Genomic DNA, 57671 nt, shown 5'->3' on the forward strand with positions numbered 1-57671 from the left:
CGGCCCAGACGGTGTGCATCTTGACGTAGGCGTCGGGGTTGAGGATGTCCGAGATCTGCTGGCCCAGGGACTCGTCCAGGTGCGCGGAGTTGATGTGCTGGAGAAGCACCGTGAGGGTGTCGTCGCCGACGGAGCCGGCGCCGTTCACGGCCGGGGTGAGGATGGACTCCACCCAGACGGTGTGCATCTTGATGTAGCTGTCGAGGTTGAGCGCGTCCTGGACCTGCTGGCCCGGGGACTCCTCCAGGTGAGCCTTGTTGATGTGCTGGAGGATCGGCAGCAGGACCTGCTGGATGCTGACGCACTGCTCGCTGCCGCCGTCCCCGCTGCCTCCGCTCGTACCGCCCGAGCCGCTGCTGCCGCCGTGCGAGCCGCCGCTGGAGCCGCCGGAGTTCGATCCGCCCGTGCTGCCCCCGGTGGAGCCGCCCGTGGACCCACCGGGGGAGCCGCCGGTCGAACCGCCCGTGGAGCCGCCGGTCGAACCACCGGAACCGCCGGTCGAACCGCCCGTACCGCCGCCGCTGTCAGCGACGACGGTGATGGAGGCGGTCATGTCGGGGTGGACGGCGCAGTAGTACTTGTACGTGCCGGGCTTGGTGAAGGTGTACGACCAGCTGTCGCCCTTGTTCAGGGTGCCGGAGTCGAACGTGGCGGGGCCGCTGGTGGTGGTGACCGTGTGCGGAGCGGAGTCCTCGTTGATCCACTTCACGGTCTGGCCGGCCTTGATGGTCAGGGCCTGCTGGGCGAACTTGTAGTTCGTGATCTTGATGGTGTAGTCGGCCGCCTTGGTCTGTGCCGCAGCCGGCTGCGCCTGGGCGATGGAGTAGGCCTCGGCTGCCGGAGCGGCGGTGGCCGGAGCGGCGGCGCCGCTGGATGCCTGGAGAAGGCTCAGACAGGCGACGGCTGAGAGGCCGGCGCCCACGCCGGTGGCCAGCAGTACCCGGTTGCCGGCCCGGGATTGCCGGTGGCGTGGCGGAGGTGCGGTGGTGTCGTCGGTACGCATGATCGTGCGTCTCTCCTTGTCAGGTGAGGGGGGTGGGGCAGAGAGGGCTGGTCAGCGGCCGGGGGCGGACGTGACCAGCAGACTCGTCGCGGCGAGGACGACGAGGACGAGCCCCGTCTCGGCCGCGACCGAGTAGACGAAGGGCCGTACGGTGGCGCGGTCACCGCGCAGCAGTACGGCGATGTCGAGCCGGGTGCGCACCCAGCTCCGACTGCCCTGAGCGATGAGCAACACCGCGGCCAGGACGGCGAGTTTGAGCAGCAGCAGATGGCCGTAGCCGGTGTGGAACAGGGCCCCGAACGAGCCGACGACCTGCCAGGCCAGAACCGCGCCGGCCACCGCGATCGCCGCCACGGACACGCCGGCCAGCGTGGAGTAGCCGGAGACGACGGCCGACAGCTCCTCCGGGCGGCGCCTGGCCAACACCCCGAGGAGCAGCAGGGTCAGCCCGCCCAGCCACACGGACACGCCGAGCAGGTGCACCAGGTCGGCCACCGCGCCCCACCCGGGATGCGTGCCTTCGGCGTTGTGGCCCGCCATGCCGGCCGTACGCAGCAGCCCGAGCGTGACGGCGAGGGCGCCGACCCGCCAGCCCGGTGAGCGGGCGGCCCGCTCACCGCCCTGGAGCAACGCGGCGAGCACGATGGCGGCGAGCACCCACATCAGCACCCGGCAGGCGGCCACGATGCCGACCTCCGTGCCCAGCAGGTCCCGATACGTGGTCAGGCGGTACGCGTCGCCGAGAGTGCCCATCGCACCATACGCACCCTGCAGTCCCGGTGTGACCAGGCTTGCCGCGAGCCCACCCGCCCAGGCCAGCGTGAGGATGCGGCGGGTACGGCGGTCTTGGGCACCCTGTGGCCAGAGAAGTGCGAGGAAGACGAGACCACCGACGTAGAGGGCGAGGGCGAGGTATCCGGCCCAGCGGGCGGCCGCCCAAGCCTTGCGCACGCTGTCAGAAGGCGTGGGTGCGGCCGCGGCGTCATCAGAGGGGGAGGCAACCTTCGTCTTCGCGGTGAGGGGGAAGAAGAGCGTCCCGGAGGCCGGATGACCGTCCTCCATGTCTCGCACCTGCCAAACCAAGGCGAGCCGGTCCTGCCCGTCCATCCTGGGAACGGAGACCTCGACACCATTGTCCCGACGATCACCGTGGTCCGGACGGGACAGAGCGAGCCGATTGCCACCTGCGGTGACGCGGACGCCGGGCAGGTCGACCGGTTCGCTGAAGGTCAGCCGTACCGTGGCCGGTGTGTGCGTGAGCCGGGTGCCGTCCTTGGGCGAGGAGGACACCAGCTCGGTGTGAGCAGAAGCGGCTGGAGCAAACAGCAGCAAGGCCACAGCAGCGGCCAGCGCGGTGGTCCACAGGCGCACAGCATGGTGTCTCACCGGAGCACCTCCGGCAGTACCGAGGGTGACGGTGCAACGTCTACGCACAGCGGCGAGAGGTCGGTGCTCGACGGTGACGAGGAGGGAGAGGGCGCCGGGAAAGCGGTGCCTCCAGAGGCGTCCGGCCCGAGCAGGCCATCCAGTAGGTCGGTCAGCGAGGTGAGTGTGCCCTTCAGCAGCGGCTGGACCAGGTGCACCTCGCCCTTCTGGCAGCCGTCCGACGGCGTTGGAGAAGGGCTGGGGGAAGGCTTCGGTGAGGGGGAACGCGACGCCGAATCGGAGGGGCCGGGCGTCGGCATCCAGCCTCCGCTTCCGCCGCCTGCGTCTTGCCCGCCGTGCCCGTCGCCAGACGACGTGTCGCTTGCGATCGGACTTCCGGGACCGCCGCCTCCGGCCCAGGAATAACCTGATGAATCGGCGCCCCTGTCGCCGCCGGGGTTGCCGGGATCCCCGGACGCCGTCCCCTGTGACGGGTCGGCGGAGGCCGACGGGGCCGGTGCTGCCGGCGGTGCTGCTGTGTCTAAGGTCGTGGGTGCGGGAGCGCCGATGCCGGACGCGTACCCGAGTACGACGATCACCGCGGCGACCAGGGCACCGGCCACTATCTCGTCGCGATGGTCTCCCGGCCAGGACGCCCTGGCGAACAAGGACATGGCCCCTCCTGACGCTGTGCGTGAAAGGCAGTGCCCAGGAGTGGACCGGGATGAGGATTCCCGGCCGCTACGCGTCAGTTAATCGCCCGTTTCATTGCCTCATATTCGCCCCCTATCCGACTGTGAGAACGGACCTCCCCACCCCAATCCGCGCAATGCATTCCGTGAAGAACATGGCGTGTTCGTGAATTCGAACGCGCTCTTCATTTATTCGTTCACTGAATCACCACGCATGCATATGCAGGGCATCGGCATCACTCACAGGTGGCTTGAGCTCGCTTGCCGGCCGCGGCTTCGATCTCGCTCCCGTATGCGACTTCACGCGGCGGGGTGACGCGCCCAGCCCGGTCGTCGACAGCGCCTCGTGGATCGTGCACCGGCCGGGGTTCCTGGACCATGGATCCGCCTGCCTGTCCGTGACGCTGGTCAGGGCTCGTACGACATCTCCCCATGGTCCCGTGGGACGACGTCGACCTCGGCCTGCCCGCACTCATCCTGCGCACGAAGGAGTACGCCGCGCTGTGCGAGCAGTACGCGGCCGCTGTGCGCCGGTGGCTCTGTCGCCTGCGGTTGGGGCAAGGGCGCGGGTACGATCGGGGTTGTCTTCGCGGAGGTATGTGCGCATTATGTGCCGTGTGGGCGTTACAGGCGATATCTGGAAGTCCCAGAAAATTCCCAGAGGACTCCCCTTGCCCGTGGCCACTCTTTCGGTTCTATATAGGGGTGTCGGTGCGGCGTGGGCTGGGTAGCGCGCACGCATCGCTCGCGCATGGGACGCCACTGAGCGGCAGGTTTCCGCCCTACGAGCAACACGACAGGTCGGTAGCGCGGTGGCACTCCCGTCGGCCTGGCTCGATGTGGTCAAACCGCCGCAGGGATGCCGAGGTCGGCCAATAGGTCGCGGACCCGCTGTTCGATGGCGTCCCGGATCAGCCGGACTGCGTCGACACCCTGCCCGGCTGGGTCGTCCAGCTGCCAGTCCAGGTACCGCTTGCCGGGGTAGACGGGGCAGGCGTCCCCGCAGCCCATCGTGATCACCACGTCCGAGGATTGCACCGCCTTGGTGGTGAGGGCCTTGGGCGTCTCGGCGGAGATGTCGATGCCGACCTCCGCCATTGCCTGGACGACGGCAGGGTTGACCGCGTCGGCAGGGGCGGAGCCGGCCGAGCGAACCTCGACCTGGTCACCGCCCAGGTGGGTGAGGAAGGCGGCGCCCATCTGGGAGCGGCCGGCGTTGTGGACGCAGACGAACAGGACCGAGGGGCGCGGGGCGGGGGTGTTCATGGCAGGCGTCTTTCGGGAGAGCGGAGTGGATCAGGAGGAGGCGAGTTCTGGTTCGCCGTGTGGGACCACGACCTCATCCCCGGCGGTGGCGGGACGGCCGTACACAGCGATGACGGCGCCCACCCCGAGCGCGACTCCGGCCAGTTGGGCAGCGATGAACGGGGCGACGGAGGCGGGGGCGATGCCGGCGAAGGTGTCGGTGAAGGCCCGGCCGATGGTCACTGCCGGGTTCGCGAAGGAGGTGGAGGAGGTGAACCAGTAGGCGGACCCGATGTACGAGGCCACGGCCACCGGTGCGAGAGAGGCGTTGCCGATGCGTTCGAGTCCGAAGATGAGCAAGATCAGCCCGGCCGTGGCGACCACCTCGCCGAGCCGCAGGTGAGAGGCGGACCGGTCGTGCGTGGACCACTGGACCAGCGGCTTGGCGAACATCGCGTCGGCCAGGATCGCCCCGCCAATGGCCCCGGCGATCTGTGCGGGCACGTACGCGGCCACGTCTCGCAGGGTGAGGCCGTCGGCTTTGCGGCGGCCGGTGAACCAGGCGGCGAGGGTGACGGCCGGGTTGAAGTGCGCGCCGGAGACCGGCCCGAGCAGGGCGATCAGCACGCCCAGGCCGAAGACGGTGGCGAGGGAGTTGGCGAGCAACTGCACGCCCACGTCGTGCGACAACTCGGTGGCCTGGATCCCGGAGCCGACGACGACCGCGACCAGCAGCCCGGTCCCGATGGCTTCTGCGGCGACACGTCGGCCCAGAGGCGCGGTCACGCGGTGGCTCCGACGGTCTGCGGCGCGGTCAGGAAGGCGGCGAGCCGGTCCAGGACACCGGGCAGCACCCAGTAGTACACCCAGGTCCCGCGTCGTTCGCAGTCGATGAGCCCGGCCTGCCGGAGCAGCTTGAGGTGGTGGGAGATCGTCGGCTGGGACAGCTCGAAGGCCGGCGTCAGCTCGCACACGCAGACCTCGCCGCCCTCGCCACGCGAGGCGATCATCGACATCAGCCGGAGCCGGACGGGGTCGCCCAGGGCCTTGAACACCTTCGCCAGCTCGGCCGCCTGGTCCTCGTTCAGCGGTGCTGCGGACAGCCCTGCGCAGCAGGCGGTGCCCTGCCCGATCACCTCAAGCTCTTGTTTCGACATGTCTCTATGTTGACGTTTTTCGATTCAAGGCGCAAGGTTGCATCAATGAACGTCAATACAGGCCGTTCCGGGGTACCGCCATGCCCCGTCACCTGGGAGTGAGTCATGACCGAGCAGTCCACTGACCTGCGTGAAACCGTCCGACAGCGCTACGCCGCCGCAGCCGTGAAGGTCACCGAGGGCGGCGCCGCCTGTTGCGGGCCGGAGCCGGTCGAGGTCGACGAGAACTTCGGTTCGACGCTGTACGCCGCCGACGAGCGCGACGCACTGCCTGCCGAGGCCGTGGCCGCCTCCCTCGGTTGCGGCAACCCGACCGCCGTCGCAGAGCTGCGGGAGGGTGAGCGCGTCCTCGACCTCGGCTCCGGCGGCGGCATCGACGTCCTGCTCTCGGCCCGACGCGTCGGCCCCACCGGCAAGGCGTACGGGGTGGACATGACCGACGAGATGCTGGCCCTGGCCCTTGCCAACGCCGAGAAGGCCGGCGCGACGAACGTCGAGTTCCTGAAGGGCACCATCGAGTCCATCCCGCTGCCCGCAAACACCATGGACGTGGTGATCTCGAACTGCGTGATCAACCTGTCCGTCGACAAGTCCGCCGTGTTCGCGGAGACCTTCCGTGTTCTGAAGCCAGGTGGGCGTATCGGCGTCTCGGACGTCGTTGCCGACGACTCACTCAGCCCCGACCAGCGTGCCGAGCGCGGTGACTACGTCGGTTGCATCGCCGGCGCTCTCTCCTTCGCCGAATACCGCGCAGGGCTGGAAGCCGCCGGGTTCACGGACATCGAGATCACCCCGACCCATACGGTCGCGGACGGAATGCACTCGGCGATCGTCCGGGCCACCAAGCCGATGACGGTCGGTACCTCTTCCGAGGGTGCCGAGTCGGCCGATGCCTGCTGTGGAGTCAACGCCTGCTGCACTTCGGTCGAGACCTCAGCCGACCCTGCTGTGACCGTCGGCGAAGCCAAGACGGCGTCGGGATGCCGATGCCAGAACTGAGGTCGCACGCGCGTAAGTGAGTGGCACCGGCTGCAGGCTCAGTGGCCGTCGCGCCGGGCCTGGTCCATGGCCGCGGCCGCCGCATCACCGGCGATCCTCTCCTGGTCCTGACCAACCGCCACTCGGTCCTGGGCAGGGCTGCCCAACGGACCGCGCTATCGCGTAGCCGCCACCGTCGTAGTCGTAAGTTTGGCGGCCATGTCAACGATCCTGCTCGTTCAGACTGTCCCGGGCTGGCTCGGCTTGGCATGCTTCTCCCCGCCCGGACAGGCGACGTGGAAGTCCTCCCACTCGTGCAGCGAATGGGGGCGGCGGGGCGCTGACCTGGGGTTTCTCGGTGAAATGTGCGTTGACCTGCGGAAACTCTCCTCGGTAGTCTCACGGGTCAACGCCGTTTCCCAGGCTCATGTGCCCTGGATGTGTCCTCGGCGACCATGACCGTCGAGGGTCGACAACCGGATCAGTCGGCGACGATGTTCGCCGTGAGGATGCGGACGGCTTCACGAGTGTTGTCCGCGGCGAAGCGGACCTCTCGCACCTCCTGGAACGGCTTCCCGGGCTTGGGCGCCACAGAGTACGGCTCGCGCAGCTTGACGCTCAGGGTGGTGGAGTCACCGATTGGCATCGCCAGGATGCCGTCGTTGATCTGGACGGCCCTGCGATAGCCGCTGTGCTGGGTCGTGCGGACCGATTCCACGAGGTCAAGCGGGATCGCGATCTGCACAAAGTGGGCGAATCGCAGCACCATTTTGCCGTCGCCGACGCTGTGCGGGCGGATGGACAGTGCCGCGATGAAGCCGAGCACCCAGAGGGTTCCGTAGATGGAGAGCGCCAGCAGGATGATGCGCACCACGGACCAGGGTACGAGGAACTCGACGGCGAGGATCTCCAGAGGCACGAGAAGCACCATTGCCCACATGATTGGCTTGATTTCCGAGCCGTAGGTCAGGATCTGGTGGCTTTCCGGTGTGTCCGACTTGCGGCGGATCCAGCGCCAAAGAGCGCGGAAAAGGCCGAATTCCATCCCCATCGCCTTGGCCGCAGGGGCAGGCAGCACGGTGGATAGCGCCTGGTTGAGGGCCTCCTGCCCGTCGGCCCCCCGGCTCCGGGAGGTCTTGTAGGCCCGCGTGGCAAGGGTGAATTCGGTGATCACGATCCCGGCCAGGAGGAGTTCGAGTAACAGTCCGACTGCCACCGCCTCGCCGAGGCTGAACACGCCGGTCCATACCAGGCAGACCTGGGCGAGGACAACGGTAGGTGCCGCCCATCGGGCGGTGGTCGCCAGGAACCTCCGCAAAGTCAACAAACCTTCCTCTCGGGGGTGTTAGGTTCACTGGTTATTATCCCCGCTGGCTCTTCGCGGCTAAGCGACGCGAAGACCCGTACTGACTGCTTTCTTTCGCAGACGCGGGCCGAAAAAGAGAGCTTTCCGGACGAGCCGCACTCACTGTTTCTGCCAGTCCCCTTCCACGACAATCCAGTTCTCGCCAGTGAGCTTCTGTTCGAGGAAGGCGCAGGGAAGGAGGCCGTAGCCCTGGACCCCCAGCCGGTTCCCCAGCTGTTCCGGACGCGGAAGGCTCCCGAGCCGGTACCCCGGTCGTAGGGAGCGGTGTCCGCCTCGTCGTCGTAGCCGGTCAACAGCACCACATGAGGTCCCATTGCTTAAGGCGAACGCAAGCGCGCGGAAGGCGTTGCGGACGTCGGTCAGGGGCTGGCGGTCGCGGGTGTAGTAGAGCTTGTTGGCCAGCAGTACTGCCCACCGTCCTTGCTGGGGCGAGATCCACATGCCGGTGCCGGTGAAGCCGTAGTGGACCCAGATGCCGTCGGCGAGGTGCGTGCCAGGGGCGGGGTGCCAGAACAGGCCGCGTACAGGATCAGGGTGCCGGTCTGGACGCTCAGCGACTGCCTGGTCCAGGCCGGGCCGAATCCGGCTCGCCCCAGGCCGGTCGAGGCGTCCAGCGTGTAGCGCAGGAAGACGGCGAGGTCGTCGAGGGTGATGAAGGCGCCGGCGATGCCACACACTCCACCCAGGAGCCGGGCGGAGAAGTCGTGGGCGGTGCCCTTGAGGTGAGTGTCGGTGTTCTGGTCGAGTTCGGTCGGTGCGCACCGTGCGGCGATCTCGGCGGGCAGTGGTCCGAACCGGGTGGAGTCCATGCCCAGTGGCTGCCAGGTCCGCTCTGTGGCGAGCTGGTCGAGGTGCTGACCGGAAAGGTGCTCAGCGAGGTATCCGAGGATGAGGGCGGCGCGGTCGGTGTACTCGACGGCCTCGCCTGGCGGGCGGTGCAGGGCCTCGTGAAGGACCCCGTCGCGGACGTCCTGGGGATCGGTGCCGTAGAGGTTCTTGAGCTGGGCGCGGAGCGGTACGCCAGCGGTGTGGGCCACCAGTTGACGGGCAGTCACTGCATCGAGCGGGTGCCCATCGACCTCGGGCCAGAAGGTACCGAGCGGAGCGTCGAGGTCGAGCTTGCCTTCCTCCCAGCGGGCGCCGATGGAGGACCACACGGCGAGGATCTTGGTGAGGCTGGCGGCGTCGAAGACAGTGTCGGGCCGCATCGGCACGTCCGGCTCTTTGGGGTCGAGGACCCCGGTGGCACCGTGGGCGCGGGTGCTGGTGGAGGGCCTGGTGCAGGGCTGCGACGTAGCGACTGAAGGCGGGACCCTCCAGGCACTTCCCGGCCACCGCCAGCAGGTCGAGCCCGGTGGGGAGGCGGTGTCCGGGAATGGTGGGGGTCAGCATGAAGGCCCGTGAGGGGATGAGGGGCTTGTCGCCAATGTAGAGGTCGAGGAAGAGTTCGACGCTGCCGCCAGGGCTGCCGGCCGGGAGGTCGAGGAAGGTGGCGGCCAACGGCCCTGCGGCCGGGTGTCCGAGGGGACTCACAGTGCTCCTTGGCACCGCCCTGTCCCGAGCGCCGGTCGCATGCCTCTCCCTCTACGATGTGACCATCGTGGTTGCCGGGCGATGAGGGCCCGTGCCACGGCATCACCGAGCCTCGCCCTCGCCAGCGTCCGCTGATTCACCTCAAATAGCGGCCATTATCGGGAAGTTCGCGTCCATGCGAGCCAGAAGGTAAACACCGCGCCATTTTTTCCCGTGAGCCCTATGTGTGGCTGTTGTGGTCACGCCAAGATCCCCTCTGTGCCGGGGCACCCCCATATGCCCGGCGCAGGGAGGAGAGGGCATGTTGCCCCCGAGGCACCAACGACGGTTCATGACCTGCACCGTCGTAGCCGCCGCGTTCGGACTGGTGAGCACCCAGGCGTTCGCGGCGTCCACCGACACCAGACCCCGGCCCTGGCAGGCGCGCCACCAGGCGGCGATGGGCCGGCAGCACATCAAGGCGGTGAACGCGGGCCATGGCCTGACCCCGTTCGCCGCGGAGGGCGACGACGGCGGCGCAGACGAGGCGGAGAACTCGGCCGAGTCGACCGCCCAGTTCACCGAGGCCCGCACCGCGCCCGGCGTGGTCGCACCCGGCGCCTACGGGGCTGCCTGGCAGCAGCTTCAGTCCATGCGGCACACGGCCGGTGGCTGGGACCACGTCACCAAGAAGGCGTACAACTCCGACGACCCCCGCTACCGCGATGTGAACTCCAACTCCAGTGGCGGCGCGGGCGATGTGACCGGCCGGATCACCGGCATCGCCGCCGACGACCAGGGCTATGTGTACGCGGGCGGCGCCAACGGCGGTGTCTTCCGGTCGACGACCGGCGGCGGGCACTGGAAGCCGATCTCCGACAAGCTGCCGTCCCTGTCGACGGGCACTCTGGCCTTGGACGGCCAGAAGCGGCTCTGGTACGCCACGGGCGAGTCCAACACCGGGGCCACGTCCTTCGTCGGCACGGGCGTGTACCTCCTGAAGGACCCGCGCCACGGGCAGTTCCAGCCCGGTGACCGGGTGGGCGGCGCCGAGCTGGAGTCCACGGTCATCCACGCGCTCCGCTTCGCCGGCACCAAGGTGTGGGCGGCGACCAGCACTGGCGTCTGGTCGCACTCCACGACCACTCTGTCCGGGCCGTGGCAGCACGAGTTCGCCCCCAACCCGGACTATCTGCCGGGCGGTTCGAAGGCGGACGACCCGAGCGCGCCGTACAAGAACATCGCCAACGACATCGCCGTCGACCCCAAGGACCCCTCCAAGGTGCTCCTCGCGGTCGGCTGGCGCGGCGGTGACACCTACAACGGCCTGTACGCGAAGGCGGACGACGGCAGCTGGAAGCCGGTCAGCGGACTGGGCGACCTGCCCACCACCAGCACCGACGTCGGCAACATGACGTTCGCTGCGGCGGCCGACGGCTCCCGCCTGTACGCCATCGACCAGTCGCCGGCGCAGATGGCCGCCAACCCGGACAGCGGGCTCAAGGGCGTGTACGTGTCGAAGAACGGCTCGCCGTTCGGCCCCTGGACGCTGATCGCGGACTACACCAAGCTGAAGGCATCCGGCTCCGCCCTGCAGAGCGCGGGCTACATGCCCGGAATCCAGGCCTGGTACAACCAGTTCCTCCAGGTCGACCCGGCAAACGCCGACCACGTCTACCTCGGCCTGGAAGAGGTCTTCGAGACCAAGAACGGCGGCCAGAGCTGGACCGTGCCGGGCCCGTACTGGAACTTCCCCTTCCCCTGCTGGAGCATCGACCCGGCCAAGCAGACCGGTGACTGCTCGCCCACGACCCACTCTGACCAGCACGCGGTCGCGATCGGCAGCTACAAGGGCAAGACCTGGGCGTACGTCGGCAACGACGGCGGCATCTACCGGCGCCCGCTCAACGGCGCGGTCGACTCCGGCGGCCACGCCAAGGACTGGCAGTCCCTGAGCGATGGCACCCTCGACACCCTCCAGTACTACTCGGTGGGCGTCGGCAAGGACCTTGCCAATGGCGGCGTCTCGGTGACCGGAGGCCTGCAGGACAACGGCCAGTCGATCCTGCGAGGCCACGACAAGGTCATGGGCTCGAACTTCGGCGGTGACGGCGGAGACACCATCGCCGACCCCGCCAACGGCTGCAACATCGCCGCCGAGTACGTGTACCTCGACATGTGGGTCACTCAGAACTGTGGCGTGAACGACGGTTCCTGGTCGACGGACCCGTCCAAGGCCACCGAGTACGAGATCGCCCCGCCGGACAAGGACCAGGGCGGCGCGGGCGCCCGCTTCATCGCGCCGATCGCGGCCGACGCCAAGAACAGCAGCACCTGGATCGCGGGTGGCCGGCACGTGTGGGTGAACACCAAGGGCTACGCCATCCGCTCGGGCAAGGAGTGGACCAACGCCTTCGACCTCGGTGAGGGCCACGTGGCCACGGCCGTGGCGTCCTCCGGCGGCACGGTGTACGTCGGCTGGTGCGGCCCCTGCAACAACCAGGGCTTCACCCGCGGCATCGCCGTCGGCAACGCGGACGGCACCGGCTGGCACCAGCTGAACCTCCCGGTCGACGGCACCATCCCGAACCGCTACGTCTCCGGCTTCGAGATCGACCCTGCCGACGCCCAGCACGTCTACGTGGCGATCAACGGCTTCTCCCGCCGCTTCACCGAGGGCCCGGGCGCCGGCGTCGGCCACGTCTTCGAGTCCAGGGACGGCGGCGCGAGCTGGACGGACATCTCCGCCAACCTTCCCGACGTCCCCGCCGACACGGTCAAGCTCCTGCCGAACGGCGGCCTCGCCCTCGGCACCGACCTGGCCACCTTCTACCGCCCCGCCGGCGCCACGAACTGGCTCGTCCTGGGCCACGACCTGCCCACCACGGCCGTCATGCAGCTGCGCCTCGGCCCCGACGGCACGCTGTACGCCGCCACCCACGGACGCGGCATCTGGTCCTTCGACGTACGGCGCCTCAAATGCCGTAAGGACTGATCACGACCCGAACGCCCGTCATACGACGACGGCCGGTGCGCACCCCGTTCCCGGGGACGCACCGCCCGTCCGGTGTTCGGGGTCACTGCACCGAATAGGCCGCCACACTCAGCCGCAGTGTGAACAGCGGCGCGCTCGCGGGACCCCAGGTCACGGTCACCGCGCCCATGCGGGCGGCCCGCACTGTGACCCGGGTGACGCCCTGGCCGTCGGTGGCGGAGGAGGTCACCAGCGCCAGCATCGGGTTGCTGCTGCGCGGCTGCGGCCAGGAGCCCTGGGCCCGCGGCTTCAGGACGACGGTCACCGTCGTACCGGACCGCACGCACAGGCTCTGGGTGGAGGCGTCTCCGGATGCATGGGTGACGGTGGCGGCGCCGGCGATGCAGCGCGGTGACGGGGTGGCCGTAGCAGGGGCCGTCGCGGTGCCCCTCGGGGGCGGCGATGCAGTCACCGGAGGCGCTGTTGTCGACGATGCGGGGGACGAGGCCGGAGGCTCTGTCGTACCGGTACCGTTCCTCGACGGTGTCGTGGTGTGCGGGTCGGCGGAAGGGCGCGGCGGCGTCGAGTCGGATCGTGAGCCGCCACCACTGCTACCGCATGCGGTCAGAAGACAGGCGACGACAACCAGGGCGGCCCCGAACCACGGCCGTGCGTGCCCCAGTCTTCGTCTACGCTGCTCCAGCGCCACAACTGCCTCCTCGCCTCGCCGCCTGCCTCTGTGACGTTCAGCCTCGGCGCCCGGTTCCTGTACCCGGATATAGATGATGCGCCCCAGCGTTGCCACCGGAGCGCACCATGAGCCGTCCTGGATCAGTGCCGGGTCGGCAGGGGCTTGGTGGTGTGCGGGGTGTGGGTGACGGTGGCGGCGCCCCGGGTGGTGGAGGCGGCGCTGCCGCCGGTGACGGTGAGCGGGCCGGCGGTGTAGAGGGCCTCGTCGAAGGCTTGCCCGCCCGCAGGTGCCTTGCCGACGGCGAAGACGGAGACCGCCTTGCCGTTGGTGACGGAGGTGGAGAGGTAGTCGCCGACCATGCTGCCCTGTGTACTGCTGGCGATCTGGGACAGGGACATGGGACCGGCGACCGTGGCCGGGCTGCTCCAGGTGCTGCCGCCGTTGGCGGAGGAGATGTAGCCGACCTCCAGCTGGCAGGTGGAAGCGGTGCAGTTGGCGTTCGGGTAGAAGTAGTAGTAGAGGCCGATCTTCGCCGTCGTGCCGGCGGTGGCGTGGTCGACACCGATGCCGGGGATGAAGTGGTCGACGCCGCTGGTGGTGGCGTCGATGGGGACCCGGGTCACGGCCGACCAACTGGTGCCGTTGGTGGAGGTGGCGTAGACGATGTCGTTGGCCGGGCAGCCGGTACGGAAGCGGCAGTCCTGCCAGGCGACGTAGATCTTGCCCGAGGCATCGATCTCGGCGGACGGCAGACCCTCACCGTCTCGCAGGTTGCCGGCCACAGCGTGGCTGGAGACGTTGGCGATCAGGGTGCTGGTCGACCAGCTGGAGCCGCCGTTGGTCGAGTTGAAGGCGTTGACGGAGCTGCCGTTGGCCGAGTAGGGCACGACGACGGTGCCGTTCGGTTGGACGAGGGGCTGGCCGCCCAGGCCGCTCGGGCCTCCGGATGGTGCCGCTGGCGCCGACCAGGTCGCGCCACCGTCGGTGGAGTGGCTCATCACCACGGCATTGCCCGAGGAGGTGATGTCGACCTCGACGTAGCAGGTGCCGTAGTACGGGCTGGAGGTGGAGTTGTCGCAGACGATCCACTCCTTGTCGTAGCCCTGGCCGTCGTTGCCGACCGCCATCACCGGGTTCTGCCAGCTGAGGCCGTCGGCCGAGCGGCTGACGCTGACGCCGGCGCCGTTGACGTTGGAGTCGATGACCAGTCCGGCCACCAGCCAGGTGCCGTGCTTGGCGTCGTAGGCGACGGCAGGGTCGGAGACGCGGGCCCAACTGCCGCCGCCCTGATAGGTGGTGATGCCGGGGAGCATGCCGTGCTGCCAGGTGGTGCCGCCGTCGGTGGAGGTGTTCCAGCCGATGTCGGAGGCGCCGCCGTCGGTGAACCGGCCGACCTGTGAGGAGGCGACGATCGTGTTGCCGTACGCGAAGGTGTCGGGCTCCAGCTCGGTGGCGTGCTGGCTGGAGGTGTTGGTGAACGGGTCGGTGCTGATCTGGGTCAGACCACTGGGCGGCGGGGCCGTGGTGGTGAAGGCGACGTCGTCGTACAGGGTGTAGGTCGGGTCTCCCGCGTAGTTGTCGTCGTGGCTGATCAAGGTCAGCCTGTAGCTGTGTCCCGCGGTCACGGCTGAGGTGACCTGCTGCCAGCCCTGGCCGCTGGTGCATGTCTTCGCCAGTACGGTCGTCGTGGTGCCGGCGGTCGTGTCGGCCAGGGTGGCGGTGGCCCAGTCGTAGGTGACGGTGTCCGGGCAGGACACGTCGTACCAGAAGGACAGCTGGGTGGCGCCTGCCGGGGTGGTGAAGGTCTGGGTGATCGAGGAGTCGCCGTTGGTGGGTGAGGTGCCGCCGACCCGGGCGGCGTACGTTCCGCTGTGGGCACCGGAGTTGACCACGGACGTCGTACCCGTGCTGGTCCAGCCGGTCAAGCTGCCGGATTCGAAGCCGCCGTTGGACACGTCGGCCAGCGCGGTATGCGAGGCGAGGAGAAGTCCGCCCAGGGCGAGCAGGGCGGTGGTGGCGGTCGCCACGGATCTGCGGACAGCAGTGCGCGACATGAAAAGACCCCTTGTCGTCTGGGGGTGGGGGTGGGGTGGGCCGACGACGCACAGGCGACGGCCCACCCGGGGGACGACGCCGTGGATCAGGAGACGGTCACGTCGTCGTAGAGGGTGTAGGTGGGATCGCCTGTGTAGTTGTCGTCGTGGTTGATGAGCGTGAGCGTGTAGCTGTGCCCGGCCGTGACGGAGGCGGTCTTCTGGGTCCAGCCGGAGGACGACACGCAGGTCTTGGCCAGCACGGTGGTCGTGGTGCCGGTGGTGTTGTCCTTGAGCGTGGCCGTCGCCCAGTCGTAGGTGACGGTGTCCGGGCAGGTCACGTTGTAGTAGAAGCCGAGCTTGCTGGTCCCGGACGGCGCGGTGAAGGTCTGGGCGATCGAGGAGTCACCGCTGGTCGGCGAGGTGCTGCCGAGCTGGACCGCGTACGTCCCGCTGTGCGCACCGGAGTTGACCACTGACGTGGTCCCCGACGACGTCCAGCCGGTCAGGCTGCCCGTCTCGAAGCCGCCGTTGGTGATCCCGCCGCCACCGCTGCCGGAGGTGACGGTGAGCGCGTAGGTCGCGGTGTGGGTGGCGGAGGCGCCCGTTCCCGTGACGGTGATGTTGTACGTGCCCGTCGGCGTCGACGAGGACGTGGCCACCGTCAGCGTGGACGAGCCGCCCGCGGTGACCGAAGCCGGGTTGAAGCTCGCGTTCGCCCCGCTGGGCAGCCCGGACGCGGACAGGCTCACGGACTGCGCCGAGCCGGAGGTGACGGCCGTGGAGACCGTGGTGCTCGCCGACGAGCCGGCGGCGACGCTGGACGAGGCCGGGCTGACGGAGACGGAGAAGTCGTTGCTCGCCGTAGAGCCGCAGTTGGGCAGGGTGAAGGAAGCCAGCCTGGTGTGCCAGTTGAAGTTGCCGTTGGCGGGGATGTACTCGTTCGTGTACCAGAACGTGCAGTCGTCCGTCGGGTCCACCGCCATCGAGGTGTAGTCGCCCCAGCGGCTGTAGCTGGTCTGCGACCCGCCGCCGGTGATCGCGGTGACCTCGCCCTGTGTCATCGAGCCGAGGGTGTCTCCGGCCAGACGGCCGGTGTAGCGGATCGACGGATGCACCGAGGAGGAGGACTGCGAGTAGCCGAGGGCGATGTTGCCGACCTTGTCCTCGGCGATCGACCCCATCCAGCGGTAGGCGGAGTCGGGGGCGTACGTCCCCTGCTGGTACACCGTCGGATTGCTGCCGGACATACGCAGCTCGTACCAGCGCACGCCCACTGAACTTCCCGCCGTGACGGCATGGTTGACGACCAGTGACTCGTGGTCGCCGAAGTTGCGGTAGGCCAGTCGGAACATCAATCGGTCGGAAAGAGAGTCCAGTTGCTGACTGGTGCCGCTCTGCGGGATGCAGGTGCCGGAGCTGCCACAGGCGGTGGTGTACGACGCCACGGTCAGCGTCGAGGGCCCGGTGAAGGTCGAGTTGGCCGGAGTGGCCCAGTCCGTGTGGAACTTCCAGTACGCCAGCGTCGTACTCGTCGTGCCCAGGCCCGTCATCAGCTCGGGCTCGCCGGACGGCGGGGCCGTCGAGCCGTCGAGGTCGGCGCCGAGGAGGCCGCCGTAGGAGGAGGAGGTGGTGAAGCACTGCTGAGTGGCGCTCGCGCCGGTGAGCATGGCCGACCGGTTCAGCGCGCACGCCTCGGCGTTCAGGAAGCTGCCGGCGGGGGTGAACATGTTGTACGTGATGTAGTACGCGTCTGGCCACACCGACAGCTTCGGGTAGTCGGGGAAGTTGGCGTACTGGAAGGAGTAGCGGTTGTACGTGCCCGTCGCGTCTGCGCTGGTGGAGACGGCCACGCACTCGTAGTACGGGCCGGATGCCGAGGAGACGTTCGCGAACTGCGTCACCACCCACCGGCTGGCCAGAGTGTCCCAGCGGACGACCGCGTCGCCGTCGTTGGTGGTCTCGCAGGAGCCGCCGAACCCGGACCACAGCGTGCTGGTGTTGGTCGGAGCGAGGACCGTGGCGCCGCTCTTGGAGTACACCGCGTACGCGGTGTTGACCGTCTCGACGATCTGGCTGGAGCCGACGGCCGAGTTCGGATCCGGCGGCACACCGGTGATCGAGTAGTTGCCGGCGCCGATGCCCTCGAAGTTCGTTCCCGTGGAGGGCGCGGAGGGGCCGCCGGGGCTGGACTGGACGACCGGGTCGGGGATGGGGGACGCGGGCGGATGCGGCAGCCGCGTCTCGCCGGGGTCGTCGCCCTGTTCCTTCTTGCCGCCGTGGCCGTGGTGCGCGTGTGCGGCCATGGCACGCAGCGTCTGGGAGGTGTCGTGCCGGACGGCGGGGCCGGTGTCGGCCGAGCGGTGGGCCGCCGGGGTGTGGGGCGCGGGATCGGCCTGGGCCCCGGGAGCGGCGAGCCAGAGGGCGGGAACTGCGGTCAGGATAGCGGTGAGCGCGGCTATGCGGCCGCGTCTGCGTCTGGATCGGGACACTGAACATCCTTTCGGACAGCCGGAGTTCGACCGGCATGTGGGGAGGAGAAGGACGTTCACGCCGATGGAGCGCGTGTTCGCAATCCGGGATGGTTGCACCGGACATGTCACGCAACAAGAGAGATGCAGCCTGCGTGGCGCAAAGCAACCGAGAATTTACAGAGTGCAGTCAACTCACAGTAAAAACACAGGGTTTCCTCTGTATCGTCAAAGGGATTTCCCTGTTGTCGCCCGTAACGGGAGCGTGAGTGCCCGCCGGACCGGGGAACGGATCGCGCGTCGGCTGCGTCCCACCGTCGGCCTGTCCCAACTCCGTTTGGGGGCACCGTGAGATACCGCCGTACCGGAGCTTGTTCGCTCGCCGTTGTCGCGCTCATTGTTTCAGCCGCCGCCTGCGCGTCCGGCACCGGGGCGCCCGGACCCACCGAGAAGGAGCCCACAGGGCCGTCTGCCTCCGGCTCCGCCATCAGCGGCTCAGCATCGTCCGGCCCCTTCACCCCGGAGCCCGCCAGTACGCCGTCAGCCGGCACCGACGGGTCCACCACCCGCCGGTGCCTGAGCGGCACAGTCACGATCCTCTACCCCCCTGCCGACAACCCTCTGCGCACCACCTGCGCCCACGTCGGTACGACGATCCGCATCACCCTCAAGCCGCCGCCCAACTACCGCTGGGCACCGGTCACGAGCTCGCAGCCGAAAACAGTCAGCGTGTTCGACGACCACCTGGCACCCGGCGGCACCCGGTCCGCCGGCGCACGCGCTGCTTCTCCGGGCACCGCCACTCTCACCTCGGCCGGCACCTACACACCCGACCCGCACGGTCCACCCTCGCGGGCCTGGCGACTGACCCTCACCGTGGTCCCGTAGCGCGTCGTACGCCTACGACGGCCCGATGTCGACCAGCAGCCGCCACAGCAGTGTCTGCGGCCCGAACCGGTCCCCGCGAAACGACGACGTCGACCGCAGCTCCGCCTCACCGGCACCCACAGCCATGACCGTGGCCCGTACAGTTCCGTCGGCCGTTTCCGCCGTGATCACCGTCAAGGGACCTGCGACCACCTCGACAGGCGTCCATCCGTATGCGGGTGATCCGTGCAAGGTGATGACGACCTCGTCGCCCACCCGCACATGCAGTGGCGACCCCGGCGGGTCGCCAGGACGGTGGACTACGTCCACGTGCCTTGCCTCGTCACGCGCCACGTCACGAAAGCTAGCGGCAGTGCTCTGTTACATGAAGGCGCGGACTCGGAAGGTGCCGCCCGTTTCTCCGTTCAGCACCGACGGCTGGAGTCGCTTACTGCACCGACTGTCGGTTGTGCTGCGGGCGCTGGGGACGAAGTGTGCTGCCTCAGCTGCGTGACCCGCGCCCGGGAAGGATCCCGGCACGCCGTCAGACACTCCGAGCGACGAAGGCAGGCCACCGCCGAACGCCCCGGACCGTGCCGTACCGGTCTGGGGCGTTCGGCAGGGTGTACGTGTTCAGCGCGTGCGGGCGAACGCCGAGCCGCTGAACTGTACGTCGGTGACGGCGTGCAGTTCGATGGCATTGGGTGCAACGCCGGTCTGGCCATGGTCGAAGTCAAAGAAGCCGATCCCGGTGACGGTGACGGGCATGTGGCCAAGGGCATTCGGTTCGGCAGCACAGGAACCAGGGCCCCGAACACCACAGCGGCCGACACGGTGTAGCCCTGGCTCAGCCGGTTCCAGCGCCCTCGGCGCGCCCGCGTGCCCGGCCGCCCACTGGCGCGCGGTGGGATCTTGCCCATGCCGCCGCATGTGCAACTCGCCGTTGTGGCCGCCGAGTTGCACATGTGGACGATGTGTGGAGACCGGCCTGGCCGACCGATGAAAGTCCTGAGGGCCGCGTGACGCCGGGCTCCGGGTGTGGCTTTACTGGGAGTCACCCATGGACCGGCGCCGGGATCAGGCGTGGCGGTGATCAGGGTAACGGGAGGACTGTCGATGGCTTACGCCAAGGGATACGACGTATCCGACTTCCAGTCGGGTATACCGGGGGACGCAGGCTTCGTCTTCATCAAGGCGACCGAGGGGGCGCACACCGAACAGAGCGGCTACAAAGCGAAGTTGGGCGAGGCCCGACGACGCAAACTGGTGGTCGGGCATTACCACTTCCTGCACGCGGAGAACGCCGTGGCGGACGAGGTGGACCACTTCTGCCGGGTCGTCGGCCATGTGCCGCCGGGCGAGCTGCTGGCGCTGGACTTCGAGCCGTACGGCCAGAACGTGAGCGACGGGCACGCGACCCAGGTGAAGAACGAGTGGCTGGCCGCGGTGAAGCGGCACTACCCGGACAACCGGGTCGGCCTCTACGTCGACCGCGACTTCTGGTTCCGGACCGACGACAACGCGGGTGACTTCCTCTGGATCGCGGACTACGTCACACCGGGCGCGCCCAGGATCCGGGCTCCGTGGAAGTTCCACCAGTACAGCGACCGGCCGATGGACACCGATGTGTATCACGGCACGATGCAGCAGCTGCGGGAGTGGGCGGGCGCCGCGGCGGCGAAGCCGGGCCCTGCGCCACAGCCCAAGCCGCAGCCCAGACCCCAGCCTTGGCGCGGCCTGCAGTTGGTCTCGCGCGCCGAATGGGGCGCCCGCCCCTGGCGGGAGCCGAACGGATCGATCCCGTACCACGAGCCGCGCAAGGGGGTGAAGATCCACTACCTGGGCACGCCGTACACCTTCGGCCCCCACTCCACCTGCGCAGCCTATGTGCGTCGCATCCAGGCCGGGCACATGGACTTCGACAAGTGGTCCGACATCGGCTACAGCTTCGTGGTCTGCGAGCACGGCGTGGTCTTCGAAGGCCGCGGCCTGGAGCGACGCAACAGCGCCAACGGAAACGTGCCACTCAACGAGGCGCACTACGCGGTCTGCGGGCTGGTCGGCTCCTCCGGATCCACCTCGCCCACCTGGGACCAGCTCAACGGCCTGCGGGACGCGATCGAGTACTGCCAGAAGCACGGCCCGGCCGGCCCGGAGATCAAGGGCCATCGGGACGGGTATGCCACCGACTGCCCCGGGCCGGTGCTCTACGCGTGGGTGCGCGAAGGGGCGCCGAGGCCGTCGGGCTCGGGCGCGAGCCCCCAGCCCCAGCCCCAGCCCACTCCGAAGCCCCAGCCCAAGCCCACTCCGAGCCCCGAGCCACCGACACGCCGCCAGGTCACCATCGGGGGACTGCACTACGGATACGGCGCCAACGGCATGCACGTCACCGCGGTCGGCCGGGCGCTGGTCGGCGCCGGGTTCGGCAAGCACTACCACGACGGCCCCGGCCCCGAGTGGACCGACGCGGACACCCTCAACTACGCCGACTACCAACGCAGTCTCGGCTTCTCCGGCGCCGACGCGGACGGTGTCCCCGGTGAGCGTTCGCTGCGTTCCCTGCTGCACGGGGCGATCCCGCTCGCCACGGTCGCGCACGCCAAGGTGGTCGACTCGGCGCGGCACGACCCGGGCGCCCCGCAGGGCGCCACCAGCAACCCGGACGATGTCTTCACCGTCGAACTCGCCCTGGCGGACGAGCAGCTGCTCGACCGCGAGTGGGTCGACGGCTCCTTCGGCACCAAGACCGTCACCGCCTACTCGGAGCTCCAGAAACGCTACGGCTACACCGGGATGATGGCCGACGGCATCCCCGGCAAGGACTCGCTGACCAGGCTCGGCCATGCGCACGGCTTCGCCGTCGAGTGACCTGCCTGCCCGGAGACTGAGGAGACGTCATGTATCAGATCATCCTGTCCCTTTGGCGTACGTGCGTGCCCTACCTGGTGGCCTTCGTCGTACTGCAGGCGGCCCGGCTGGGCATCCATCTGAACAACGCCACCGTGAACTCCGCCCTCACCACCGGCTTCGGCACGGTCTACTACGCCGTCTTCCGCGTGCTGGAGCACCGCTACGGCGCCCGCTGGGGCTGGTTCCTGGGGGCGGCCCGGCCGCCCGCCTACGCGCCCGCGGCTGCTTCCGCCGCCGGCAGTCACGCGATCGACTACACAAAGCTCCCCGAAGGTGGCTGACGACACGTCAAGAGAGCGTCATTTACCGGGACTTGGTGTATCAGGTGAGTTGTGAAGGACCCTGGGGCGAAGCGTGCAGATCACTGTCTCTGCGTCGGAAATGACCAGAAGTGACCGGCTGTTGTCCTTGACTGGCGCGCGAGCGGACCTGAGACTCGTCCTGCATTCAGGCACCAGGGACTTCTTGCACAACGCTCGCAACACCCCCGCGGTACGGGTGCCGCGGGGGCTGCGACGGGGGAATCAGTAACGGCCTCACCGAGCCTCTTCCGGTGCTCGCGTGTCGTGACTCCACGCACGTTCGGCGACAGCGCACTCGGCGCCGCCAGCCGCTTCGCGCGCCTTCCTCCTTCTTCCTGTCCCCAGGTGCGACAAGGGAGACAAGGGAATGGAGGGGGAATTGACGACGACACCGACCTATCCCGGGGTCTACATCGAGGAACTGCCCAGCAGCGTCCGCACGATCGGCACCGTGACCACCTCGGTCACCGCCTTCGTCGGCCGCACCCGGCGCGGACCCGTCGACCGGCCTGTGACCATCACCAGCTTCGCCGACTTCGAGCGGCAGTACGGCGGCCTCGACCCGCAGAGCCCGGTCAGCTACGCCGTGCAGCAGTTCTTCGTCAACGGCGGCACCGTCGCCGTCATCGTCCGCGCGGTGGCGGCAGGCACCGGCAAGTCGGCTGCGGTGACGCTGCACTCGACCGAGAGCAGCACCGAGACCCCGGTCCTGGAGGTCACCGCCGAGCAGCCCGGTGCCTGGGGTGCGGGCCTGCGGCTCCTCGTGGACTACGACACCACCGCTCCGGAGAGCACCTTCAACCTCCGGGTCTTCGACGTCACCGGCGGCGTCAGCGAGTTCTTCACCGGGCTGTCGGTCACCGCAGGCGACCCCAACTTCGCCGAGACCGTGGTCAACAGCGGATCCGATGCCATCAGGGTGAAGGTGCTCGCCGAGCAGCGCCCGGACCCGGTGGGCACCGTTTCGAAGCCCTTCGCCGCCACCCTGCCCGACCTCACCCAGGAGATCGAGGTCAAGATCGGGCAGGTCGCGCGCACCTTCCGCATCTACGACGCCGAGCGGGACGGCGACGCCCCCAAGACCGTCACCGACCTCGCCCTGCTGCTGGAGCGCAAGCTGCGTGCGCTGCCGGACGCCCCGGGCCGGCGGGTCTTCGCGGGGACCACCGTCACCGCCTTCGGCAAGCGCGTGCAGATCGTGGCCGGTTCCACCGACCCCGCCGACACCGTGCGCTTCGTCGGCGAGGCCGCCAACAACCTCGGCCTGGAGGCCGGTGTCAATCCGCCGGTCTTCGCGCTGGCCGGCGGCGAGGACGGGGCTGCGCCCGGCCCGACCGACCTGATCGGCAGCGAGCAGGCGAAGAGCGGCATCCAGGCGCTGCGCGACGTCCAGGACGTCAATCTGCTGGTGCTGCCCGAGATCGCGGCCTACCCGGACATCGAGGATCAGCTCACCGTGCTGTCCGCGGCGCAGGTGCTGGCCGAGGAGAAACGGCTCTTCGTCATCGCTGACGCCCCGCAGACCTGGTCGAGCGTGGACGCGGCGCGCGCGGGCCTGTCCGCCTTCGACCCGGTGCGCAGCGACCATACGGCGCTCTACTTCCCGCAGCTGGAGCTGGTCGACCCGCTCACCGGCCGACTGCGCTCCTTCCCGCCGTCCGGCACGGTCGCCGGGGTCTACGCCCGGACCGACGCCGCCCGCGGGGTGTGGAAGGCACCGGCCGGGACGGATACCCCGCTCTCCGGGGTACGGGCACTTGGTGTCAAGCTCACCGACAAGGAGAACGGGCTGCTCAACCCGCTGGGCCTGAACTGCGCGCGCAGCTTCCCGGTCGTCGGCCCGGTGGTCTGGGGCGCGCGGACCCTGGCGGGTTCGGACGCGCTGCAGTCCGAGTGGAAGTACGTTCCGGTGCGGCGGCTGGCTCTGTTCATCGAGGAGAGCCTGTACCGCGGGCTGCGGTGGGTGGTCTTCGAACCGAACGACGAGCGGCTGTGGTCGCAGATCCGGCTCAACGTCGAGGCCTTCCTGCAGCGGCTCTTCCAGCAGGGGGCGTTCCAGGGCACGACTCCGCGCACGTCGTACTTCGTCAAGTGCGACAGCACGACCACCACGCAGGCGGACATCGACCGCGGAGTGGTCAATGTGCTGGTCGGCTTCGCTCCGGTGAAGCCCGCGGAGTTCGTCGTCGTCCAGATCGAGCAGATGGCCGGGCAGTTCGAGGCATAGGTTCAGGGGTTAGGAAGCAGCTTTCATGGCCGAGTTCACTGTCAACCCGCACCGATTCGACCCCTACAAGAACTTCAAGTTCCTGGTGGTCTGGGACGGCCGGGTGGTCGCAGGCATCAGCAAGATCAGCCCGTTGAAGCGGACCACCGAGGTGGTCAAGCACCGCAACGGCGGCGATCCCAGCTCGCCGCGGAAGTCCCCGGGCCGCACCGAGTTCGAGGCGATCACCCTGGAGCGCGGCGTCACCCACGATCCGGAGTTCGACCGCTGGGCCAACAAGGTCTGGCAGGTCGGCGCCGGTCCGGGTGCCGAGGTCTCGCTCGCCGATTTCCGTAAGGACCTGGTCATCCAGGTGCTCAACGAGGCCGGACAGGTGGCCGTCGCGCACAAGGTGTTCCGGGCCTGGCCGAGCGAGTACCAGGTGCTCGGCGAGATGGACGCCAACGCCAACGCGGTCGCCATCCAGAGCCTGAAGCTGGAGTGCGAGGGCTGGGACCGGGACTGGTCGGTCCCGGAGCCGCAAGAGCCTACGTACACCAACCCCGCGTAGCCCACCGTGAGTTCGGAGCGTTCGGTCGGCGCGGCCGGCTTGCTGGCCGTCTGGGAGGCGGGGCTGGCCGCGGGGTACGCCCAGCGGGCCCTGCTGCTGCACTCCGCCGCCCGGCCGGCGGCGGGCAGCGAGGAACTGCTGTCGGTCCCGGTCGGGCACCGCGACGCCGATCTGTTCGCGCTGCGGCGCGAACTCTTCGGCGAGCAGCTGGAGTTGCGTGTGACGTGTCGTCAGTGTGCTGAGGAGATGGAGTTCACGCTCGGCGTGCAGGACGTCATCGGCGCCGGGGCGGCCGAGGTCGCGGACGGACCGCTGTCCGTCGACGCCGACGGCTGGACGGTGCGGTTCCGGCTGCCGACGGCCGGGGACCTGGCGGCGGTCGAGGCCTCGCCCTCCGCGGAGGCCGGCGCCGAACTGGTCGCCCGCTGCGTGCTGCACGCCGAACGCTCCGGAACCGAGGTGGCGGCCGACGCACTGCCCGAGCAGGTGCGCCGGCGCGTCGCCCAGGCCGCGGCCGCGGCCGACCCGGCAGCCGACATCCGGCTCAACCTGGCCTGCCCGGCCTGCGGCCATGCGGCCACCGCCGAACTGGACATCGCCTCGTACCTGTGGGCCGAACTGGACGCCTGGGCGCGGGGCACCCTGCAGGACGTCCATCTGCTCGCCGGCCACTACGGATGGAGCGAGTCCGAGATCCTGGCGCTCAGCCCGCTGCGGCGCCGCTACTACCTGGAGCTGTGTGCGGATGTCTGACCACTTCGACCGCCTGGTGGCGCGGGCTGCTCCTGCGGCCGCGCCGGCCGGCGGGGCGGACGGCGGGAGGGACGCCGGTGTGGTGCGGGTGCGCCCCCGCCTGCCGGGTCCGTTCGAGCGGATGGACGCCTTCGGCGCGCGTGTGGAGCCACTCGGACCGGATACCGGGGAGCGGCAGTGGGCGGAGCCCGCGGGGCGTACGGAGGAAATGGCTGTGCGCCGTACCCCGGTGGAGGACATGCCGCGCACAGGCCCCGTTCAGCCCGTCCTCCAGCACCTGCCGTTGGTGCTGCGCGAACAGACCGCTCCGCGGCACGGGGTGCTGACCGCCGCCGTTGCGCAGCCTGCCGCCGCACCCGCCACGCGGCCGGCAGGGCGTGCCGCCGGGGACGCCACGCGCGATGATTCGGCGCGGCGATCGCCGTCCACCGGGCGGCAGTTGACGGAACTGACGGTACGTCACGACGCCGCCGAGGCGCGCCGGGACACCGGCGCACGCCCCACCGCCGTCCCCGCTCAGACCGCGCGTCCCGCGGCACGTCCCGCCGAGGCCGCCGCCGGGCGTCGGTCTGCCCGCGACAGCGCGCGGCAACACCAGCGGGAACGCACCGTGCACATCAGCATCGCTCGCCTGGAGGTGCGCGCCGTGGGCCGGCGCAACGACGCTGCCGCACGCCCGCGCGAGCGCGCACAGCAGCCAGGTCGGCAGTCGCCCGTCCTGAGCCTGGAGAAGTACCTGTCCCGAGGGGAGGCCCAGCGATGAGCAACACCCTCGCCGTGGCCACGGTCACCGAGGCGCTGCGCCAGCAGATCGCACAATCGCTGGCGCCCGACATCCCGTTCGCCGTCGACGTCGCCGCGCGCAAGCCGCCCACGGACCCGCCGGCCGAGCCGACCATCACCATCTTCCTGTACCAGGTGACACCCAACGCCTCCCTGCGCAACATGGACGCGCCCACCCGCGCGGCCGACGGCACCGTAGTCACCCGGCCCTCAGCCGCCCTCGACCTGCACTATCTGATCAGCTTCTACGGCGACGAGGCCGAGCTGGTCCCGCAGCGCCTGCTGGGCTGTGTGGTGCGCACCCTGCACGAGAGCCCGGTGCTGTCCAGGGCGATGATCGAGGCCGCCGCCGAGCAGCCCTACCTTCAAGGCTCCGACCTGGCCGATTCCCCGCAGCGGGTGCGCTTCACCCCCACCGCGCTGGACATCGACGACACGTCCAAGCTCTGGGGAATGCTCTACCAGAACAACACCCCCTACGCCCTCTCCCTCATCTACCAGGGCATCGCCGTGCTGATCGACGGCCGTTCGACCCCGGTCGAGGCCAAGCCCGTCAAGACGCGCACCGTGCACGCGGTGCCCGAAGCCGGCTGAGCGGGAGCGGAGCAACGGCCATGGGAGGGGAGAAGGCCAAGGTGCCGGGCGGCCACGATCCGCACCACAAGGCGCTGTCGATGGCGGTGGAGGCGGTGCTGGCCCGCCTGGACGCCCACGCGTCCGGGCGTGACCGCTATGGCGCGGCCGCCGACGCCCGGTCCGAGCTGCCCGCCTGCCCGGACCCGGAGCCCGGCAGCGCCCTGGACACCCTGTGCTCCTGCTTCGGGCTGAGCCCCTTCGAGCGCGACATCCTCGTCCTGGCCGCCGCCGCCGAACTGGACTCCACCACCGCGAGCCGCTGCGCCGCGGCCGGCGGTGACCCGGCGCGGCCGTACCCGACCCTCTCGCTCGCCCTGGCCGCCCTCGCCGACGCCCACTGGAGCGCGCTCGCCCCGGTCGGACCGCTGCGCCGCTGGCGGCTGGTCGAACTCGACGACAGGGACGGGACGGTGGCCCTCACCGCCGCACGCATCCGGATCGACGAGCGGATCCTGCACTTCCTGGTCGGCGTCGACTATCTGGACGTACGCCTGCACGGGTTGCTGCAACGTGTCGCCCCGTCGGGGGAGGCGCTGCCGGCCGCGCATGAGCGCACCGTGGGTGAGGTGTCCGCGGGCTGGGCCGCAGCTGAGCTGGACGCGCTGCCGCATGTCGAGCTGGTCGGAGCCGACCGGCAGACCCGCTGGGAGATCGCCGCCGCTGCGGCCCGCGAGTCCGGGCTGACCCTGTATGCGGTCTCTGCCGAGGATCTGCCGACCGATCCCGGCGAGCGCGACCGACTCGCCAGGCTGTGGCAGCGTGAGGCGGTGCTGCTGCCCGCGGCGCTGCTGGTGGAGTGGTACGACGGCGCGTCGGCGGTGTCGCTGGGCGAGGCGCCGGCCGGGCTTTCCGCCCGGGACACCTCGGCCGCCGTCGACGCCCTGACCGGCGGGCTCGCCGTACCGCTGGTGCTCTCCGCAGACGAGCCGCGTCCGGCGACCGCTCGCACCCGCGCCGAGCGGGTGACCGTTCCGGCGCTCAGCGCCGAGGAGCAACTCGCCGTCTGGTCGAGCGTGTTGGGGGACCTCCCGGATGTCACCGAGAGCGGACTACGGGGGCTGGTCGCCCAGTTCTCGCTGCCCGCGCACGTCATCCGTGCGGCGGCGACCTCGGTCCGGCGTTCGTCGGGCTCCCGCAATGGTGGCAGTGATCCGACCCAACTCGCTTGGCGGGCCGGTCTGGTGGAGGCCCGCATGGCCCTCGACGAGCTCGGCCGCCGGGTCGAACCGCGCGCCGGCTGGGACGATCTGGTCGTCGCCGAACGCCAGCGAGCGATTCTCCGCGAGATCGTCGCGCACGTGCGCCGCCGGGCCACCGTCCACCAGGAGTGGGGCTTCGAGAGCGTTCTGCGCCGCGGACTCGGCGTCACTGCGCTCTTCGCGGGCGGATCCGGCACCGGGAAGACGCTGGCCGCCGAGGTCATGGCGGGGGAGCTGGGCGTCGACCTCTTCGTCATCGACCTCTCACAGGTGGTCAGCAAATACATCGGCGAGACGGAGAAGAACCTCCGCCGGGTCTTCGACGCGGCCGAGCGCGGCGGCGCCCTGCTGCTCTTCGACGAGGCGGACTCCCTCTTCGGCAAGCGCAGCGAGGTCAAGGACAGCCACGACCGGTACGCCAATCTGGAGGTCAGCTACCTCCTGATGCGCATGGAGGCCTACCGCGGACTGGCCGTCCTCACCACCAACATGAAGAAGGCCCTGGACAACGCCTTCATGCGGCGGATCCGCTTCGTCGTCGACTTCCCCTTCCCGTCCGTGCCGGAGCGTGCCGAGATCTGGCGCCGTGTCATCCCCGACCGGACGCCGACGGAGGGACTCGACCCCGATCGGCTCGCCCAACTCACCGTCGCGGGCGGCTCGATCCGCAATATCGCGCTGGCCGGTGCCTTCCTCGCCGCCGAGGAGGGCAGCCCGGTGCGCATGGGGCACATGCTCGCCGCGGCCCGGACCGAGTACCTCAAGCTCGAACGCTCCCTGACGCCTTCGGAGGTGGACGGGTGGGTCTGAACGACATGCACGACGCGACCGAGGACAGGCGGCGGGTGCCCGCCGCACCGACCGCGATCCGCATCGACATCGGCGAACTCGCCTTCGACGGCTTCGACTTGGCCCCGCGAGACGCCGACCGGGTCCGCGAGGCGTTCCACGGCGAGCTGGACCGGCTGGTCCGCGAGCGCGGCGTCCCGGCCGCCCTGCTCGCCGACGGCGACCGCGCACTCGATCTCCTCTCCGGGCTGCCCGAGCTGCCCGCCACCGGCAACCCGCGCCGCCTGGGCGAGGCCCTCGCCCGCGCGGTCTACGCCGGCCTGTCGGGTGTCGGCGCCGGAGCCGCGAACAGCCGCATGGAGCGCAGATGAGCGGCACTCACGCGCCCGCGCAGGGCCGGCAGAGCAGCGGCAGCTCCAAGCAGAAGGCGCGCAAGCCGCATCGCTCCGCCCGTACGCCCGAGCCCAAGGAGATCATCAGTGGGGCCGGCCACCCCCTCGACCCCGGCATCCGCAGGGAGTTGGAGGCGCGGCTCGGTCACGACTTCAGCCGCGTACGTGTGCACACGGACGAGGACTCGGCCGCGCTGGCCGACCTGGTCGGCGCCGACGCGGTCACCGTCGGCCAGGAGATCTTCTTCCGAGCGGGCACCTTCCGCCCCGGCACCGAGGACGGCCGTCGGCTGCTCGCGCACGAGCTGCTGCACACCGTCCAGGCCCCCGACCAGCCGGGCCGGCTGCGTGCAGGCCGCGACTTCGGCGGCGTCAGCCTGCCCACCGACGCCGTCGAGCAGCAGGCCGAGCAGGGCGCGCGCAGCGCGGACGCAGGGCGGACCGAGGTCACGCGGGACAGCTCCGCCACCCCCGGCTGGCTCCGCTACGCTCGCGTCGATGCCGACCGGCTCCGCAGCGAACGCCTCGACCCGGCGACCCTGGTGGACCGGCTGACCGCCGGCATCCTCCGTTCCCTGCGCGGCGACCCCACAGACTCCTCCGGGCGCGTCCGCAAGCAACTGGGGCGCTTCGCTCCGGAGTTGGAGCAGGCGGTGCTCGCCAAGCTCGAACTCCGCCTGCCCTCCTCCGACTACCAGCGTGTCCTCGACCTCGTCGAGCAGGCCTCGCACCTGCCCGAGGGCATGGACACCCCGCTCACTCCGGTGCCGGTCACGGACACGGTCGACCGGATCGAGGCCGAGCACGACCAGGACGACGTACGGGAACGCGACCACCGCGAGCCCGAGCAGGAGCGTCGTGACGACACGGCCGAGGGGCGTGGCCAGCACGAGCAGGAACACGAGGAGAGGCACCTCCAACAGCGCGTCCACCAGGAGGAGCTGAAGAGGCGAAGGCCTTCCGGGCAGCGCAGGCGCGGAGAGCGGAACGCACAGGGACCGGACGGGACTTCCTCCTCGTCCGGAGCCGGGGACGGCACCTCCGGAGCGTCCGCATCCTCTGCATCCTCCGCGTCCTCCACACCCTCGACGTCCGGTGGTGTCACCGCCGGCCAGTCCGCTTCCGCCCAGCCCGACGCGGCCACCGGTGAGCAGCCGCAGGCGGATCAGCGGGGTCAGGACCAGACCCAGGGCGCCACCGCCGGCCGGCAGCAGGCCGACGGCCAGGACACCCAGGACAAGAACCGCAAGGACCAGCAGGACCAGCAGGACAAGAAGGATCAGCAGGCCCTGCAGCAGAAGGCCGACCAGAGCAAGGACCCCGCGGACAAGCCCGCCGCCGCGAAGGCCGAGGGTTCGGCGGAGCACGAGCGGAAGTCCGCGACCAGGCAGCCCGTCGCCGGCAGCAAGCCGCACAACCCGGACCATCTGCCCACCCCGCAGCCCGGCCCGGTCCGCCCGGAGGAGGTCGACAAGACCGCCGAGCAGCGCGACGGCTCGCTCGTCCGCCACGGCGTCCTGGAGGGCGACGACGAGCACGGCGACCCCCCCGAGCAGGAGCAGCCCGACGGCCTGGAGCCGGGCGCCGCCAACGAGATCGGCGGTCCGCAGGGCGCGGAGAAGCCCGGCGCCACCGGCGGAGCGGAGGCCACGCTCAAGCCGGAGGACTTCCTGCCGTCCACCGACCTCGACGTCTCCTCCGTCCCGACGGCCGATCAGATGCACCTGCCCGCCGGCGGAACTGCCCCGGCCCCCGCCGAGGCCCCCGGCTTCCCGGCCCCGCCCCCGACCAAGGCGGAGAAGGTGCAGGCGGCGCGCGAGAGTGAGCGCGAGGACGACGAGCCCGCCGAGCCCCCCATCGCGACCGCCCCGCCCGCCCCGGGCCGCCGTACCCCCCAGTCGGTCCCGCAGCCGGGCCCCGCCGCCGAGAACGAGGCCGGGGACCGAACCGCGCACGACCTCCAGACCGAGAAGCCGGTCGAGCAGGAGGTCGGCCCGGACCCCGAGCAGGCGCAACCGGCCGACGACGGTACGCCGGCCGCCGAGCCGGAGGCAGAGCCCAATCCGCAGGCCGGCCAGTCGGCTGACGCAATGTCAGCCGGGCGCCCGCAGACCGAGGCGGGGGCCGCCCCCACGCCGGCCCAGCAGGAGAGCGCCGCCGAGCACAACGAGCGCCAGGAGGCCGAGCACGCCCCGGCCCCGGCGGTGCCGGCCTCAGCCGGTGTGACCGCGCGGCCGGCCGCCGCGCAGCAACGGGTGGACGCCTCATACGGATCGGGCAGCACCGCGGGGTCGACCGCGGGTCGCGCACCTGTCCCCGCTGCTGCTGCCGGCCCGGTCGGCGCGCCCGGGCCGACGGGGGCGGTCGCGGGGCCGGGCGCCGCGCCGGGCGGTGTCGCTCCTGCCCGCGCCGCCGCGCAGTCCGCCGCTCTCGGTCCCGCCGACCAGCAGTCCGATGCTCCGGGCGCCCTCGGTGCCCAGCCCGCCCCCGGCGCCTCGCTCGAACCGGGCGGCGGTGCCTGCGCGGGTTCCCCGGAGCCCAGTACCGAGGCGGACAAGCCCGAGGGCAGCGGCGGCGGTTGCGGAGGCGGAGGCGGCGGCGCCCAGGAACAGAAGAGCCCGGCGCCGCCCAACGTCTCCGACCAGGACCCACAGGCCGCCCTGGGCACGGCAGCCGCCGTGCCGCCGGACCAGACGGTCACCGTCCTGGCCGGTGCCGACGGCGCCGTCGACCACTCCATCGGGCAGCAGCAGGCCCAGCTCAAGGCCGCCCCGCCGACCGTGCAGCGCCCCTCCGGCGCGCCGCAGACCCTGCAGGGCAAGCCGACGGAGGAGGCCCCGGCCCCGCAGGTGTCGGGCCAGCTGGAGCGGGTCGCCCCGCCGGGGCAGGGCCAGCAGCAGAAGGCCGACGGCAATCAGGTCCAGGGCCAGAACCCGGCCGAGCAGGTCCAGACGCCCAACGTCCCGGACACCGAGGCCGGCAAGGCGGACGCCCATGACGTCCAGAACATGCAGGACGCGGTCAACGACGTCCCCTCCACCGACCCCGGTCTGAACGTCACGGTCGGCCCGGCCCCGCAGGTGCAGCTGACCGGTGACGCCGACCCGCAGCTGACGGACCAGCAGGCCGGCAAGTACAACGACAAGACCTCCGAGATCCAGGACACCGGCCGCCAGGACGCGGCCAAGCCGCTGGGCGAGGACCAGATCTACCCGGACGTGCCCCAGGAGACCCTGAAGGGCAACGTCCCCGGTGGCGCCGGCGGTCAGGGCGGCGGAGGCAAGGCGGGTACGCCGCTGAAGCCCGGCGAGGCCACCGTCGTCCAGCAGCAGCGCGGCCCGCAGATCAAGCAGGCGATCGGCCAGGGCCAGGGGCAGGTGGGCAGCGCCCAGGCCGACAACAAGCAGCAGCAGGCCGAGGCGCGCAAGAAGAACCAGTCGGACATCGACAAGGAGACGGCCGACAACGCCAGGAAGCAGACGGACAAACGCGGCGAGGTAGGTGTCCAGGCCAAGCAGGCGCGCGACCAGTGGCGTTCCGAGCAGGACCAGAAGGTCGCCGACTCCGACAAGCAGGCGGATCAGTCGCACACGGAGAACAACCAGAAGATCCTCTCCAAGCGCGACGACAGCAACAAGCAGGTCAAGGACCGGCAGACCAGCGACAACAAGAAGATCCAGGACAACCGCGAGCAGGCGCAGAAGAAGGCCCAGGACGAGAAGGAGAAGAAGAAGCACGAGTCCTCGGGCTGGTTCGGCTGGATCACCTCCAAGATCAAGGACGCCTTCAACGCGCTGTTGTCGGCGGTGACGAAGATCTTCGACTTCTTCCGCAAGCTGGTCAACGACATCATCGACGGCTTCAAGAGGTTCGCGGACTCGGTCATCGACACCTGCCGCAAGCTCGCCGTACAGCTGATCAAGGCCGTCGCCGATACGCTGATCCAGATCTGCGACGTCCTGCTCGCCGCGTTCCCGGCGCTGCGCGACAAGTTCCGCAAGGCCATCGAGGACCTGCGCGATGGCGCCATCGCGGCGGTCAACGCCCTGGCCGACACGCTCAAGGCGGCGGTCAACGCGCTCCTCGACGGCCTGGGGGCCGCGCTCAACGCACTGCTGAAGCTGGCCGAGGCCACCCTCAAGGCCATCATCAACCAGGTGCGCTCGTTGGTCGAGGCGGCGATCAACTTCGTCAAGGCCGCCATCGCCGCGCTCGGTCAGCTCGCGGCGCTGATCGCGGACATCGCCCCGGACCCGGGCGGTTGGCTGAGCAAGATGGGCGCCGCCGCGAGGGACGGCATCCAGCATCACCTCTGGGGCGCGGTCAAGACGGCGGTGAAGGCCTGGTTCGACCAGAAGGTCGAGTCCGTCGTCGGCCTGACGTCCACCCTCCTGAACATCCTCGTCAAGGGCTGCATCTCTCTCAAGAAGATCGGCCAGATGGCCTGGAAGGCGATCATCTCCGCCCTTCCGATGATGCTCGCGCAGATCATCATCGAGAAGGTCATCTCGATGATCGTGCCTGCGGCGGGCGCGATCATGACGATCATTCAGGGCTTGATGGCCGCCTGGGGGACCATCAGCAAAATCATCGCCGCCTTCGGCAAGTTCTTCGCCTTCCTGAAGGCGGTGAAGGCAGGCCCGGCCGCCTGCCTCTTCGCGGAGGCGGTCGCAGCCGGTGTCGTCGCCCTCCTCGAATTCGTCTCCCAATACCTCCTCTCCAAGCTCAAGGGCGCCGGCAAGGCCGTGGGCACCAGGCTCAAGGCCCTCGCCCAGAAGATCCTGAAGGCCCTGGCCAAGGCGGGCAAGGGCGCGAGAAAGGCCGTCGGTACCGCCGTCAACCGGGCTCGGACGGGCCTGCGCAACGCGATGTCCTCACTCCGCGAACGCTTCCCGTCCGGCCGCCGTCCGGCCGAGTCCACGTTCGGCGAGCATCCGCACGAGCACGTGGGGGAGCCTCGTACGACGCCCCGCCACCCCGAGGAGGATCGTCCTCAGACGCACCACCCCGAAGAGCGCCCGACCGTCAACACCAAGCGCCCCGCCGAGCACGAGGACCCCACGTCCACGAAGCCGCGCGAGCCGCAGGAGTCCAAGCCCGCCACGCCGCGCGAGCCGGAGGAGCCCAAGAAGCCGCACGAGCCCGAGAAGCCGAAGGAGCCCGCCCGCCCCAGCCGCCCGGTCTCCCGCGTGGGCCGAGCCCTCAACCGAGCCAAAAGCGCCGTCAAGGGTGCCCTCGCCAAGGCCCGCAACGCGGCTCGTGCCCTCGGCCGCAAACTCAAGAACAGCAAGCTCGGCCGGGCCATCCGCAACGGCGCGCACAAGGTCTACGACTCCTACAAGCGCAAGCGCGACCAGATGCGCGACTGGTGGAACAAGCGCAAGGAGCAGCACAAGCAGAATCGCGAAGACCGCCACAAGAAGGAGAACTCGCCGGAGGCAAAGCAGGCACGGCTCGAAAAGGCTGTGGCGCGGATTCGCCCCAAAGTCCAGAAGCTTCTCGGCAAGGGCGTACCCGGGCGGGTCTTTGATCTCGCCCTCGGAGCCATGCGTGTCTGGTACAGGCTGACTGGGCTTGAGAAGGTCGGATCCCCTGGATTCGAGCTGAATGCTGTCCTCAACCCGCGACTTAGGGTGGTAGACGGAGTCGACGTCAGAATTGTCGACCGGGTACTTCTGATCATTCACCAAATAGGAGAGGAGTTTGAGGCCAAGTCAGATTCGATCCGCCCCCCTGCGGCTCCCAGCCGACCGGATGTCGCACGCCAGGCAACTGGCAAGTACGACCCAGGCGTTGGCGATCCGATCAAGCAAGCGCACACACCGCAGCGCACCGACATCCAACAGGGATGGACCGTTACGGAGGCTCATGCCCAGGTTCGATCCCTGACTGCTCAGCAAGTGGATCAGCTGCAGGATTTCATTCAGTATCGTGACGCAAGAAACAATGTAGCCGCGAGTGTGCAGCGTGAACAAGGAAAGGGCTTCAACAGGCGGCTTTACGCAAAGGATCAGAAGGTTTACTGGACTTATCCGGACGAGAACGGAAATATGATCAGTAAGCCTTTGTCGTACAAGGATTTCGTCAATCAGTTGGGCTCCAGTCACTGGACGGCAAGTTCGAGAAGTGATCTCGCCAAGTCTGCGTTGTCAGTACTGGGAGGCGCCACGCCTGCTGGACAGCATGCAGTGAACTCCGCAGAGCTGGCGCAGTGGCTCTTCCATGTGGAGGGGTGGAGAAATCCTGGTATGCTCCCGCTGACAACCATGGGTCTCGATCTGGCAGCTCAAGGGAAAAGTGACCTTCTCCACTTCGCGTCACAATTCCCGATGGCCCCGCGAGGTGCTGTTGGAATTTCACGTACCCTCCGAAAATATCTCAACAATGTTGGGGATTTTGTTTCCGGGAAGCGATCCCGGGAGCCGTTCCAGGTGGAGGGTGCGAAGCCTGCTGTGATGAAGGGGCAGGAATTCGAGATAGCACGAGATTGGATAAAAACCCTGGATGGTCTGGGAGAGTGGGCTCACAGCCTGGAGGACATCGACGCTTCTGATGAGGCAGTTGTCGAACAGCGCATGATCGAACTTGAGAAGGCCATCAGGGAGCGTCTGCAAGGGATATGGAATGTGACTCTTCCGTAATCCGATCAGATTCGCTGAGTGGTTGTTATGGGAGCGGGGTAGGCTGTGTCGAGGCTTGTTACCAGGAGAGTAATTCTGCGAGACGCATCATCGCGGGATGAAATTTCTGAATTCGCCCTCCGTCGAGGGCTGAGCGAAGTCCGTACTGAATGGGTTGACCCTCGGGCTGAGTTGCAGCGTAAAACAACATTCTCGGGGGCCTCGGACCTGGAGCTTTGGTATATCGAGGACGCCCTCGCGGACTGCCGCTATGTTCAGGCTTCGAGTGCGAATTTGGCGTCTGCAGTGGAGTTGCTGCGTGGAGTCGAGAGTGAAATTCACCCCTTGAGCCGGGCGGATCTCATTCGTGCAGTTGATGATGCCAATGACCCCGTCTCTCTGGGGGTGGCCCTCATGAGACTCGGTGCCAGTGCACCCGTAGAATTCGATGAAGAAATTCACGAGGTGATTAGCGGGCAATTCTACAGTGAATATGACGTGGTTCGTGATATGGCCGTCTGGGCGGCTACCTACGCGCCGTATGGTCAGTATCGTCCTGACCTTGAGGAACTCTGCGAGAACGACGAGAGTGAGAAAATCAGAAATCGCGCTCGGGCGGTGCTCCCAATTTTCACTCGGATCGAAGGTGGGGCAGGGTGACCAGCTACGCCGACATACCCAAACCCATCCGCTCCGGCTTGGTCATCGTCGACCCCCTACGCGGAACCCCCAATGACATCATCGTCCTCCAGTTCAACCCCGACAGCCTGGAGCGCAGTATCGCCCCCCAGGCCGCCGGGGCTGACAACTCGTCCGGTGATCGGACGGAGGCGTTGCGGCTCAAGGGGCCGGCCGTCGAGACGTGGAAGCTGACCGCTGACATCGACGCGACCGATCAGCTGGATGTCGCCGCGCCGAACGGGATTCATCCGCAGCTCGCCGTGCTGGAGATGCTGGTGAGCCCGTCGTCGGCGAGCCTGCGGCAGCTCGAAGCGCTGGCGGCCCGCGGCACCTTGGAAATCACCCCCGTCGAGGCGCCGCTGACGCTCTTCACCTGGGGCAACAAGCGCGTCGTACCGGTCAGGCTCACCGAGTTCTCGATCACCGAGGAGGCGTTCGACGTCGACCTCAATCCGATCAGGGCTCAAGTGGCCATCACTCTACGGGTGCTGACGGTCAGTGATCTGCCGGTCACCAACCGGGGGTACGAGCTCTACCTCGCGTACCTGGCGCAGAAGGAGCGGCTGGCGGGTCCCGCCGCGACCCGGCGGTTCAGCGCGCTGGGGCTGAGCGGAAGCGGACTGGGAGGGATCTGATCAACCATGGCGTCACTGGAGAATCCGCTGGACGCGGTCGCGCTCACCCAGGCGACCACCTCCTACCCGCGATCGAGCCGCTACTACGGCCTGGGCACCGCCCGGTTCACGGAACCGGACGGCCATCAGGTCACCTACCTGCGTCGTCGCCTCCTGCCCGACCCGCAGAGCATGGCGGACCTGGCCACCCACACCGTCAGCACCGGCGACCGCCCCGACCTCCTCGCCGCCCGCTACCTGGGCAACGCCGAGCAGTGGTGGCGGATCGCGGACGCCAACCTGGTCCTGGACCCACGGGAGTTGACCAGCGAGCCGGGACGGCGGATCCGGATCACCCTGCCCAGCGGCGTGCCTGGAGGGGTGAATGGCTGAGAACGGTCCGATCACGACCGGGCCGATCCATCTGACGCTGATGATGGGCCCGCAGCTGGCCGTACCCGTCGCGCAGGAGGTCGCGGACTCGCTCCTCTCCGTGCAGGTGACGGTGGCGTCGGGACAGCGCAGCGGCTTCCAGCTGGCGTTCGACCTGGCGAAGGACAGCCTGATCAGCCGCAGTCTGCTGCCGGGCGGCTCCTTCGATCCCAAGACACGCGTCATCATCACGATCACGGTCCAGGGCACCCCCACCGTGCTGATGGACGGTGTCATCATTCGCCAGGAAGTCGGCATCAGCAACCAGCCGGGCCAGTCGACGCTCACGGTCACCGGCGAGGACCTGACCGTGCTGATGGACCTGGAGGAGCGCGCCGCCGTCCCGTACCCCGCGATGTCCCCGGCTGCACGCGTCCAGGCGATCATCGCCCAGTACGCCCAGTACGGGATCACCCCGCTGGTCGTCCCGGAGCTCATCCCGCAGACCCCTATGCCCACTCAGCGCGTGGACTTCCAGAAGGGCACCGATCTCGCCTACATCAACCAGCTGGCGCAGGCGAACGGTTACGCCTTCTTCCTCGACCCGGGGCCGGTCCCGGGGCAGAGCCGCGCCTACTGGGGACCGGAGGTCCGCCTCGGCGAGCCGCAGCACGCGCTGAACGTCAACATGGACGGGCTCTCCAACGTCGACCAGCTCACCTTCGCCTTCGACGGGACCGCGCGGGAGCAGCCCGAGGCGCGCATCCAGTTGCCCGCCACCCGCGTCTCGGCCATCCTGCCCGTACCCGAAGTGAGCATCCTGCGCCCGCCGTTGGCCCGGCGCCCGGCGCCCGCGCTGAAGAAGACCGTCATCGGGGACACCGCGAAGAAGGACAGCGGACAGGGCATCGCCGAAGCCCTCGCCAAGGCCGCGGAATCCGCCGACGCCGTCACCGGCTCCGGGCAGCTGGACGTAGTCCGGTACGGATACGTGCTCCGCGCCCGGGAACTGGTCGGCGTCCGCGGCGCCGGGATCACCTACGACGGCCGGTACTACGTGAAGTCCGTGACCCACAACCTGCAACGCGGCTCGTACACGCAGAACTTCACCCTTGCTCGCGAGGGGCTGATCGCACTGGAGCCCACGGTCGTCCCCTAGGAGACAGAGAATGGCTGCTGAACCCACCCGTTACCTCGGCAAGTACCGGGGCACCGTGGTGAGCAACGCCGACCCCATGCGCGTGGGCCGGCTCCAGGTCCAGGTCCCGGACGTGCTCGGCGACGTGACCTCGACCTGGGCCATGCCGTGCTTCCCGCTGGCCGGTCCCGGGATGGGGCAGTTCCATCTGCCGCCGGTGGACGCCGGTGTGTGGGTGGAGTTCGAGCAGGGCGACCCCAGCTACCCCATCTGGACGGGCTGTTGGTACGGCGGCTTCCACGAGGTGCCGGAAGACGCCATGACCACCGGCAACGACCCGAACGTGGTGCTCCAGACGCCCGGTCGGCGCCAGATCGTCCTCTCCGACGAGCCCGGCGGCAAGGGCATCACCCTCAAGCACCCCTCCGGCGCGTCGATCGTCATCGACGACACGGGGGTGCACATCAGCAACGGCCAGGGCGCGGTGATCTCCCTCGTGGGGCCGACCGTGACCATCAACAACGACGCGCTCAACATCACCTGAATTCCGACGGGGGAAGGCCAAGTTCACGTGTCCGGAAATCTTGTCACCATCAGCGCCACGGTGCTGTGCCCGCACGGCGGTCAGGCGAACGTCCTGCCCGCCCAGTCCCGGGTGCTCGTCGACGGCAGCCCGGCCGCCACCGAGGCCGACGTCTACACGGTGACCGGCTGCACCTTCACCGCCGGTGGAAAGGCCGACCCCTGCACGACGGTCCGCTGGACGGGGACCTCCGCGCGCATCCGCATCAACGGCTCGCCCGCCCTGCTGCAGGACTCGACGGCGCTCTGCCACACGGCCGAGGGCGCGACCCAGGGCCCGCCGAACGTCACCGTCGTACAGCAGCGGGTGGTGGGACGATGAGCCCGCGCAACCGCCGAACCGGGGCGGCGGGTGCGGTCGCCGCGGTGGGTTCCCGGGCCGAGCGCGTCATCCGGCTGCCCGCGCCGCAGCCGTACCCGCCCCGTACGGACATCGCTTTCCCCTTCCACGTCGACAGCCGCGGCCGTACCGCGGACAGCGACTACGACGGCCACGTCCGCGACATGATCGAGCAGTTGCTCTTCACCAGCCCGGGGGAGCGGGTGATGCGCCCCGACTTCGGCTGCGGGCTGCTCGACCTGGTCTTCGCGCCCAACAGCCCGGAGCTGGCCTCCGCGCTCCAGCTCTCCGTCCAGGCCGCCCTGCAGCGCTGGCTCGGCGACGTGATCGAGGTGGACGCGCTCGACGTGGTCAGCGAGGAGAACGTGGTGCGGGTGCACCTGGCCTATACCGTCCGGCGCACCGGGTCGCGACGGACCGACGTGTTCGAGGGGAGCGGGGTAGCCGCGTGAGCAGCACAGACTGCCGGACCGACCGGCGCCGCGGCGCGGTCCGTGCCGCGCACCTGCACGGCGTGGACGAGGTGGAGACGAGTGACGACGGCCGTACGCTCGTCGTCACCTTTCTCGGCAAGGCGCCGCATCATCTGACGCATCATCACATACGTGTCGAGGGCGGCCGCCGTATCAGGGACATCCGCGCCCTGGCGGTCGAGATCGTCCGCGAGGACGACCCCGAGCTCGACGACCGGATGTTCGTCACCCTGGACAAGGCGGGGGACGCCTCGCCCTACCGACTCCGCGTCGTCGAGACCGACGCCTTCGGCCGGCCGGGCACACAGCCGCGCCGCGGCTTCGATGTCCGGTACGCCGCCGCCGAGTTCACCTTCGACCAGGGCGGACCCAGCCCGTACGACTGCGCCGGGGACGAGGAGGACTGCGCCCCGCAGTACGCCCGCCACCCGGTCATCGACTACACCGCACGCGACTACGACAGCCTGCGACGGCTGATCCTGGACCGGATGAGCCTGACCGCCCCCGGCTGGGTCGAGCGCCACGCCCCCGACGTCGGCACGGCCCTGGTCGAGCTGCTGGCCTACACCGGCGACCAACTCTCCTACCACCAGGACGCGGTGGCCACCGAGGCATACCTCGCCACGGCCCGCCGCAGGGTCTCGGTCCGCCGTCACGTCCGCCTGATCGACTACGCGATGCACGACGGCTGCAACGCCCGCGCGTTCATGGTCCTCCAGACGGCCCGTCCATGCGCCCTGCCCAGGGGTGAGTTCCGCTTCGCCGCCATCGACGTGTCGCGCCTGGGACCGCAGGAGCGCCCGGACTTCGGCACGGTCATCGCCGACGAGGACCTGGACGCCCTCGCCGACCTCCCCGTCGGCCTGGAGATCTTCGAGCCGCTGAACCCGGGCTCCGACGTCCAACTCCGCCCCGAGCACAACGAGATCCGCTTCTGGACCTGGGGCGAGGAGGAATGCCTCCTGCCCAAGGGCACCACCGCCGCGACCCTCATGGACACCCCGCAGCGGGGCCTGAAGCTCAAACCCGGCGATCTGCTCGTCCTGGAGGAGGCCCTCGGCCCGCGCACCGGCACACCCGCCGGAGCGGACCCGACGCACCGCCAGGTGGTCCGGCTCACCTCGGTCGTCCCCGGCGAGGACGAGCTGTACGAGCAGCCGATCGTCGAAGTGGCCTGGAGCCAGGGAGACGCGCTGACCTTCCCACTGTGCCTGTCCGCGCGCGGCGGGCTCGACTGCGCCCTCATCACGGATGTCAGCGTCGCCCGCGGCAACGTCGTCCTGGTCGACCACGGCCGTTCGCTGACCTTCTGCGGCGGCGCCCCCGAGCGCTTCGCGGTCCCGCCCGCGCCCGCCGAACTCAAGCCCTGCGGCCCCACCGCCTTCGGCTGTTCCGACGAGCGCACCCAGGGCAGCCCCGCCGCCGAGGCCGTTCACGCCCTGCTCGAACAGACCCGCCACGGACGGCCACTGACACCTGATCAGGTACGCGGTCTGGCACCGCTCCTGGGCGCGGAAGCCGTCACCCGCGCAGGCATATCCGTCGTCCTCGCCCCCGGCACCACGGTCGAGGAACGCGTCCAGCCCTCCACCGCCGACGCCCAGGCCCAGGCCCTGGAGAGACTGCTCGCCCAGACCACCTACCCGGCGATCACCCCCCGCTTCCGCCCGGTCCTGCGCTACGCCCCCGTCACCCAGGCCACCCCCTACCCCGACCCCGCTCGCATCGCCGCGGGCCAGGCAGCCCGGCTGGCAGCCGTACCCACCCGCCTGAGCGAGCGGATCGAGGAGCTGTGGCGTCGCGCCGAGGAGGGTGAGCCGCCCACCGAGGGCGAGATCGACGAGCTGACCGTGGCCTTCGGCGCCCGTACGATCCAGCGCCTGCGCATCGAGGAGCACCCCAGCCGCGCCCTTCGGGAGCTCTACGACCGCCGGACCCGCCTCCTCGCCGGCAAGCTGCGCCGCCTGGAGGTGCTCACCGCCCGCGCCCACGCGGGCACGGTGCTCAACCGCTACGTGGCGTGGGAGATCGCCCAGAGCTGGGGCGAGCGCTACGCCGCCGAACTGGACCCCGGCGACCCCGTTCTCGCCGGACCGGCCGCCGACGGCCTGCGCCAGGACCCGCGCACCGCGCTGCCCGCCGTTCGCGCCCAGGCCGGCGACGGGGTGTGGACGGCCCGGCGCGACCTGCTCGCCGACGGCCCGCGCGGCCACCACATGGTCGGCGAGGTCGAGGACGACGGACGCCTGGCCCTGCGCTTCGGCGACGGCAAGCACGGCGCGCCGCCCCCGCCCGGCGCCACACTGGAGGTCGCCTACCGCGTCGGCAACGGCGCATCGGGCAACGTCGGCGCCGAGGCGATCAACCACCTCGTCCTCTGCCGCGGCAGCGACGACAGCGGCCGCGGCACGCGCTCGCGACGAGCCGCCTTCGAGGCGGTCTCGGCGGTCCGCAACCCGCTCCCCGCCGTCGGCGGCACCGAGCCCGAGGCGATCGAAGAGGTCCGCCGGCTCGCCCCGCTCGCCCCGCACCGCGAGCTCAGGCGCGCCATCACCCCCGGCGACTACGCGGCTCTGGCCGCCCGGGTCCCGGGCGTGCGCCGGGCCGCCGCCGAACTGCGCTGGACCGGCAGCGGCCAGGAGATGCACGTCGCCGTGGAGGCGGTGGAGCGCCCGAGGGCCGCCGTGGCGGGCGGCCCCGCAGGGGCCGTCGACTTCCCCGTGCCCGGCGAGGCACTGATGCGGGCTGTCGAGCACAGCCTGCTGCCCTACCGTCGCATCGGCCACGAGCTGGTGGTGCGCCCCGCGCTCCAGGTCCCGGTCGATCTCGCGCTGTCGGTCTGCGTGGACCCCGCCCATCAACTCGGCCATGTGCTCACCGAGTTGCGCCGGGTGCTGGGCAACCGCCGCCTCCCCGACGGCAGGCTCGGGTTCTTCCACCCGGACGCGCTGACCTTCGGCGATCCGGTCCGCGTCAGCCGCCTGGTCACCGCCGCCGCGGCGGTCCCCGGTGTGCTCAGCGCCAAGGTGACCCGCCTGCGGCGCCTCTTCCGCACCGACCAGGGCGAGTTGGCGGCCGGAGTCCTGCCAGTGGGCGCTCTTGAGGTCGCGGTGTGCGACAACGACCCCGCACGGCCCGAGAACGGCCGGCTCAGCATCGAGATCGGAGGCGGACGATGACCGGCACCCCGTGCAGCTGCGGTTGCGGTCGCGGCGGAGCCGACCCGGCGACGCCGGTCGAGGTGTTCAACCCGCCGGGCCTGGACGCGGTGCGCTACCGGGTGGGGGAGTACGGGCGCTTCGTCTCCGCGATGTTGGACCGGCTCTCCGACCCGGCCTACCCCGCCCTGCGGGGCCTCACCGTGCGCACACCGGACGACCCGGCGATCGCACTGGTCGACGCCGCGGCCGTGGTCGGCGACGTCCTCACCTTCTACTCGGAGCGGATCGCCAACGAGGGCTACCTGCGCACCGCCACCGAGGAGGGCTCGCTCGCCCTGCTCGGCGGCCTGGTCGGCCACAAGCCCCGTCCGGGCGTCGCCGCCGAGACCTATCTGGCGTACACCGTGGACCGCGATCCGCGCAGCGGCCAGGAGACCGCGGTCGTCGTCCCGCGCGGCACGCGCTCGCAGAGCGTCCCGGGCCAGGGCGAGGAGCCGCAGTCCTTCGAGACCGTCGAGGACCTCACGGCCCGCTGGTCCTGGAACGAGCTCCAGGTCCTCCAGCGGCGCCCCTACCAGCTGACGGCGGCCCGACTCGCCAAGCGGAGCAGCCTGTTCGCCGCAGGCACGACCAACAACATCAAACAGGGCGACCAACTGCTCTTCATCTTCAGCGCCGACCGCGCCGCCGACCGCAGCCAGCGCATCCTCCTCACGGTCCCCGGCGTCAACGTCGACCGGGACAGCGGCACCACGGTCATCGGCCTGCCGCAGGCCTCACTGCCCTCCCTCCAGGGAATCAAGACCGTACTCACCCGCTGGATCACCCCCGGCGGGGAGCACAACCCCAATCCCTGGCCCGAACACAGCCGCATCGTCAGCGACTTCGACGACCAGGTGCTGGCCCCGCTGCGCAGCGAACTGGACACCCTCGACACCCCGCCGAAGCTCGCCGACCGGCTGACGCAGATCCTCGCCCGGCTGCGCGAGGCCAAGGCCTACGGGCAGGACTACCGGGACGTCTCCGACTGGTTCGAGGCCCTCGACACCGAACTGACCCGGCTGCGCGCCCAGGCCCTCGCTCTGCAACCGCCGCAACCGGCCACAGCCGGGACCGGCGCGCGCACCGCCGCCGCATCACACGTGTCTGACGTCGCCTCACCTCCCGGAGCTCCCGGCAGCGAGCCGGGGGACTCTCCCGGCGAGGTGCACGATCCGGCCCTGGCCGGCCTGGGCCCGCTGCTCTCCGCCCTGCGCACCCCGGCGGCCGGCCTGCCCCCGGACGCCCGCTCGCTCCCGCGCGATCCGCAGCGCAGCTACGCCCCCGGCTCCGACCTCGGCACCCAACTGCTCACGGCGCTCGACCCGCGGCTGCGCGACGGCCTCTACTCCGCCTGGGGCAACGCCGACCTCGGCGCGCCCCTCGCACTGCTCGACGCGCAGGCCATGCGGGTCACCGCGACGCCCTTCGGCGCCACCGCCCCGCTCAAGCCGGTCTACGACACCACAGGCCGCGTCGAGAGCTACGCCGACTGGCCGCTCACCGGCTCCAAGCTCACCGGCATCCGCATCGACTACGACACGGACGGCACCACCCCCCACGGCATCGCGTTCAGCTACACCGAGGCCGGCGGATCGGTGAGCCTGAACTTCACGCTCCCCCAGGACGACGGCCCGCACGAATTCGGCCCCGGCCGGATCGAACTCGCCACCACCGGCGACGAGTCGGCGCTGCGCCGGGCCTTCGAGGCCGGTCAGGAACACGGTGTCACCGCGCGCCTGCAGGCCCACCTCCCGGAGCGCGACCTCTTCGTCTCCCGCCCCGGCGACGACGGCCGCATCCACGTCACCATCACCGCGACCGGCACCACCGACGAGGGTGACGGCAACGGCCCCAACCCGCCGCTGCCCGAGCCGCTCGACTTCCACCTCGCCCCCGGCGACCGACTGACGGTCCCGCAGGGCGCCTACCAGATCACGGTGGAGCGCTCCACCGGTGACGGCGCCACCTCCGTCGGGATCAGCCTCGCCTCCCAACTCGGCCTGACCTCACGCAATGTGCTCGCGCTCGACGCGGTCTACGAGGGCATCGCCCCCGGTAGCTGGATCGCCGTCGACCGCCCCCGCAAGGGCGTGACCAGCGGCGTCCCCGGTGATCCCGCGCTCTCCAGGGTCATCACCCGGGTGAGCGGCGTCCGCGTGCTCTCCCGCGCCGACTTCGGCATCACCGGCAAGGTCACCGAGCTGACCCTGGAGGACCCCTGGCTGGACGAGAAGGACACCCTGCTCTCGCACATCCGTGACACCAGCGTCTACGCCCGCGGCGAGAGCTTCCGGCTGGCCGACGAGCCGCTCACCGACGACGTGGGCGGCGACCTGATCGACCTGGCCCAGCTCCACCAAGGCCTGGCCCCCGGCCGCTGGATCGTCGTCTCCGGTGAGCGGACCGACATCCCCGGCACCCCGGGCGTGCACGGCAGCGAGCCGGCCATGGTCCTCCAGGCCGTCCAGTCCGTGGACCCGGCCCTGCCCGGCAACACGGTCCGCACCACCCTCATGCTCACCGCCCCGCTCGCCTACCGCTACAAGCGCTCCACGGTGAAGATCTACGGCAACGTGGTCCGCGCCACCCAGGGTGCCACCCGCGACGAACCGATCGGCAGCGGCGACGCGAGCCAGGCCGGCCAGAGCTTCGTCCTCTGGCAGGCCCCGCTCACCTGGCTGGCGGCCGACACCCCGGAAGGCGCGGCCAGCACCCTGCGCATCCGCGTCGACGGAGTCCTCTGGCACGAGGTGGACACCCTCGCCGCGGCCGGCCCGCACGACCGCGTCTACACCACGAGCACCACCGAGGACGGCCGGATCCGGGTCACCTTCGGCGACGGCGTCCACGGCTCCCGCCTGCCGGGCGGCCACGAGAACGTCAGGGCCACCTACCGCACCGGCATCGGCAGGTCCGCCAACCTCGCCGCCGAGAAGATCACCCAGCTGGCCACGCGCCCGCTCGGCGTGACCGGGGTGACCAACCCGCTGCCGGCCAGCGGCGGAGCCGACCCCGAAGGGACGGCGGGCAGCACCGACACCCGCACCCTCACCCGCGGCTTCACCCCGCGGCGCCGCCAGATCCCGCTGGCCGTCTCGGCCCTGGACCGCCTGGTCTCCGTCCCCGACTACGCGGACTTCACCCGGGCCCGGGCCGGCATCGGCCGCGCCACAGCCGCCCAACTCTTCGACGGACGGCGACAGTTGGTGCATGTCACGGTCGCCGGTGTGGACGACATCCCGATCGCCGCCGACTCCGGCCTGCTCACCGCCCTGCGCGCCTCGCTCGCCGAGTACGGGGATCTCCGGCTGCCGGTGCAGGTGGCGGTCCGCGAGAAGGTCCTGCTGCTCCTCGCCGCGCAGGTGACGGTCGGCCAGGACCACGACTGGGAACAGGTGGAGCCCGCCCTGCGCTCCGCCCTCCTCGCCCGCTTCGGCTTCGACGCGCGCGAACTCGCCCAGCCCGCCTACCTCTCCGAGGTACTGGCCACCGCCCACTTCGTCCCCGGCGTCGACCACATCGAGGTCACCGCCTTCACCGGGGTCCCGGGCGACCTCACCCCCCAAGGGCTTGAGCGGCTCGGCGACCGACTCACCGTCCCCCAGGACGTGGTGGCGGCGCAGCCCGCCCGCCACCGGATCGAACGCCACCGGGTGACCGACCCGGCGGGGGAGACCCTGACCGACATCGCGGCCCAGTACGGGATCTCCCTGGTCGAACTGCTCCGCCTCAACCCCGACCTCACCGGAACCCAGCCCCTGCTGCCGCCCCGCAGCGTGGTCGTCTTCCGCGGGATCCGCCCGGCGCAGCTCGCCGTGCTCTCCCCGGACCTGCCGGACACCCTGATCCTCAAGGAGGCCTCCGCATGAGCCGGGACCCCGACGGCCTGCTCGACCTGCTCCCGGACTGGTACCGCATCCGCGACGCCCGGTCCGGCGAGCCGCTGCGTGCCCTGCTCGCGGTCATCTCCGAGCAGATCGACCTGATCCGCACCTCCGTCGAGCAGAGTTACGACGACTGGTTCGTGGAGACCGCCGCCGACTGGGTCCTGCCCTACCTGGGGGACCTCGTCGGCTACCAGGTGCTTCCCGGGTACCAGGACATGCTGAGCACCGACCCCGGCCTGGCCGCCCGCCTCGCCCCGCGCCGCGACGTGGCCGACACGGTCGCGGACCGCCGCCGCAAGGGCACACTCGCCGTGCTGGAGGAGATCAGCGCCTCCACCGCCGACTGGCCGGCCCGCGCGGTGGAGTTCTCCCGGCTCCTGGCCACCACCCAGCCGGTGCGCCTCCTGCGGGCCGACGAGACGTCCGCCGACCGCCGCCGCCTGCGCCGTGGCCGCCTCGCCGACCTCCGCGACGGCGCCGCCCTCGACCTGCTGGGCAGCCCCTTCGAGACCTCGGCCCGCACCGCCGACGTCCGCCGCGCCGCCGCCACCCGCCGCCAGGGCGGAGTCACCCCGGCCGGCGTGGGCCTCTTCGTCTGGCGTCTCAAGCCGTACGCGATCTCCCGCGGCCCGGCCTACTGCCTCGACCGGGCCCGCAACCACTACACCTTCTCCATCCTCGGCAACGACACCCCGCTCGTCACCCTCCCCGAGCCGGAGCCCTCGGCGACGCACATCGCCACCTTCGACAACGTGCCCGGATACATAACGCGTCGTCAACTGGCCGACCGGCTCAGCGACTTCTACGGTCCGGGCAAGAGTTTCACCATCTGGCGCGACGACGACTTCACCCCCGTCCCGCTCTCCGACATCGTGGTGGCCGACCTCTCCGGCTGGCACTACCGGCCCAGGTACGGCCAGGTCGCCGTCGACCCCGAGCTCGGGCGGATCGCCTTCGGCGCCCGCTCGGCGCCCACGCGCGGCGTCTGGGCCAGCTATCACCACGCGTTCTCCGACGACATGGGCGGCGGCCAGTACCCGCGCGACCGCGTCACCCCGCCCGAGGCCGCCGTCTACCGGGTCGGCCCGGGCCGCCGTTTCGAGCGGATCACCGACGCCTACCAGCAGTGGCGCACCGACAAGTCCGAGGGCAGGGCCGGGGCCGAGGCGATCATCCAGATCACCCACAGCGGCGCCTACCAGGAGCAGCTGGACTTCGCCCTCGACCCCGAGGACCGCCTCGAACTGCGCGCCGCCGAGGGCACCCGCCCGGTGATCCGCCTGCTCGACTGGTACGGCAACCGCCCCGACGCCCTCAACATCCGCGGCACCGGCAGTGGTTCGAGGGAGGTCCCGGGCGGCCGTATGGTCCTCGACGGCCTTCTCATCACCGGCCGCGGCGTCAACGTCACCGGCCCACTGGGCGAGTTGGTCATCCGGCACTGCACCCTGGTGCCCGGCTGGTCACTCACCGACCGCTGTGCACCGCACTCACCCGAGGAGCCGAGCCTGGTCCTCGACCGCACCACGGCCTGCGTCCAGATCGAGCGGTCGATCCTCGGCACCATCCAGGTCGTCGGCGACGAGGTCGACGACGACCCGCTGCCGATCCACATCGCCGACAGCATCCTGGACGCCACCGCCTCCGGCCTGGAGGCGCTCTCCGCCCCCGACTGCCGCCACGCCCACGCCGTCCTGCACGCCTACCGCACCACCGTGATCGGTGAGGTGCACACGCACGCCGTCGACATCGCCGAGGACTGTGTCTTCACCGGCCGGATGAACGTCGCCCGCCGCTCGGTCGGCTGCCTCCGCTTCAGCTACGTGCCGCCCGGCTCGCGCACCCCGCGCCGCTACCGCTGCCAGCCGGACCTGGTCCGCGAGGCCGTCCAGGAACTCGTCGAGAGCGGCCGGCTGCCACAGGCGGACGCCCCGGCACGGGCCGCCGCCGAGAGCGACCGGGTCCGCCCGCGCTTCACCAGCCTCCGCTACGGCACCCCGGCCTACGCCCAACTCGCTCGCGGCTGCGCCCCGGAGATCGCCCGAGGCGCCGCCGACCGCTCCGAGCAGGGCGCCTTCCACGACCTCTTCCAGCCGCAGCGCACGGACAACCTCCGCGCCCGTCTGGCGGAATTCGCCCCGGCCGGCACCGACGCGGGCGTCTTCTTCGTGACCTGACGCCCGTCGGCCACCAGACGTGGACGCGGACGCAGACCCACCCATCGGCGCACCAGCACAAGAAAGTTGAAGGGGACCATGTACGGCGACTTCTCGCGCCTGACCCACCAGCCCGGAAAGCACTACTCCGCGGTGCTCGCCCAGCAGGGCCGTGTCCAACTGGACGCCGACGCCAACGAGCAGGCGGCGATCGAGCTGTTCCGCTCCCGCACCCTGGCCCGCGACCTGATCGGCACCGACGGCGGGCCCGGCAAGAGGCCCGGCGACCGGCCCGGCGAGGGCCCCGGCTTCGAGATCACCTACGTCAACGGCACCCACCCCGACCTCGCCATCGGCGCCGGCCGCTACTACGTCGACGGCATCCAGGTCGACGCGACGCGCCCCCAGCCGGCCCCGGCCGTCCCCAGCGGCGGCCCGCGGCCACTGGATGGCGACGGCGCGGACAGCGACGGCGTCATACCGTCCCCCACCTCCGCCACCTGGTCGTACTGGAACCAGCCCGACGCCTACCGCGACCCCGAGCTGCCGGGCGACAAACTCCCCACCTCCTTCCCCTTCCTGGCGTACCTGAAGGTCTGGGACCGCAGCGTCACCGCCGTCGAGGACCCCGAGATCCGTGAGGTCGCGCTCGGCGCCGCCATGCCCGACACGGCTGCCCGCGTCAAGACCGTCTGGCAGGTACTCACCCTCTCCGCCCAGGACCTGGAGGTCGGCGACGGCGGTGCCGCCACCGTGCGCGACGCCTTCTACCACTGGGTCGACGCCCAGCGCTCCACCGCCCTCCTGGCCGCCCGCGCCGAGCGGCCGGAGGGAGCGGCGGACGAGCCCTGCCTGGTCCGGCCCGACGCCCGCTACCGCGGCCCGGAGAACCAGCTCTACCGCATCGAGATCCACCAGGGCGGAACGGCCGAGCGGGGCGCGACCTTCAAGTGGTCGAGGGAGAACGGCAGCGTCACCTTCCCGATCGCCGAACTCGACGGCACCTGGGTCGCGCTGTCCACCCTCGGTGACGACGACAAGCTCACCCTGGACGTGGGCGACCGCGTCGAGGTCTGCGACTCCGCCTACCTCAGCCGCGGCGAGCCCGCCCCCCTGCTGCGCGTCGAGGAAATCGACCTTCCCGGCCGCCGGGTCCGCCTCTCCGCCGAGCCGCTCCCCGGCATCGGCGCACTGCCCGAGCGCCACCCCTTCCTGCGCCGCTGGGACCACGCCTCCACCGGGACCCCCGGCCACCGCCCGCGCACCGACGGCGGCGCCCTGCCCGTCGAAGAGGGCACCTGGCTGGAGCTGGAGGACGGCCTCCAGGTCTACTTCAACCCCGGCAGCTCCTACCGACCCGGCGACTTCTGGCTGGTCCCGACCCGCACCGTCACCGGCGCCGTCGAGTGGCCGGCCAACGCCGCCGGGGACCCCCTCCTGCGACACCCGCTCGGCATCGACGTCCACTACGCCCCGCTGGCCTGGATCACCGGCGAGAACTCCCACTCCGACCTCCGCCGCGTCTTCTACCCCCTGGCCACACCGCTCTCCGACCTGAACGCGGACGCCCAGGAGAGCTGAGGAGAACTGACGTGCCCCTCTGCCCCTTCGCCTCGGTCCGGCTGCTCGCCGGGCCGAAGCCGCCTTCGCCCCTCCAGCCGACCCAGATCATCGTCCACACGGCGAACGCGACCCTCTCCGCCGCGGACATCCGCTTCCGCCGGCCCGATGCCCGCGGCTGGAGCCATTTCGGTGTCTCCGCCACCGGGAAGATCACCCAGTGGCTGGACACGTCCACCCCCGCCGACTCCGCGTACCGCGCCAACCTCCGCTCCGACGGCACCGGCGCGGTGTCCATCACGACGGAGGGGCACGTCTCCGAGCCCTGGACGGACGCCCAGCTGGACGCCCTGATCCGCCTCCACTGGTGGCTGATGCGCACCCACCCCGCCATCGCCCACCGGGCCTGCCGTACGGCTGCCGACCCCGGCCTGGCCCACCACACTCTCCTCGGTTCGCCGAGCCCCTGGACTCCCATCCCCAAGTCCTGTCCGGGCCCTCGCCGCATCCAGCAGTGGGAGGACTCCCTCCTCCCGCGCGTCCTGGCCCCCTACGGCATCAGCGTCTCCGACATGCGCCCGCGCCACGAGCACGCGGAGGAGATCGTCCGGGAACTGTTGTCGGTGCCGGTCGCGTCCGCCTCCGCCCCGACCGCCGAAGAGACGCCCCTGACTCCGTCCTCGGACCAGATCTCGGCGATGCCGTCGAAGCCGCCGTCCCCCGCGGCCGATCCCGTACCCCAGCCCCGCGCGCAGGACTCCGCGACGTCGGCCCCGGCCCGCCAGCACCACCCCGTCCGCGAAGCCCTCCTGGACTTCTTCCTCCCCGACTCCGCGCCCCACGGCTCCAAACCGTCCCCACCTCCGGCGGAGGGGTGACAAGGACGCGGAGCCGCAGCGCGCGGGGTTGTCCTGACGGAGTCCGGCCGATACGAACAGGGACAATCCCGAGCGCAAGGTCCGGGTGAGCTTCCTCGGCTGATGCAGGTGCCGGAACCGTAGCGCCGAATTCCGGCCGCCCCCAATGCCCCTTGGCCCCTGCGGCCAAGGACTGCGTGATCTTCGGCGGCACCTCGGGAGGAGGCGGCGGCATGCTGAGGGCGAGCATGGAAGGCGGCCTCTCCGACACCACCCTGCTGCTGCGCCCGCCGTCGCTCCGCTCGGACCTGGTCGATCCGGGCACGGCGGCCCGCAACGCCGAGGACACACCGTGCGTGGGCGCGCCGATCGACGTGGCGACCAGCGCGACGCTGATGATGCAGACGGACCTGACCCTGCCCAGGAGCCTGCCGCTGCAATTCACCCGCACCGACCTCTCCCGCGTACACGGCGATCAGGAAGATGTCACGCAGCATGGTCCGCCCGGGATGGCGCAGGAAGAACTCCAGCAGGTCGAACTCCCTGATGGTCAGCGCCAGTTCGTTCCCTGCGCGGGTGGCCCGGCGAGCTGCGGGGTCCATGAGGTCCAGGACCATCAGGTCCGGTGGCTGTGCGGTCGCGCCGGCCACGGCGGAGGGACCGTCGGCGGCCACGTCGACGGCGAAGCCCGCCCGGGTCAGGTATCCGGCGACGACCTCGGAGACGGTCGGGTCGTCGTCCACGACCAGTACGCGTTTCACGGTGGCGAGTCTCGCACTGTCCCTCGTCTGCCCTCGTCTGTCGGCGCGTGTGACGGGGGACGTCAGAGGTCCGTAAGGAGTGCCGCCGACGTCAGAGATCCGTAAGGACAGCAAGTCCTTTATGTCCTTTTTTCGTTCGTAGGGTGAGTGGGGTGATCGAGACTCCCCCCTCTTCCTCTTCCCAGGTCGACGTGGTGCTGCCCTGTCTGAACGAGGCCGGGGCCCTGCCCTGGGTGCTCGACCGGATTCCGTCCGGCTGGCGCGCCATCGTCGTCGACAACGGCTCCACCGACGGTTCGGCGGACATCGCCCGCGCCCTCGGCGCCCACGTGGTGTCCGAGCCGGTGCGTGGCTTCGGCGCCGCCTGCCACGCCGGCCTGACCGCCGCCACGGCCGACGTCGTCTGCTTCTGCGACTGTGACGCCTCCCTCGACCCCGGCCTGCTGCCGAGCATCGCCGCACCTGTCCTCGACGGCACCGCAGACTTTGTGCTGGGCCGACGGCGCCCCACCACCCCCAAGGCATGGCCTCCGCACGCCCGCCTGGCCAACCTGGAGCCGGCCCGGCTCGTCCGCAGGCGCACCGGGGTACGCCTGCACGACCTCGGCCCGATGCGCGCCGCCCGCCGCGAGGCCCTGCTCGCCCTGGACCTGACCGACCGGCGCTCGGGCTACCCGCTCCAGATGGTGGTGCGCGGTGCCGACGCCAGCTGGCGGGTGACGGAGAGGGACGTGTCTTACCACCCGCGAACCGGCCGCTCTAAAGTCACCGGCACCTGGCGGGGCACCTGGCAGGCCGTGCAGGACATGCGTGCCGTGCTCGCCGAGGCGCCCGTCACCGTCCCCGAGGTCGTCGGCGCCGGCGTGCGAGGAGGCGAACGATGAGCGTCCGAACCCCGGTGACCCTGCTGGTGATCGCCAAGGAACCCGTGCCCGGCCGGGTCAAGACCCGGCTCACCCCGCCCTGCACACCGCAGGAGGCGGCCGCCCTCGCCGACACTCTCCACACCGTGCTCAAAGCCCCCGCACGCCGCCGCGTCCTCGCCCTCGACGGCACCCCCGGCCCGTGGCTGCCACCCGGCTACGACGTCGTAGCCCAGAGCTCCGGCGGCCTGGACGAGCGGATCGCCGCCGCCTTCGCGCACTGCGACGGACCGACACTCCTGGTCGGCATGGACACCCCGCACCTGACCGCCGACATGATCGCCGGCGTCGGCCGGGCCGGCCACGACGCCTGGTCCGGTCCGGCCGCGGACGGCGGCTTCCGGGTGCTGGGCCTTACCGATCCCGCCCGGGCCGGCGCCCTGGTCCGTGGGGTGCCGATGTCGACGGCCCGGACGGGCGCGATCCAGCGCGACCGCATGACCGAGGCAGGGCTGGCGGTGGCCGACCTGCCGGTACTGCGCGACGGGGACACCGCTGCCGACGCCGCCGAGGCCGCCGCCCGCTGTGCGCGGGGCTCCAGCTCCGCCGCCGTCCTCAACTCGCCGGCGGAGGTGGCCCGATGACCGGGACCGCAGTCGGCACGGACACGGCCGTGGCCGAGTGGCCGGACGCGGTCACGACCGAGCTCCGGTCGAAGCCCCCGACGGCAGGTGCAGCCGGGAAACACCTGCCGAGGCCCGCCGAGCCCGCCACGCCCGGGTCACCGGGCGCCCCGTGGACCGACGATCCCTACGCCCACGCTCTGCGCACCGGACGCGGCCCGCTGTTCCTGCGCCGCCTGTCACACTCTGATTACCCCGACGGCTTCGGCGAGGAGCACACGCTGCCGCTGGACGTGGAGCGTTGGTGTGCACCTGCCGACGGGGCGGACACCACCGTGCTGCGCCGATGTACGGGCTCCGTCCTGGATGTGGGGTGCGGACCGGGACGCCTGGTGGCCGCACTGGCCGCCCGTGGCGTACCGGCGCTGGGCGTGGACCTCAGCCGGGACGCCGTGCAGCGGACCCGGCGCAGTGGCGGTGCCGCCATCCGGCGGTCCGTCTTCGACCACCTCCCGGGCGAAGGCCGTTGGGGCACCGTACTGCTGCTGGACGGCAACATCGGCATCGGCGGCGATCCCGTCGCCCTGCTGCGCCGCCTGCGCCAACTGGCCGCCCCCGGCGGGCTCCTGCTGGCCGAGGCCGCCCCGCAGGACGTGGACGCGCGCCTCACCGTCCGCGTCGAGGACGCCCACGGTCACCACGGCCGGCCCTTCTCCTGGGCCAGACTGGGTACCACCGCGCTGCTGTACGCCGCACGCTCCGCCGGCTGGATCCAGACCGGCCGGTGGACGGCCGAGGGCCGCCCGTTCGTCGAACTGCGCCGCCCGCACGCGGAGCACCCCGACACACAGGCCCCGATCACCGAGAGCCGCCCTCCCTCATGACCGACAGCGCCTTGACGCGTTGGCCGGCTCCTCGGTCCGCCGAGCCCGTGCCCGACCACCCCGCCGCACCGGTGAACCGCCGCACCGCTCGTACGCTGACAGCGGTCACGGTGGTGCTGCTCGCCGCGCTCACCGCCGCAGTCGTCGCCACCCTCCGGGCCGGCGACAACCAGACTTGAACGTGCGGTGTGGAGGTGTCACCACGCGTCCGCCCGTCTGCGTGCCCATTCCCTGGTAGCCGGCGTCTGCCGGGATCTCCGTGAACGGACCCTCGGCCGGCGAGCACGACCGTTGTCCCTGCGGGGGCGGCGACGGTCGTGGGCCGGCCGGACCAGCCGTCCACCTCGAAGTTCTTCACGCCGATGCAGACCAGGACGGACTCGATCGCGTTGTGTCCTCGCGCTTGCCACAGGTGCGCGGCACCGGCCGGGACGGCGAAGGCGAAGAACCTCAAGGTGGCCGAAGCCTCGCGTTCGTCGACGAGAACGGACGTCGGCTTGGAGTCGCTCAGCGGTGGCGGTGGGGAGCCCAGGACTGTCCGGATCGTCTCGGGATCGGTCACCTCGGTGGACCAGTCGCGATCACTCATGGAATGCCCTCGCTGATGTGGGAGGCAGCACCTGATGCAGGTGCTGGCCGACTCGGCCCGCGCACCATCGCCGAGCTGCGCAGGGATCCGCGTCGCCGGAGCGGCAGGCGCTGAGATGGCCCGCCCTGAGCGGGGCGCGGTGAAGTCCAGCATGAATTCGATCTGAGCCTCGAACCGGTCGCAGCCGGCTTCAGCCCAAGCTGAAGGAACAAGGTCCTCGTCCCCGGGGACGGCCGGAGGTCACCATGGAGCACGTGCGCTGGGATGCTGGTGCTCGTTTACGGTCCGGTTGCATCGCCCCAGCGCGAGGCATGTTCCCGCCGCGTTGTCGGCGGCGCCCCAGCCGCGGCGCAAACCGCGGGCGGTGCACGACCCTGGCAAGATCCTTGTACTCGGTGGGCAGGCACTGACCCTTGGTCGTGGGCGCCGGGCGACCTCACATCGTGTCGCCCCGGCCCGGCTGTCAGCAGGTCGGAGGCCGGTCTCTCATCCGTGAGAGGGAGGCCTTCCGTGCGTCCCGGGCTGCTGCAGCCGGGCCGCGAGCTGCCCCGGAAGGACGTCCCGGTTTGCCGGAGTGAGCTGGACGACCTCGATGTCGGCGCGCCGCTTGAGGGCGTCGGTGAACGGATCGCGGTGCGTGTGGACCGTGGCGACGACGTCGATCTCTGCGACGAACAGCGCGTCGACCGCGTGCCGGAACGCCGTGCACGCCAGTTCCATCCGCCCCAGCTCGTCGATGAGCACCAGCCGCCCTGTCGCCACCTCGGTTGCTGCCGGCCGAAGCGACGGCAGCGCCAGTCGTTCCATGACGCCCGTGTCGACGCCGTATTTCCCCACCCGCGGCGGACCGGGAAGGTCGACATGGGCGAGCACTTCCCGTCGGCCTGCCAGGGTCTCCAGGGCGAAACCGACGCGGGCCCCGGATTGCCGGATCTCCTCCGTGGTGAAGCCGGTGGCCGCGTGGGCGGGCAGCAGCGCGGCGAGCCGCCGCAGGGCGGTCGTCTTGCCCGCGCCAGGGCGGCCCTCCAGCAGGATCCTCATCGGCACACCGCCATCTTCCCCCCCCGCTGCCCCAGGCGGCCCGGGTGGGCTCGGCCGAGCGGGGGTTTTGGGGTGCGGACCGGTGCCGGTGCCGCCGTTCGCGGGTATGGCCGCGCGCATGAGCGGAATTGAACTCAGCAGCACCGCGTTCGACGACAAAACGGTGATCCCCCGTCGGTACAGCGGGGAGGGCGAGAACATCTCACCGCCCCTGGCCTGGTCGGGGGTGCCCCACGAGGCCACGGAGCTGGTGCTCCTGTGCGAGGACCCGGACGCGCCGGGGACGACCTTCCTGCACTGGCTGGTGACCGGCATCGATCCGGGGACCACCGGGGCGGCGGAGGGCCAGGAGCCCCAGGGGGGCCTGCCGTGGCCCAACGGCTTCGGCCGCGTGGGCTGGGGAGGGCCGATGCCTCCACCGGGGCACGGGCCGCACCGCTACTTCTTCCGCCTGTACGCCCTGTCCGAACCGCTGCCGCTGCACGACCACCCGGGCGCCGACGACGTGCACCGTGCCCTGAAGGGCAGGGAGCTGGCCTCCGGCACCCTGGTCGGGACCTATCAGCGCTGAGCGCGTCACCGCTCGTCATAGCCATGGGCGCCGTACAGCCGGACGAACCGGGCCGCGGTGACCGTCCTGCGGCGCACCAGGTCGTGGGCCCGCCGCTCGTACAGCTCGACACGCTCCTGCCCGCCCTGCCCGATCGGCTGGACCAGCCGGCCACCGGTGCGGAGCTGAGCCACGAGCGGCTCAGGCACGCGCGGGAAGGCCGCGCAGACGATGACGGCGTCGTACGGGGCACGGGTCGGCATCCCGAGGGTCCCGTCGCCGAGTACGACCTCGGCATTGCCGACGCCCTGCCCGGCAAGCCGCAGCCGGGCCTCGTCGACCAGGTCGGGCCAGCGCTCGACGCTGACGACGTACGCGGCCAAGCGGGCCAGCAGCGCGGTCTGCCAGCCGTATCCGGTCCCGACCTCCAGGACCTGTTCCTCTCCGGTGAGGCCGAGAGCGGAGACCATCATGGCGATCAGCGACGGCTGGGTGGTCACCTGCCCGTGGGGGAGCGGAACGGGCGTGTCCCGGTACGCGGATGCCACCTCGTCCGCGGGGACGAATTCCGCCCGGGGGATGCTCCGTACGGCCTCCAGGAGACGTGCGTCGGTCACGCCCGCGGCGTGGGCCGCGCGGACCAGGTCCTCGGGGGTCCCTTCATGGGCCATCGGACCGCGGGGCCGTGGCGGTGGCGCCGGCGGCCCCGGTCATGGTGCGTTCCAGAAGCCGCGCGGCGTGATCGTGCTCGCCGCCGCACCCGCAGTACTCGTTGCGGTGCCGGTGAGCGGGGTCCGGTTCCGGCCAGGCGCAGCCCTTGGTCTGGTTGAGGCTGAGCAGCGTCAGTGTCGTACGGCGGACCGCCGTCCGCTGCAAGGAGTACCGCAGCGGGTCGGCCGCCGCCGGCCCGCCTGCCGCCCAGGTCCTGGGCGGGGTGATCGAAACGTCCGTCTCCGCCACGCCGCTCCTGCTCCTGTCCATG

43 protein-coding genes and 3 pseudogenes are annotated in these 57671 nt (G+C 70.6%); 30 read left to right on the forward strand and 16 right to left on the reverse strand.

Annotation, left to right across the window (positions count from 1 at the left end; translation table 11 throughout):
• The 5 genes from LE548_RS07060 to LE548_RS07080 form a co-directional block, all read right to left on the reverse strand.
• A partial coding sequence (locus LE548_RS07060; RefSeq protein WP_225095792.1) for a plastocyanin/azurin family copper-binding protein occupies nt 1-1003 on the reverse strand: 1003 nt, incomplete at its 3' end.
• A 51-nt stretch (nt 1004-1054) separates the two neighbouring features.
• Nucleotides 1055-2389 (reverse strand): CopD family protein, encoded by a 1335-nt coding sequence (locus LE548_RS07065; protein ID WP_225095793.1) that lies wholly within the window; start codon nt 2387-2389, stop codon nt 1055-1057.
• A gap of 1514 nt (nt 2390-3903) precedes the next feature.
• Nucleotides 3904-4326, reverse strand: coding sequence for an arsenate reductase ArsC (locus LE548_RS07070; protein ID WP_225095794.1), 423 nt, complete (start codon nt 4324-4326; stop codon nt 3904-3906).
• A gap of 30 nt (nt 4327-4356) precedes the next feature.
• A complete protein-coding gene (locus LE548_RS07075; RefSeq protein WP_225095795.1) occupies nt 4357-5091 on the reverse strand; it encodes an MIP/aquaporin family protein in 735 nt (244 codons plus the stop codon).
• A complete protein-coding gene (locus tag LE548_RS07080; protein ID WP_225095796.1) occupies nt 5088-5462 on the reverse strand; it encodes a helix-turn-helix transcriptional regulator in 375 nt (124 codons plus the stop codon). Before LE548_RS07080 ends, LE548_RS07075 begins: the two co-directional genes overlap by 4 nt.
• 105 nt (nt 5463-5567) lie before the next feature.
• On the opposite strand from LE548_RS07080, the gene arsM reads away from it, so the two are divergent.
• Nucleotides 5568-6461 (forward strand): arsenite methyltransferase, encoded by an 894-nt coding sequence (arsM, locus tag LE548_RS07085; RefSeq protein ID WP_225095797.1) that lies wholly within the window; start codon nt 5568-5570, stop codon nt 6459-6461.
• Nucleotides 6462-6921: 460 nt separating this feature from the next.
• Here arsM and LE548_RS07090 read toward each other — a convergent pair whose 3' ends face one another.
• From LE548_RS07090 to LE548_RS07100, 3 genes and pseudogenes are all read right to left on the reverse strand, one after another.
• Nucleotides 6922-7677: a hypothetical protein gene (locus LE548_RS07090; RefSeq protein ID WP_225095798.1), complete on the reverse strand. Its 756-nt coding sequence runs from the start codon at nt 7675-7677 to the stop codon at nt 6922-6924.
• 453 nt (nt 7678-8130) lie between these two features.
• Nucleotides 8131-9140: pseudogene (locus LE548_RS07095) on the reverse strand (serine hydrolase domain-containing protein); the annotation flags it as partial.
• Nucleotides 9076-9339: pseudogene (locus LE548_RS07100) on the reverse strand (glycosyltransferase); the annotation flags it as partial. The pseudogenes LE548_RS07095 and LE548_RS07100, both read right to left, overlap by 65 nt.
• A gap of 301 nt (nt 9340-9640) precedes the next feature.
• On the opposite strand from LE548_RS07100, the gene LE548_RS07105 reads away from it, so the two are divergent.
• Nucleotides 9641-12313, forward strand: coding sequence for a glycosyl hydrolase (locus LE548_RS07105; protein ID WP_225095799.1), 2673 nt, complete (start codon nt 9641-9643; stop codon nt 12311-12313).
• 82 nt (nt 12314-12395) lie between these two features.
• Here the strand turns inward: LE548_RS07105 and LE548_RS07110 are convergent, their stop codons facing one another.
• From LE548_RS07110 to LE548_RS07120, 3 genes are all read right to left on the reverse strand, one after another.
• Nucleotides 12396-12764, reverse strand: a complete 369-nt coding sequence (locus LE548_RS07110) for an acetyl-CoA synthetase (RefSeq protein ID WP_225095800.1) — start codon at nt 12762-12764, stop codon at nt 12396-12398.
• A 359-nt stretch (nt 12765-13123) separates the two neighbouring features.
• Nucleotides 13124-15037 carry an exo-alpha-sialidase gene (locus LE548_RS07115; RefSeq protein ID WP_225095801.1) on the reverse strand — a complete coding sequence of 638 codons (1914 nt, stop codon included), beginning with the start codon at nt 15035-15037 and terminating at the stop codon, nt 13124-13126.
• An 86-nt stretch (nt 15038-15123) separates the two neighbouring features.
• The gene (locus tag LE548_RS07120; protein WP_225095802.1) at nt 15124-17508 is read right to left on the reverse strand and encodes a hypothetical protein; all 2385 of its coding nucleotides are present in this window, start codon (nt 17506-17508) and stop codon (nt 15124-15126) included.
• Nucleotides 17509-17835: 327 nt separating this feature from the next.
• Here LE548_RS07120 and LE548_RS07125 point away from each other — a divergent pair, with 327 nt between their 5' ends.
• On the forward strand, nt 17836-18375 hold the full coding sequence (locus LE548_RS07125) for a hypothetical protein (protein WP_225095803.1): 540 nt from the start codon (nt 17836-17838) through the stop codon (nt 18373-18375).
• A gap of 612 nt (nt 18376-18987) precedes the next feature.
• On the opposite strand, the gene LE548_RS45350 is transcribed toward LE548_RS07125, so the two are convergent.
• Complete coding sequence (locus LE548_RS45350; protein WP_263635822.1) at nt 18988-19122, reverse strand: hypothetical protein; 135 nt, start codon at nt 19120-19122, stop codon at nt 18988-18990.
• A gap of 348 nt (nt 19123-19470) precedes the next feature.
• Between LE548_RS45350 and LE548_RS07130 the strand changes: the two genes are divergently transcribed.
• The 22 genes from LE548_RS07130 (at nt 19471) to LE548_RS07235 (ending at nt 51399) form a co-directional block, all read left to right on the forward strand.
• Nucleotides 19471-21222: a peptidoglycan-binding protein gene (locus LE548_RS07130; RefSeq protein WP_225095804.1), complete on the forward strand. Its 1752-nt coding sequence runs from the start codon at nt 19471-19473 to the stop codon at nt 21220-21222.
• Nucleotides 21223-21251: 29 nt separating this feature from the next.
• Nucleotides 21252-21545 carry a hypothetical protein gene (locus LE548_RS07135; protein WP_225095805.1) on the forward strand — a complete coding sequence of 98 codons (294 nt, stop codon included), beginning with the start codon at nt 21252-21254 and terminating at the stop codon, nt 21543-21545.
• 400 nt (nt 21546-21945) lie between these two features.
• Nucleotides 21946-23793, forward strand: a complete 1848-nt coding sequence (locus tag LE548_RS07140) for a phage tail sheath C-terminal domain-containing protein (protein ID WP_225095806.1) — start codon at nt 21946-21948, stop codon at nt 23791-23793.
• A gap of 25 nt (nt 23794-23818) precedes the next feature.
• The gene (locus LE548_RS07145) at nt 23819-24343 is read left to right on the forward strand and encodes a phage tail protein (protein ID WP_225095807.1); all 525 of its coding nucleotides are present in this window, start codon (nt 23819-23821) and stop codon (nt 24341-24343) included.
• A 6-nt stretch (nt 24344-24349) separates the two neighbouring features.
• Nucleotides 24350-25096 (forward strand): hypothetical protein, encoded by a 747-nt coding sequence (locus LE548_RS07150; protein WP_225095808.1) that lies wholly within the window; start codon nt 24350-24352, stop codon nt 25094-25096.
• Nucleotides 25089-25859: a hypothetical protein gene (locus LE548_RS07155; protein ID WP_225095809.1), complete on the forward strand. Its 771-nt coding sequence runs from the start codon at nt 25089-25091 to the stop codon at nt 25857-25859. The genes LE548_RS07150 and LE548_RS07155 overlap by 8 nt, the downstream gene beginning before the upstream one ends.
• Complete coding sequence (locus tag LE548_RS07160; protein WP_225095810.1) at nt 25856-26473, forward strand: DUF4255 domain-containing protein; 618 nt, start codon at nt 25856-25858, stop codon at nt 26471-26473. The genes LE548_RS07155 and LE548_RS07160 overlap by 4 nt, the downstream gene beginning before the upstream one ends.
• Nucleotides 26474-26493: 20 nt before the next feature.
• The gene (locus tag LE548_RS07165) at nt 26494-28524 is read left to right on the forward strand and encodes an ATP-binding protein (RefSeq protein WP_225095811.1); all 2031 of its coding nucleotides are present in this window, start codon (nt 26494-26496) and stop codon (nt 28522-28524) included.
• Nucleotides 28515-28874 (forward strand): hypothetical protein, encoded by a 360-nt coding sequence (locus LE548_RS07170; protein ID WP_225095812.1) that lies wholly within the window; start codon nt 28515-28517, stop codon nt 28872-28874. The genes LE548_RS07165 and LE548_RS07170 overlap by 10 nt, the downstream gene beginning before the upstream one ends.
• Nucleotides 28871-35536 (forward strand): DUF4157 domain-containing protein, encoded by a 6666-nt coding sequence (locus LE548_RS07175; protein WP_225095813.1) that lies wholly within the window; start codon nt 28871-28873, stop codon nt 35534-35536. The genes LE548_RS07170 and LE548_RS07175 overlap by 4 nt, the downstream gene beginning before the upstream one ends.
• A gap of 171 nt (nt 35537-35707) precedes the next feature.
• Nucleotides 35708-36175 (forward strand): hypothetical protein, encoded by a 468-nt coding sequence (locus tag LE548_RS07180; RefSeq protein WP_225095814.1) that lies wholly within the window; start codon nt 35708-35710, stop codon nt 36173-36175.
• Nucleotides 36172-36831, forward strand: a complete 660-nt coding sequence (locus LE548_RS07185; protein WP_225095815.1) for a hypothetical protein — start codon at nt 36172-36174, stop codon at nt 36829-36831. Before LE548_RS07180 ends, LE548_RS07185 begins: the two co-directional genes overlap by 4 nt.
• Before the next feature lie 6 nt (nt 36832-36837).
• Complete coding sequence (locus LE548_RS07190; protein ID WP_225095816.1) at nt 36838-37203, forward strand: hypothetical protein; 366 nt, start codon at nt 36838-36840, stop codon at nt 37201-37203.
• Nucleotides 37196-38341 carry a hypothetical protein gene (locus LE548_RS07195; RefSeq protein WP_225095817.1) on the forward strand — a complete coding sequence of 382 codons (1146 nt, stop codon included), beginning with the start codon at nt 37196-37198 and terminating at the stop codon, nt 38339-38341. Before LE548_RS07190 ends, LE548_RS07195 begins: the two co-directional genes overlap by 8 nt.
• 10 nt (nt 38342-38351) lie before the next feature.
• Nucleotides 38352-38864, forward strand: coding sequence for a phage baseplate assembly protein V (locus tag LE548_RS07200; protein WP_225095818.1), 513 nt, complete (start codon nt 38352-38354; stop codon nt 38862-38864).
• Between the two features lie 27 nt (nt 38865-38891).
• Nucleotides 38892-39224 (forward strand): PAAR-like protein, encoded by a 333-nt coding sequence (locus LE548_RS07205; protein WP_225095819.1) that lies wholly within the window; start codon nt 38892-38894, stop codon nt 39222-39224.
• 74 nt (nt 39225-39298) lie between these two features.
• Nucleotides 39299-39694 (forward strand): GPW/gp25 family protein, encoded by a 396-nt coding sequence (locus LE548_RS07210; protein WP_225096108.1) that lies wholly within the window; start codon nt 39299-39301, stop codon nt 39692-39694.
• A complete protein-coding gene (locus tag LE548_RS07215) occupies nt 39691-42894 on the forward strand; it encodes a putative baseplate assembly protein (protein ID WP_225095820.1) in 3204 nt (1067 codons plus the stop codon). Before LE548_RS07210 ends, LE548_RS07215 begins: the two co-directional genes overlap by 4 nt.
• Entirely contained in the window at nt 42891-46787 is a 3897-nt protein-coding gene (locus tag LE548_RS07220; RefSeq protein ID WP_225095821.1) for a putative baseplate assembly protein, read from the forward strand. The genes LE548_RS07215 and LE548_RS07220 overlap by 4 nt, the downstream gene beginning before the upstream one ends.
• Nucleotides 46784-48982, forward strand: coding sequence for a hypothetical protein (locus tag LE548_RS07225; RefSeq protein WP_225095822.1), 2199 nt, complete (start codon nt 46784-46786; stop codon nt 48980-48982). Before LE548_RS07220 ends, LE548_RS07225 begins: the two co-directional genes overlap by 4 nt.
• Before the next feature lie 78 nt (nt 48983-49060).
• Nucleotides 49061-50542 (forward strand): DUF6519 domain-containing protein, encoded by a 1482-nt coding sequence (locus LE548_RS07230; RefSeq protein WP_225096109.1) that lies wholly within the window; start codon nt 49061-49063, stop codon nt 50540-50542.
• Nucleotides 50543-50553: 11 nt separating this feature from the next.
• Nucleotides 50554-51399, forward strand: a complete 846-nt coding sequence (locus LE548_RS07235; protein ID WP_225095823.1) for an N-acetylmuramoyl-L-alanine amidase — start codon at nt 50554-50556, stop codon at nt 51397-51399.
• Nucleotides 51400-52037: 638 nt separating this feature from the next.
• On the opposite strand, the pseudogene LE548_RS46425 reads toward LE548_RS07235, so the two are convergent.
• A pseudogene (locus LE548_RS46425) lies at nt 52038-52139 on the reverse strand (DNA-binding response regulator); the annotation flags it as partial.
• 152 nt (nt 52140-52291) lie between these two features.
• On the opposite strand from LE548_RS46425, the gene LE548_RS07245 reads away from it, so the two are divergent.
• The 4 genes from LE548_RS07245 to LE548_RS45355 are packed head-to-tail and all read left to right on the forward strand — an operon-like array spanning nt 52292 to nt 54688.
• Complete coding sequence (locus LE548_RS07245) at nt 52292-53023, forward strand: glycosyltransferase family 2 protein (RefSeq protein WP_225095824.1); 732 nt, start codon at nt 52292-52294, stop codon at nt 53021-53023.
• Entirely contained in the window at nt 53020-53646 is a 627-nt protein-coding gene (locus tag LE548_RS07250; protein ID WP_225095825.1) for a DUF2064 domain-containing protein, read from the forward strand. The genes LE548_RS07245 and LE548_RS07250 overlap by 4 nt, the downstream gene beginning before the upstream one ends.
• Nucleotides 53643-54509: a bifunctional 2-polyprenyl-6-hydroxyphenol methylase/3-demethylubiquinol 3-O-methyltransferase UbiG gene (locus LE548_RS07255; protein WP_225095826.1), complete on the forward strand. Its 867-nt coding sequence runs from the start codon at nt 53643-53645 to the stop codon at nt 54507-54509. The genes LE548_RS07250 and LE548_RS07255 overlap by 4 nt, the downstream gene beginning before the upstream one ends.
• Nucleotides 54510-54556: 47 nt before the next feature.
• Nucleotides 54557-54688 carry a hypothetical protein gene (locus LE548_RS45355; RefSeq protein ID WP_263635823.1) on the forward strand — a complete coding sequence of 44 codons (132 nt, stop codon included), beginning with the start codon at nt 54557-54559 and terminating at the stop codon, nt 54686-54688.
• Between the two features lie 896 nt (nt 54689-55584).
• On the opposite strand, the gene LE548_RS07260 is transcribed toward LE548_RS45355, so the two are convergent.
• Nucleotides 55585-56139 carry a nucleoside-triphosphatase gene (locus LE548_RS07260; RefSeq protein WP_225096110.1) on the reverse strand — a complete coding sequence of 185 codons (555 nt, stop codon included), beginning with the start codon at nt 56137-56139 and terminating at the stop codon, nt 55585-55587.
• A 118-nt stretch (nt 56140-56257) separates the two neighbouring features.
• Here LE548_RS07260 and LE548_RS07265 point away from each other — a divergent pair, with 118 nt between their 5' ends.
• Nucleotides 56258-56710 carry a YbhB/YbcL family Raf kinase inhibitor-like protein gene (locus LE548_RS07265; RefSeq protein ID WP_225095827.1) on the forward strand — a complete coding sequence of 151 codons (453 nt, stop codon included), beginning with the start codon at nt 56258-56260 and terminating at the stop codon, nt 56708-56710.
• Nucleotides 56711-56715: 5 nt separating this feature from the next.
• On the opposite strand, the gene LE548_RS07270 is transcribed toward LE548_RS07265, so the two are convergent.
• Together LE548_RS07270 and LE548_RS07275 are read right to left on the reverse strand one after the other, a co-directional pair.
• Nucleotides 56716-57360 (reverse strand): protein-L-isoaspartate(D-aspartate) O-methyltransferase, encoded by a 645-nt coding sequence (locus tag LE548_RS07270; protein WP_225095828.1) that lies wholly within the window; start codon nt 57358-57360, stop codon nt 56716-56718.
• Nucleotides 57350-57649 carry a hypothetical protein gene (locus LE548_RS07275; RefSeq protein ID WP_308029983.1) on the reverse strand — a complete coding sequence of 100 codons (300 nt, stop codon included), beginning with the start codon at nt 57647-57649 and terminating at the stop codon, nt 57350-57352. Before LE548_RS07275 ends, LE548_RS07270 begins: the two co-directional genes overlap by 11 nt.
• Nucleotides 57650-57671 lie beyond the last annotated feature (22 nt).

This window comes from Streptomyces sp. CoH27 (assembly GCF_020181035.1).
Classification (GTDB): Bacteria; Actinomycetota; Actinomycetes; order Streptomycetales; family Streptomycetaceae; genus Streptomyces; species Streptomyces camelliae.

What these genes read in the sequence shown, in the direction of transcription:
- arsM (WP_225095797.1), top strand. Translation starts at nt 5,568, where the DNA reads ATGACCGAGCAGTCCACTGACCTGCGTGAAACCGTCCGACAGCGCTAC.
- LE548_RS07220 (WP_225095821.1), top strand. Translation starts at nt 42,891, where the DNA reads ATGACCGGCACCCCGTGCAGCTGCGGTTGCGGTCGCGGCGGAGCCGAC.
- LE548_RS07255 (WP_225095826.1), top strand. Translation starts at nt 53,643, where the DNA reads ATGACCGGGACCGCAGTCGGCACGGACACGGCCGTGGCCGAGTGGCCG.
- LE548_RS07270 (WP_225095828.1), bottom strand. Translation starts at nt 57,360, where the DNA reads ATGGCCCATGAAGGGACCCCCGAGGACCTGGTCCGCGCGGCCCACGCC.
- LE548_RS07080 (WP_225095796.1), bottom strand. Translation starts at nt 5,462, where the DNA reads ATGTCGAAACAAGAGCTTGAGGTGATCGGGCAGGGCACCGCCTGCTGC.
- LE548_RS07225 (WP_225095822.1), top strand. Translation starts at nt 46,784, where the DNA reads ATGAGCCGGGACCCCGACGGCCTGCTCGACCTGCTCCCGGACTGGTAC.
- LE548_RS45350 (WP_263635822.1), bottom strand. Translation starts at nt 19,122, where the DNA reads ATGCCCGTCACCGTCACCGGGATCGGCTTCTTTGACTTCGACCATGGC.
- LE548_RS07155 (WP_225095809.1), top strand. Translation starts at nt 25,089, where the DNA reads ATGTCTGACCACTTCGACCGCCTGGTGGCGCGGGCTGCTCCTGCGGCC.
- LE548_RS07115 (WP_225095801.1), bottom strand. Translation starts at nt 15,037, where the DNA reads ATGTCGCGCACTGCTGTCCGCAGATCCGTGGCGACCGCCACCACCGCC.
- LE548_RS07165 (WP_225095811.1), top strand. Translation starts at nt 26,494, where the DNA reads ATGGGAGGGGAGAAGGCCAAGGTGCCGGGCGGCCACGATCCGCACCAC.
- LE548_RS07230 (WP_225096109.1), top strand. Translation starts at nt 49,061, where the DNA reads ATGTACGGCGACTTCTCGCGCCTGACCCACCAGCCCGGAAAGCACTAC.
- LE548_RS07175 (WP_225095813.1), top strand. Translation starts at nt 28,871, where the DNA reads ATGAGCGGCACTCACGCGCCCGCGCAGGGCCGGCAGAGCAGCGGCAGC.
- LE548_RS07265 (WP_225095827.1), top strand. Translation starts at nt 56,258, where the DNA reads ATGAGCGGAATTGAACTCAGCAGCACCGCGTTCGACGACAAAACGGTG.
- LE548_RS07145 (WP_225095807.1), top strand. Translation starts at nt 23,819, where the DNA reads ATGGCCGAGTTCACTGTCAACCCGCACCGATTCGACCCCTACAAGAAC.
- LE548_RS07105 (WP_225095799.1), top strand. Translation starts at nt 9,641, where the DNA reads ATGTTGCCCCCGAGGCACCAACGACGGTTCATGACCTGCACCGTCGTA.
- LE548_RS07200 (WP_225095818.1), top strand. Translation starts at nt 38,352, where the DNA reads ATGGCTGCTGAACCCACCCGTTACCTCGGCAAGTACCGGGGCACCGTG.
- LE548_RS07130 (WP_225095804.1), top strand. Translation starts at nt 19,471, where the DNA reads ATGGCTTACGCCAAGGGATACGACGTATCCGACTTCCAGTCGGGTATA.
- LE548_RS07190 (WP_225095816.1), top strand. Translation starts at nt 36,838, where the DNA reads ATGGCGTCACTGGAGAATCCGCTGGACGCGGTCGCGCTCACCCAGGCG.
- LE548_RS07250 (WP_225095825.1), top strand. Translation starts at nt 53,020, where the DNA reads ATGAGCGTCCGAACCCCGGTGACCCTGCTGGTGATCGCCAAGGAACCC.
- LE548_RS07195 (WP_225095817.1), top strand. Translation starts at nt 37,196, where the DNA reads ATGGCTGAGAACGGTCCGATCACGACCGGGCCGATCCATCTGACGCTG.
- LE548_RS07260 (WP_225096110.1), bottom strand. Translation starts at nt 56,139, where the DNA reads ATGAGGATCCTGCTGGAGGGCCGCCCTGGCGCGGGCAAGACGACCGCC.
- LE548_RS07160 (WP_225095810.1), top strand. Translation starts at nt 25,856, where the DNA reads ATGAGCAACACCCTCGCCGTGGCCACGGTCACCGAGGCGCTGCGCCAG.
- LE548_RS07135 (WP_225095805.1), top strand. Translation starts at nt 21,252, where the DNA reads ATGTATCAGATCATCCTGTCCCTTTGGCGTACGTGCGTGCCCTACCTG.
- LE548_RS07070 (WP_225095794.1), bottom strand. Translation starts at nt 4,326, where the DNA reads ATGAACACCCCCGCCCCGCGCCCCTCGGTCCTGTTCGTCTGCGTCCAC.